At 70.5% G+C, this 56,665-nt stretch carries 47 protein-coding genes (1 of these 47 cut by a window edge); 31 read left to right on the top strand and 16 right to left on the bottom strand.

What is annotated here, in order from left to right:
- Window positions 1-167: 167 nt before the first annotated feature.
- Genes ADK36_RS14715 through ADK36_RS14705 form a run of 3 tightly spaced genes read right to left on the bottom strand, consistent with a single transcriptional unit; the run spans window position 168 to window position 3,641 of the window.
- The gene (locus tag ADK36_RS14715) at window positions 168-797 is read right to left on the bottom strand and encodes a TetR/AcrR family transcriptional regulator (protein WP_048583457.1); all 630 of its coding nucleotides are present in this window, start codon (window positions 795-797) and stop codon (window positions 168-170) included.
- Window positions 798-820: 23 nt separating this feature from the next.
- Window positions 821-2,905, bottom strand: a complete 2,085-nt coding sequence (locus tag ADK36_RS14710) for a YhgE/Pip domain-containing protein (RefSeq protein WP_053197835.1) — start codon at window positions 2,903-2,905, stop codon at window positions 821-823.
- Window positions 2,877-3,641, bottom strand: coding sequence for an ATP-binding cassette domain-containing protein (locus ADK36_RS14705; RefSeq protein ID WP_053197833.1), 765 nt, complete (start codon window positions 3,639-3,641; stop codon window positions 2,877-2,879). Before ADK36_RS14705 ends, ADK36_RS14710 begins: the two co-directional genes overlap by 29 nt.
- 168 nt (window positions 3,642-3,809) lie before the next feature.
- Between ADK36_RS14705 and ADK36_RS14700 the strand changes: the two genes are divergently transcribed.
- The 3 genes from ADK36_RS14700 to ADK36_RS14690 all read left to right on the top strand — a co-directional run bounded on the left by ADK36_RS14700 (window position 3,810) and on the right by ADK36_RS14690 (window position 6,063).
- On the top strand, window positions 3,810-4,382 hold the full coding sequence (locus ADK36_RS14700) for an SAV_6107 family HEPN domain-containing protein (RefSeq protein ID WP_048583454.1): 573 nt from the start codon (window positions 3,810-3,812) through the stop codon (window positions 4,380-4,382).
- Between the two features lie 216 nt (window positions 4,383-4,598).
- Window positions 4,599-5,369, top strand: coding sequence for a class I SAM-dependent methyltransferase (locus ADK36_RS14695; RefSeq protein WP_048583453.1), 771 nt, complete (start codon window positions 4,599-4,601; stop codon window positions 5,367-5,369).
- 301 nt (window positions 5,370-5,670) lie between these two features.
- The gene (locus ADK36_RS14690; protein ID WP_048583452.1) at window positions 5,671-6,063 is read left to right on the top strand and encodes a DUF3040 domain-containing protein; all 393 of its coding nucleotides are present in this window, start codon (window positions 5,671-5,673) and stop codon (window positions 6,061-6,063) included.
- Window positions 6,064-6,284: 221 nt separating this feature from the next.
- On the opposite strand, the gene ADK36_RS14685 is transcribed toward ADK36_RS14690, so the two are convergent.
- The 4 genes from ADK36_RS14685 to ADK36_RS14670 all read right to left on the bottom strand — a co-directional run bounded on the left by ADK36_RS14685 (window position 6,285) and on the right by ADK36_RS14670 (window position 11,858).
- Window positions 6,285-8,666 carry a transglutaminase TgpA family protein gene (locus ADK36_RS14685; protein WP_048583451.1) on the bottom strand — a complete coding sequence of 794 codons (2,382 nt, stop codon included), beginning with the start codon at window positions 8,664-8,666 and terminating at the stop codon, window positions 6,285-6,287.
- Window positions 8,663-10,036, bottom strand: a complete 1,374-nt coding sequence (locus ADK36_RS14680; protein ID WP_053197830.1) for a DUF58 domain-containing protein — start codon at window positions 10,034-10,036, stop codon at window positions 8,663-8,665. The genes ADK36_RS14685 and ADK36_RS14680 overlap by 4 nt, the downstream gene beginning before the upstream one ends.
- Window positions 10,033-11,076, bottom strand: a complete 1,044-nt coding sequence (locus ADK36_RS14675; RefSeq protein WP_048583449.1) for an AAA family ATPase — start codon at window positions 11,074-11,076, stop codon at window positions 10,033-10,035. The genes ADK36_RS14680 and ADK36_RS14675 overlap by 4 nt, the downstream gene beginning before the upstream one ends.
- A 233-nt stretch (window positions 11,077-11,309) precedes the next feature.
- Window positions 11,310-11,858 (bottom strand): beta-class carbonic anhydrase, encoded by a 549-nt coding sequence (locus ADK36_RS14670; protein ID WP_053197829.1) that lies wholly within the window; start codon window positions 11,856-11,858, stop codon window positions 11,310-11,312.
- Between the two features lie 440 nt (window positions 11,859-12,298).
- On the opposite strand from ADK36_RS14670, the gene rsmH reads away from it, so the two are divergent.
- From rsmH to ADK36_RS14590, 16 genes are all read left to right on the top strand, one after another.
- Complete coding sequence (rsmH, locus tag ADK36_RS14665; protein WP_078916397.1) at window positions 12,299-13,255, top strand: 16S rRNA (cytosine(1402)-N(4))-methyltransferase RsmH; 957 nt, start codon at window positions 12,299-12,301, stop codon at window positions 13,253-13,255.
- 78 nt (window positions 13,256-13,333) lie between these two features.
- Window positions 13,334-13,918, top strand: a complete 585-nt coding sequence (locus tag ADK36_RS14660; RefSeq protein WP_048583446.1) for a membrane protein — start codon at window positions 13,334-13,336, stop codon at window positions 13,916-13,918.
- A 5-nt stretch (window positions 13,919-13,923) separates the two neighbouring features.
- Complete coding sequence (locus tag ADK36_RS14655) at window positions 13,924-15,870, top strand: peptidoglycan D,D-transpeptidase FtsI family protein (RefSeq protein ID WP_276525834.1); 1,947 nt, start codon at window positions 13,924-13,926, stop codon at window positions 15,868-15,870.
- Between the two features lie 171 nt (window positions 15,871-16,041).
- On the top strand, window positions 16,042-17,571 hold the full coding sequence (locus ADK36_RS14650) for a UDP-N-acetylmuramoyl-L-alanyl-D-glutamate--2,6-diaminopimelate ligase (protein ID WP_048583444.1): 1,530 nt from the start codon (window positions 16,042-16,044) through the stop codon (window positions 17,569-17,571).
- A gap of 4 nt (window positions 17,572-17,575) precedes the next feature.
- Window positions 17,576-18,982 carry a UDP-N-acetylmuramoyl-tripeptide--D-alanyl-D-alanine ligase gene (locus tag ADK36_RS14645; RefSeq protein WP_048583443.1) on the top strand — a complete coding sequence of 469 codons (1,407 nt, stop codon included), beginning with the start codon at window positions 17,576-17,578 and terminating at the stop codon, window positions 18,980-18,982.
- Window positions 18,979-20,052, top strand: a complete 1,074-nt coding sequence (gene mraY, locus ADK36_RS14640; RefSeq protein WP_048583442.1) for a phospho-N-acetylmuramoyl-pentapeptide-transferase — start codon at window positions 18,979-18,981, stop codon at window positions 20,050-20,052. The genes ADK36_RS14645 and mraY overlap by 4 nt, the downstream gene beginning before the upstream one ends.
- A complete protein-coding gene (gene murD / locus ADK36_RS14635; RefSeq protein WP_048583441.1) occupies window positions 20,034-21,458 on the top strand; it encodes a UDP-N-acetylmuramoyl-L-alanine--D-glutamate ligase in 1,425 nt (474 codons plus the stop codon). The genes mraY and murD overlap by 19 nt, the downstream gene beginning before the upstream one ends.
- Window positions 21,459-21,561: 103 nt before the next feature.
- Window positions 21,562-22,926, top strand: a complete 1,365-nt coding sequence (gene ftsW / locus ADK36_RS14630) for a putative lipid II flippase FtsW (RefSeq protein WP_048583440.1) — start codon at window positions 21,562-21,564, stop codon at window positions 22,924-22,926.
- Window positions 22,927-22,932: 6 nt separating this feature from the next.
- The gene (gene murG, locus ADK36_RS14625) at window positions 22,933-24,024 is read left to right on the top strand and encodes an undecaprenyldiphospho-muramoylpentapeptide beta-N-acetylglucosaminyltransferase (protein WP_048583439.1); all 1,092 of its coding nucleotides are present in this window, start codon (window positions 22,933-22,935) and stop codon (window positions 24,022-24,024) included.
- Between the two features lie 25 nt (window positions 24,025-24,049).
- On the top strand, window positions 24,050-24,847 hold the full coding sequence (locus tag ADK36_RS14620; protein WP_053197827.1) for a cell division protein FtsQ/DivIB: 798 nt from the start codon (window positions 24,050-24,052) through the stop codon (window positions 24,845-24,847).
- Window positions 24,848-25,131: 284 nt separating this feature from the next.
- Window positions 25,132-26,346 (top strand): cell division protein FtsZ, encoded by a 1,215-nt coding sequence (ftsZ, locus tag ADK36_RS14615; protein ID WP_048583437.1) that lies wholly within the window; start codon window positions 25,132-25,134, stop codon window positions 26,344-26,346.
- Between the two features lie 10 nt (window positions 26,347-26,356).
- Window positions 26,357-27,085: a peptidoglycan editing factor PgeF gene (pgeF, locus tag ADK36_RS14610; protein WP_053215126.1), complete on the top strand. Its 729-nt coding sequence runs from the start codon at window positions 26,357-26,359 to the stop codon at window positions 27,083-27,085.
- Between the two features lie 6 nt (window positions 27,086-27,091).
- Window positions 27,092-27,811 carry a YggS family pyridoxal phosphate-dependent enzyme gene (locus ADK36_RS14605; RefSeq protein WP_048583497.1) on the top strand — a complete coding sequence of 240 codons (720 nt, stop codon included), beginning with the start codon at window positions 27,092-27,094 and terminating at the stop codon, window positions 27,809-27,811.
- 122 nt (window positions 27,812-27,933) lie between these two features.
- On the top strand, window positions 27,934-28,575 hold the full coding sequence (locus tag ADK36_RS14600) for a cell division protein SepF (protein WP_030049252.1): 642 nt from the start codon (window positions 27,934-27,936) through the stop codon (window positions 28,573-28,575).
- Between the two features lie 59 nt (window positions 28,576-28,634).
- Window positions 28,635-28,922, top strand: a complete 288-nt coding sequence (locus tag ADK36_RS14595; protein ID WP_004001943.1) for a YggT family protein — start codon at window positions 28,635-28,637, stop codon at window positions 28,920-28,922.
- A 55-nt stretch (window positions 28,923-28,977) separates the two neighbouring features.
- Complete coding sequence (locus ADK36_RS14590; protein WP_048583435.1) at window positions 28,978-30,132, top strand: DivIVA domain-containing protein; 1,155 nt, start codon at window positions 28,978-28,980, stop codon at window positions 30,130-30,132.
- A gap of 210 nt (window positions 30,133-30,342) precedes the next feature.
- On the opposite strand, the gene ileS is transcribed toward ADK36_RS14590, so the two are convergent.
- Window positions 30,343-33,486 carry an isoleucine--tRNA ligase gene (ileS, locus tag ADK36_RS14585; RefSeq protein WP_053197822.1) on the bottom strand — a complete coding sequence of 1,048 codons (3,144 nt, stop codon included), beginning with the start codon at window positions 33,484-33,486 and terminating at the stop codon, window positions 30,343-30,345.
- 602 nt (window positions 33,487-34,088) lie between these two features.
- Here ileS and ADK36_RS51215 point away from each other — a divergent pair.
- The 6 genes from ADK36_RS51215 (at window position 34,089) to ADK36_RS14550 (ending at window position 40,326) form a co-directional block, all read left to right on the top strand.
- The gene (locus ADK36_RS51215) at window positions 34,089-35,675 is read left to right on the top strand and encodes a TraR/DksA C4-type zinc finger protein (RefSeq protein WP_159391149.1); all 1,587 of its coding nucleotides are present in this window, start codon (window positions 34,089-34,091) and stop codon (window positions 35,673-35,675) included.
- A 70-nt stretch (window positions 35,676-35,745) separates the two neighbouring features.
- Window positions 35,746-36,342, top strand: a complete 597-nt coding sequence (gene lspA, locus ADK36_RS14570; RefSeq protein WP_048583433.1) for a signal peptidase II — start codon at window positions 35,746-35,748, stop codon at window positions 36,340-36,342.
- Between the two features lie 87 nt (window positions 36,343-36,429).
- Window positions 36,430-37,374 carry an RluA family pseudouridine synthase gene (locus tag ADK36_RS14565; protein ID WP_048583432.1) on the top strand — a complete coding sequence of 315 codons (945 nt, stop codon included), beginning with the start codon at window positions 36,430-36,432 and terminating at the stop codon, window positions 37,372-37,374.
- Window positions 37,375-37,454: 80 nt separating this feature from the next.
- On the top strand, window positions 37,455-37,871 hold the full coding sequence (locus ADK36_RS14560; RefSeq protein WP_048583495.1) for a GNAT family N-acetyltransferase: 417 nt from the start codon (window positions 37,455-37,457) through the stop codon (window positions 37,869-37,871).
- A gap of 89 nt (window positions 37,872-37,960) precedes the next feature.
- Window positions 37,961-39,547, top strand: coding sequence for a Na+/H+ antiporter (locus ADK36_RS14555; protein WP_053197839.1), 1,587 nt, complete (start codon window positions 37,961-37,963; stop codon window positions 39,545-39,547).
- Window positions 39,548-39,585: 38 nt separating this feature from the next.
- Window positions 39,586-40,326 (top strand): SDR family NAD(P)-dependent oxidoreductase, encoded by a 741-nt coding sequence (locus ADK36_RS14550; protein ID WP_048583493.1) that lies wholly within the window; start codon window positions 39,586-39,588, stop codon window positions 40,324-40,326.
- 108 nt (window positions 40,327-40,434) lie between these two features.
- Here the strand turns inward: ADK36_RS14550 and ADK36_RS14545 are convergent, their stop codons facing one another.
- Window positions 40,435-41,565 (bottom strand): mechanosensitive ion channel family protein, encoded by a 1,131-nt coding sequence (locus ADK36_RS14545; RefSeq protein ID WP_048583492.1) that lies wholly within the window; start codon window positions 41,563-41,565, stop codon window positions 40,435-40,437.
- 95 nt (window positions 41,566-41,660) lie between these two features.
- Here ADK36_RS14545 and ADK36_RS14540 point away from each other — a divergent pair, with 95 nt between their 5' ends.
- On the top strand, window positions 41,661-42,230 hold the full coding sequence (locus ADK36_RS14540) for a dienelactone hydrolase family protein (RefSeq protein ID WP_048583431.1): 570 nt from the start codon (window positions 41,661-41,663) through the stop codon (window positions 42,228-42,230).
- Window positions 42,231-42,256: 26 nt separating this feature from the next.
- On the opposite strand, the gene ADK36_RS14535 is transcribed toward ADK36_RS14540, so the two are convergent.
- The 4 genes from ADK36_RS14535 to ADK36_RS14520 all read right to left on the bottom strand — a co-directional run bounded on the left by ADK36_RS14535 (window position 42,257) and on the right by ADK36_RS14520 (window position 47,071).
- Entirely contained in the window at window positions 42,257-43,918 is a 1,662-nt protein-coding gene (locus ADK36_RS14535; protein WP_053197817.1) for an alkaline phosphatase D family protein, read from the bottom strand.
- A 91-nt stretch (window positions 43,919-44,009) separates the two neighbouring features.
- Window positions 44,010-44,849: a thioredoxin domain-containing protein gene (locus tag ADK36_RS14530; protein WP_048583491.1), complete on the bottom strand. Its 840-nt coding sequence runs from the start codon at window positions 44,847-44,849 to the stop codon at window positions 44,010-44,012.
- A 99-nt stretch (window positions 44,850-44,948) separates the two neighbouring features.
- Window positions 44,949-45,641 (bottom strand): hypothetical protein, encoded by a 693-nt coding sequence (locus ADK36_RS14525; RefSeq protein ID WP_053197815.1) that lies wholly within the window; start codon window positions 45,639-45,641, stop codon window positions 44,949-44,951.
- Window positions 45,642-45,730: 89 nt separating this feature from the next.
- On the bottom strand, window positions 45,731-47,071 hold the full coding sequence (locus tag ADK36_RS14520; protein WP_053197813.1) for a DUF2252 domain-containing protein: 1,341 nt from the start codon (window positions 47,069-47,071) through the stop codon (window positions 45,731-45,733).
- A 201-nt stretch (window positions 47,072-47,272) separates the two neighbouring features.
- Between ADK36_RS14520 and dnaE the strand changes: the two genes are divergently transcribed.
- Entirely contained in the window at window positions 47,273-50,812 is a 3,540-nt protein-coding gene (gene dnaE, locus ADK36_RS14515) for a DNA polymerase III subunit alpha (protein ID WP_048583427.1), read from the top strand.
- An 89-nt stretch (window positions 50,813-50,901) separates the two neighbouring features.
- Here dnaE and ADK36_RS49495 read toward each other — a convergent pair whose 3' ends face one another.
- The gene (locus ADK36_RS49495) at window positions 50,902-51,066 is read right to left on the bottom strand and encodes a hypothetical protein (RefSeq protein WP_199830178.1); all 165 of its coding nucleotides are present in this window, start codon (window positions 51,064-51,066) and stop codon (window positions 50,902-50,904) included.
- 246 nt (window positions 51,067-51,312) lie between these two features.
- Here ADK36_RS49495 and ADK36_RS14510 point away from each other — a divergent pair, with 246 nt between their 5' ends.
- From ADK36_RS14510 to ADK36_RS14495, 4 genes are all read left to right on the top strand, one after another.
- Window positions 51,313-52,530 carry an NYN domain-containing protein gene (locus ADK36_RS14510; protein WP_053197811.1) on the top strand — a complete coding sequence of 406 codons (1,218 nt, stop codon included), beginning with the start codon at window positions 51,313-51,315 and terminating at the stop codon, window positions 52,528-52,530.
- A 214-nt stretch (window positions 52,531-52,744) separates the two neighbouring features.
- Window positions 52,745-53,719, top strand: coding sequence for an ABC transporter ATP-binding protein (locus ADK36_RS14505; RefSeq protein WP_048583425.1), 975 nt, complete (start codon window positions 52,745-52,747; stop codon window positions 53,717-53,719).
- A gap of 112 nt (window positions 53,720-53,831) precedes the next feature.
- Window positions 53,832-54,656: an ABC transporter permease gene (locus tag ADK36_RS14500; protein WP_048583424.1), complete on the top strand. Its 825-nt coding sequence runs from the start codon at window positions 53,832-53,834 to the stop codon at window positions 54,654-54,656.
- A 34-nt stretch (window positions 54,657-54,690) separates the two neighbouring features.
- Window positions 54,691-55,464, top strand: coding sequence for a DUF2567 domain-containing protein (locus tag ADK36_RS14495; protein WP_053197809.1), 774 nt, complete (start codon window positions 54,691-54,693; stop codon window positions 55,462-55,464).
- A 173-nt stretch (window positions 55,465-55,637) separates the two neighbouring features.
- On the opposite strand, the gene ybaK is transcribed toward ADK36_RS14495, so the two are convergent.
- Window positions 55,638-56,147 carry a Cys-tRNA(Pro) deacylase gene (gene ybaK / locus ADK36_RS14490; protein ID WP_048583422.1) on the bottom strand — a complete coding sequence of 170 codons (510 nt, stop codon included), beginning with the start codon at window positions 56,145-56,147 and terminating at the stop codon, window positions 55,638-55,640.
- 22 nt (window positions 56,148-56,169) lie between these two features.
- Window positions 56,170-56,665, bottom strand: partial view of an LON peptidase substrate-binding domain-containing protein gene (locus ADK36_RS14485; RefSeq protein WP_053197807.1) — the 3' portion only. 242 nt of this gene lie beyond the right edge of the window; 496 of the gene's 738 nt are visible here — the last part of the coding sequence; its start codon lies off the right edge, out of view; its stop codon occupies window positions 56,170-56,172.

Genomic DNA, 56,665 nt, shown 5'->3' with positions numbered 1-56,665 from the left:
GAGTACGGGGGAACGGGGAAACGGGGGAGCACGAGAAGGCGCCGGTTCGAGAGTGGCCCGCGGGGGACGCGGCCACTTCCGGACCGGCGCTTTCGTGTGTGCGCGAGGATCGGTGTGTGCGGGCTCGGTGTGTCTCGTGGATCGGTGTGTCTCGTGGCACCGTCGCTTCAGCGGCGCCCGCTCACCCGGCCCTGCAACAGCCGCGACAGCGCCGCGTGCACGTCGTCCAGGGAGCGCTCCGCCTGGAACGACTTCCAGTCCAGCGCGGCCACCAGGACCATGCCGACCAGCGCGGAGGCGGTCAGCCCGATGTCGATCTCCTCGCTGAACTCGCCGTTCTCCACGCCCTCGCGCAGCACCCCCTCGACGACCGCCACGGCCTGCTGCCGGACCACCATCAGCGTGGACTGCCAGGCCCGGTTGGTGCGCCACAGTTCCGCGACGTAGAGCTGGGTGAAGGACGGGTAGCGGTCGATGAAGACCAGCCCCGCGCGGATCATCGCGTCCAGGGCGTCCACCTTGGTGCCGCCGTCCCGGGCGGTCTTCTCGGCCGCCTCCCGAAGGGAGGCGGTGAGGAGTTCGACTCCGTGCCGCAGCAGCTCCTCGAAGAGGACCGACTTGCTCGCGAAGTTGTAGTAGACCGTGCCCTTCGCCACCCCGGCCCGCTCGGCGATCTCGTCAACGGTGGTGGCGGAGAAGCCCTGTTCGGCGATGAGCGTGACGGCCGCCTCGTAGAGCTTCTGCCGGGTGGCCTCACGGCGCGTGCTGCCGCCCGACGCGGCGTTGCTGCTTTCCATGGCCCTGATTGTCCCGCGCGCACTCACAGGGTCAGCTCCGGGTGCAGCCGGTCGAGCGTCCACACCTGCCGGCGACGGGCCGACAGCGCGGTCAGCGCGAGGGCGCCCGCGGTGAAGGCGACGAGCACCACGCACGCCTGCCACACCGGTCCGAGACCGCCGCCCGTGATGAGCCTCCTGAGCGCCTCCACCACGTAGCTCATCGGCAGGAAGGGGTGGAGCGCGTTGAAGAAGCCCGGGCTGGTCTGCACGGGGTACGTGCCGCCCGCGGACGTCAACTGCAGCATCAGGAAGGCGAGGACGAGGATCCGGCCCGCCGCCCCGAAGCGCGCGTTCAGCCACTGCACGATCGCCGCGAAGCACGCCGTCACCAGGAACAGGAAGCCCACGGTCCCGGCCGCGCGCACCATCTGCAACCCGACCGCCCAGTGCAGCACCGACATCAGGGCCAGGGTCTGGAGCACCCCGATCGTCACCACGGGCAGCCAGCCGGTCAGCGCGATCCGCCAGGCCGAGGCGCCCGCGGCGAGCGCGCGCCGGTTCATCGGCGAAATCACCATGTACGCCACCATCGCGCCCACCCACAGGGACAGCGGGATGAAGTACGGCGCGAACCCGGTGCCGTAGTTGGGGGCCTTGTGCATGTCCCGCGAGACGAGCTGGACCGGGTCGGACATGACCTCGGTGCGTTGGTCGCGGTCCTTCTTGTCGTAGTCGGGGATCTGCTCGGCGCCGTCGTGCAGCCCGTCCGAAAGCTTCCCGGAGCCGTCGACGAGCTTGTAGATGCCGCCGTTGAGGTCGACCGCGCCGGTCTTGAGCCGGCCGACACCGCTGTCCAGGTCCGCCGCACCGGTCCTGGCCGTGCCCAGGCCGGTGTGCAGCTTCTTGGCGCCCGCGGCGACCTTCGCGGCGCCCTGGTTCAGCTTGTTGATCCTGGTGACGGCGTCGTCGAGGTCCTCGGAGAGGCGGGGCGCGCGGTCGGCGAGTGCCTGGGACTGCTTCTGGAGGGTGGCGAGGTTCTTGTCGAGCTTCTTCAGATCGCCGTCGTGGTCGGTGATCAGCGTGTTGAGATCGTCGGCGATCGTCGCCACGTCCGCTGCCGAGGTCTTGGCCTTCTTCAGGTCGGCGCAGGCCGGGTCGGGCAGGACGGGGTCCTCGCAGCGCGCCTTGTAGACGGCGTCCAGTACGTCGGAAGCCGCGTGGGCTCCCTTGGCGGCGCCCGGAGCGTGCTCCACCAGGTCGTCGAGGTTGGCGCGGATCGCCCCGGAGGTGTCGGCGACCAGCTTCGCGGTGTCCCCGATGGTCTTCTCGTTGTCCTGGAAGAACGGGCCGATCTTCCGGTCGACTCCGTTGACCCGGTCGGCGAGCGTCTGCGTCCCCTCGGCGACCTGCCGTGAGCCGCTCTCCAGGTCGCCCGCGCCCTGGTTGAGCTTCTTCAGGCCCGTGGACAGCTTGCCGCTGCCCTTCTTGGCGTCCTTCAGCCCGTCGGCGAGGTCCTTGGAACCCTTCTCCGCCTTCCCGATGCCGCCTTCGAGCCTGTCGGCGCCGTTCGCGGCCTTGACCGTCTTGCCGTGGATGTCGGAGAACGAGACGAAGATCTTGTCCAGGAACGACCGCGACGCCTTCGTGGACGCGGCCTCGCGCACCTCGCTGAAGACCGTTCGCGAGATCTGCCCGACGATGTAGTTGTTCGCGTCGTTCGTACGCACCTGAAGTGCGCCCGTCTCCGGGGAGTCGCCCGAGCTGGAGGCGATCCTCTTGCTGAAGTCGGCCGGCATGGTCAGCGACAGGTAGTAGCTGCCGTCCTCGACGCCCTTCTCGGCCTCGGCGGCACTCACCTCCCGCCAGTCGAAGACGTCGCTCTCGCGCAGCCCCTTGGTGATGTCGTCACCGGCGACGAGCTTCTTGTCGCCGACGGTCGCTCCCTTGTCGTCGTTCACGAGCGCCACGGGGATACGGTCGAGACGGCCGTACGGGTCCCAGAACGACCACAGGTACAGGGCGCCGTACAGCAGGGGCAGCACCAGCAGCGCGACCAGGGCGGCACGCGGCAGCTTCCCCCGGCCGAAGCGCCGGAGCTCAAGCGCGGCCAGCCTCGGCGAGCGCATCGGCGGCCTCCTTTCCGTCGGATTCCCGGGCGTCGCCCTTCGGGGTGGTGGACACCTTGACGGTGCCGTCGGGGGCCTCGCTGCACACCGCCAGGACCGTGGTCCCGGCCTCGGCTATCGACTTCAACAGCGCCCAGACCTCGGCCCGTTCGGCGTCCGAGAGCTTGAGGTCGGTGTCGTCGACGCCGAGCACGCGCGGGCTCCCGATCAGGGCCAGCGCGATGGACAGCCGCAGCGCCTCCAGCCGCTCCAGATCCCGAACGGCCGTACGGGATCCCTTGGGCAGGGCTTCCCGGTCGAGGCCCGCCGCCGTCAGCGCGGCGTCGATCCGCCGCTGTTCCTCGTTCCGCCGCTCGCCCCGCGGACGCAGCAGCCCGCGCACCGAGTCGCCGAACCGCCTTTGCAGCAACGCCCGTTCGTGCAGGTGCTCGGCGACGGTCAGGGCCGGGTCCAGGTCGGTCACACCCGGGACGTGGGCCAGGGCGCTGATACGCCGGACCGCCGCCATGCGCCTGGGCAGCCCGGCGTCGCCCACGACGGCGGAGCCCTCCGTGGGCTTCATACGCCCCGTGAGCGCGAGCAGCAGGCAGGTGCGGCCGGTGCCGGACGGCCCCTCGATCGTGATCAGTGAGCCTGCCTCCGCCTCGAAGGAGACCCCGCGGAACGCCCATCCGCGGGGCCCTTCGAGCCCGAGGCCGTGGGCCGTGACGCCGACTGCGGCCACGGTTCCCCCCATCCCTGCCCCCTCCTCATTTGAACTGACTGGTCAGTGCAAAAACTAGCCCGAACTCGCGATCGATGCAAAAGGCCAGGTCAGAACGGATTGTCAGTGCCATACCCCACGATGGGCACATACGGCATCCCGTATCGGGCGTGCCGTCACACAGACGACAGGAGGTTCGTCATGGCCACCTCTCACGCAGCAGCCGCCCGTCGGCGCGGCGCCACCGGCCCTGCCCCCTCACTGACCGGCCCGGCGAGCGACGTGCACCCCGTGCTCCGCCGGGCCACGGCCCCGCCCGCCGCCCTCGACCTGCTCGCCCAGGCCCGTGCCGGACTGGACGAGGCCGCCGTCCTGGAAACGTCGAACGAGCGCTATGCCACCGCCCACCTCTCCGCCCTGCGCATCGCCGCCGCCGTACTCGCCGCCCGGGGGCGCCCCGAACCCACGCCCAGGCGCCGCGCCCGGATCAGGAGCGCCTGGGAAGTGCTCCCCGAGATAGCGCCCGAACTCTCCGAGTGGAGCGCGTTGTTCGCCTCCGGTGCCCGGCGCCGCGCCCGGGCGGAGGCGGGCATCCAGGGCGCGGCCAGCCGTCGGGACGCCGACGACCTGATACGCGACGTGGCGATGTTCCTGCGCCTCGTCGAGCGGATGCTGGTGCTCCAGCCGGTCCTGCCGCAGCCACGACCGGACGCGGACGGGGAGGAAGCCGCCGGCTCACGGCACACGCGCGAGGACATGCCGGACGCGGGCTGACGGGGCCTCGGGGGCCGGCGGTGTCGCGTTCACGGCTCTCACCGTCCGTCCCGCGAGACGGACGGCGTCGCGCGGCACCGTGGTGGTCGGGTGAGGTGTCCTAGGCAATAGGGTGGAGGGCGCCTGAAGCCTTCCCATCCCCGTGACCCGGGCCGGGAAGGCAGCCCGTTCGCTCCGCCGTGCAAGTGGCGGTGCCGCGCCGAGGAGTCAACTACAGTGTCGGACCCGATGCGCCCCCGCGCCTCACTCCGTACCGCCGTGGTCTGGGAAGTCCTCCAGGACGCCCTGGACCGCCGGGTCAAGGCCACGGGTCGTCAGGCGCTCGACGTCCTCGACACCGGGGGCGGCAGCGGCAACTTCGCGGTGCCCCTCGCCCGCCTCGGCCACCGTGTCACCGTCGTCGACCCCAGCCCGAACGCGCTCTTCGCCCTGGAGCGGCGCACTGCCGAGGCCGAGGTCGCCGACCGGGTGCGGGGCGTCCAGGGCGATGCCCACGGCCTCTTCGACGTGGTCGAGCGCGGCGGGTACGACGTCGTGCTGTGCCACGGCGTCCTCGAGTACGTCGACGACCCCGCCGAAGGCGTCCGCAACGCGGTGGCCGCCCTGCGCGCGGAGGGCGTCCTCAGCCTGCTCGCCGCCGGTCTGGGCGGAGCGGTGCTGGCGCGGGCCCTCGCCGGTCACTTCAAGGAGGCCAAGCAGGCCCTGGAGGACCCGGACGGCCGCTGGGGCCAGGGCGACCCCGTGCCGCGCCGTTTCACCGCCGAGCAGCTCACCGGGCTGGTCGAGGGCGCCGGCCTCAGGGTCGGTGCCGTGCACGGCGTACGGGTCTTCGCCGACCTGGTGCCCGGGGTGCTGGTGGACACCGAGCCCGGAGCCCTGGAGGCGCTGCTGAAGCTGGAGGAGGCGGCCGCCGAGCTGTCCGCCTTCCACTCGGTCGCCACGCAGCTCCACGTGCTCGGCGAGACGGGGGAGACCTCCGGGGCCTGAGCCGCCCGCCGGGCTCTCCGTGAGCGGACCTCGGGTGCGCGCCGTTGATCAGGGACTTGGCTGCACATGGAGTACGCCACAGGCCCCCCGATCGGGCGCTCAGCGCCGTATGATCGAGGGAGACCGTTCCGGCATGACGGGTCGGCCGCTGGGGAATGCAGATCTCAGCGAGCCGGGACGTCCATGGCGGAGCCCGGTTGGCCAATTGGCGTAGAGGGGCGGGTTTCACGGGGGCGATTCCCTGCCTATCCTGAAGGGACCCCCCGGGTCGCCCCGGCGACTGCACGATGAGGAGGACTCCGTGCCGCTCTCGGAGCACGAGCAGCGAATGCTCGAGCAGATGGAGCGAGCGCTGTACGCCGAAGATCCCAAGTTCGCGACAGCGCTTGAGGGAAGCGGGCTGCGTACGTACACCCGGCGACGGGTCTACCAGGCGGTCGCGGGCTTCCTCGTAGGTATCGCGCTCCTCATGGCTGGAATGGTCGCCAAGCAGGTCTGGCTCAGCGTGGTGGGCTTCCTCGTCATGCTGGGCTGTGCGGTACTCGCCGTGACCGGCTGGCGCAAGGCCCCCAAGCCGGGCGAACAGCCCGCCGGCGGCCAGCAGGCCCGCCGCCAGCCACGCCAGAAGCGCTCGATGATGGACCGCATCGAACAGCGCTGGCAGCGCCGCCGTGACGAACAGGGCGGCCATTAGCTCGACGAGCAGCTCCCATACAGACGCAGGGGGTGACCACCGGTGGGTGGCCACCCCCTGATGTATGCCTGCAGCCTTTGATGCCCGTGTCCTGTGAGCAGTGGCGGCCCTGGGAGACCGGGGCCCCTGGGAGACCGGGGCCCTTGGGGAGCGGAGGACCCGGCGAGTGGGGGCGCGGGCAGGGATCCGTCCCTCCACGCCACGCCCCCCTCAGCCCGCAGTCACCCCCGCTGACCGGGGGTGGACGGCCTGCGCAGCGTCGGTCGGGCCGTGGCGGCGCGCTCCCTGAGGGCGATCCACCAGTCCGACAGCGCCCAGGCCACCCGCACGCTGGACCGTGGGGCCAGCAGGGCGCGCAGCTTGGCCGTCCGGCCGGCCTTGGAGCGGAGGTTGGACACGACACCGCGGACATCCTCCGCGAGGCCGGCCGTCGGGCGGGGGCTCGGAGCGTAGAGGACCTGTTCCACCGCGTCGGCCACCCGGTGCACCGAGGTCGCGGCCGGCGGGTCGAGGTGGCCCAGCCGGACGATGCGGGCGGCAGCCTTGCGGGGGGTCTGGGAGTCGTCCGGCGGAATGCCGAAGTCCCATGCCGTGTCCGTCAGTTCCTGCCACACCGCCAAGGTGTGGAGCGACACGTCGGCCTCCGTGCGGCCATGCCCTCCCAGCCGCACCGCTCTGGTCCGAAGCCGCCACAGCATCGGCGCCAACGGGATCAGCAGCGCCCCGGCCGCACCGAGCACCCAGGCCAGGGCGACGTACCACTTCGGGCCGTCGTCATCCGTGGCCGGCGCGACCGCCGGGGACTCGCTCGCGCACAGCTCCGGCTTCTGCCCCGCGCAGCTCTCGCTGGTCGAGGGCGACGCGGACGGTCCCGTGCTGGCCGACTGCGTGGGCCGTGGCACGTCCGGGAGGTTGGAGCCCGGCGTGTCCGACTGGGTGTACGACGGCACCGAGCCACGGGTCGGCGTCGGCTCGAAGCGAGTCCAGCCCACGCCCTCGAAGTACAGCTCCGGCCAGGCGTGGGCGTCCCTCAGCCCCACCGAGACCGAGCCGTCGCCCTGCGGGGTGCCGGGCGCGAAGCCCACCGCGACCCGTGCCGGTATGCCCAGTGAGCGGGCCATCGCCGCCATCGCGAAGGAGAAGTGGACGCAGAAGCCCTGCTTGTCGCGCAGGAAGCGGGCGATGGCCTGTCGATCTTCGCCGGCCTTGACGCTGGTGTTGTACTGGAACCCGCCGGTCAGGGCGAAGTACTCCTGCAGCTTCACAGCCTGCTCGTAATGGCTGGTCGCGCCGCCGGTGACCTCGCGCGCAGTGCGGGCGACCACCGCGGGCAGCGAGTCGGGCAGCTCGGTGAACTCGCGCTTGAGTGCGGCGGGCGGCTCCGGCGCGTTTGCGAGCTGCTCCGCCGTCGGCTGCACATCGAGGCTGCGCACGGTGTACGTCACCCCGCGGGTGGTCTGGCGGCGATCACCGACGACCGTCATCCCCAGGGGTTCGTACCGCCACCTGCCCTCGATGTCCACGCCGCTGGGCGGATACGGCATCGGCAGCCAGTTCTGGCCGTACCAGCCCGCGGCCGAGATGGTCGTCTCCACCTCCGCGCGCCGGACGTCGGGGCCGAGGCCGAAGGGTGTGGGGAACTCGTCCGGCACGGCCTGGATGCCGCGCTGGGTCGGTTCCCAGTCCTTGCCGTCGAAGTCGTCCAGAGACACGATCCGCAGGTACAGATTCGAGACGTCGGCCGTGGTGGTCTTCAGGGACATGACCTGGCGGTCCTCGTCCACGTTCAGACTGTTGCGCAGCGACACCACCGGGTTCACCGCGTTGATCATGCCACCGCTCCCGCGGCCTGCGCCCACCGTGCCTGCGGGGTCCAGCAGGCCGCCGTTCATCGCGGGCAGACCGAGCGGCACCACCAGGGCGATGCCCAGCGCGACCACGCCGATGCGCCGCCCGGTGCGGACCGGTGCCACCGCGTCGGTCGGCTCTCCGCCGGGTCTCCGTGGGACACCGCCGAAGACCCGGCCCCACTGCGAGAGCCGGTCGCGTCCCTCGGCCAGGAGCAGCATCAGATAGCCCGCGGCGGCGACCAGGAACCACAGCCAGTCCGCACCGCCGTCGGACAGCCCAGCGGCCACCGAGTACAGGGCCAGCAGCGGCAGCCCGGCCGGGGCGGCGCTGCGGAAGGTCACCGCGAGGGTGTCCACCGCCAGGCCGATGACCAGGACACCGCCGATCAGCATCAGCCGGATGCCGTCCGACAGCGGCGCCGGGATCGAGTACCGGCTGACGTCGTCCGCGCCTGTCTGCAACAGGTCGCCGAAGTGCCGGAAGGCCTCCGGGCCGGGGATCACTCCGATGATCGCCTGCTGGTTGGCGAAGGTCATGGTCAGCAGCATCAGGGCGACGAGGGCCTGCACGACCACCGTCAGAGGGCGGGCCAGCGGCACACGCCGGGTCGCCATGCCCATGCCTGTCTGGATCGCCAACAGGAAGATCGCCTGAATCAGCCAGGTGACCGGGGCGACCAGCGGCAGCAGGGCGCAGGCCGCCATCAGTGTGGCCGCCGCGGCGCACAGCGCCATCCGGGTCCGCCCGCTCATGCCCGTCCCCCCTCGCCCCGCGCCACGCTCGCCGCGACCGCGTCCGTACGCGTTCGGTCCGCCTGACGCCACAGCTCGTCCAGCGAGGCGCCCCGCGGCACGCCAAGGGCCGTCCAGCCCGCCTCCCGCAGCATCCGCAGCCGCTCCTCGCTCCTGTCCAACGCGCCGGGCACATCGGCCGGTTCCCGCACCCATGTCCCGCTGTCCAGGACGAAGGCCACCGCGCCCCCGCTGCGCTGGCGCATCTTGGCGGCCACCGCCGCCTGCTCCTCGTCGAGGTCGCCGAAGAAGGCGACCAGCAGCCCCTCGTTGCCCCCGCGCAGCACGTCGTACGCCCGTGACAGCCCCGTACCGTCCGAGTGGTCGATCACCGCGAGGGTGTCCATCATCAGCCCGGCGGCGTCCGCCGACTCCTGGCTCGCGCCCGCGAACCCGTCGGCGCCCTCGCCGGGCACCGAGCTGCCGGTGTCGGTCAACAGCCGGACGGAGAAGCCCCGTTCGAGCATGTGGACCAGCGCGGACGCGGCGCCCGACACGGCCCACTCGAAGGCCGAGTCCGGGCCCGCGCCCTGGAAGGCCAGGCCCCGGGTGTCCAGCAGCACCGTGCAGCGGGAGCGCTGCGGCAGCTCCTCACGGCGCACCATCAGCTCGCCGTAGCGGGCGGTGGAGCGCCAGTGCACGCGGCGCAGGTCGTCGCCGTAGCGGTACCCGCGCGGGATCACGTCGTCGTCGCCGGCCAGCGCGAGCGAGCGCTGCCGTCCGTCCCCGTACCCCTTCGCCTCCCCGCTGAAGCGGACCGGCGGCAGCGGCTCCACGCGCGGGATGACCGTCAGGGTGTCGTACGTGGAGAAGGAGCGGGTCAGCTCGCACATGCCGAACGGGTCGCTCAGGCGCAGCTGCAACGGGCCCAGCGGATAGCGGCCGCGCAGGTCGGAGCGCACGCGGTAGGACACCTCGCGGCGGCCGCCCGCCTCCACCCGGTCCAGCACGAAGCGCGGGCGCGGCCCGAGGACGTAGGGCACCCGGTCCTGGAGCATCAGCAGGCCGGTGGGCAGCCGGGAGACGTTGTCCATCCGCAGATGCACCCGGGCCTCGCTGCCGGCGGGTACGCGCGCGGGGGAGAGCCTTCGGCTGCCCGCGACCCGGTAGCGCGTGCGGTACAGCACCGTCGCGCACACCAGCGGGAGCACCGCCAGCAGCAGGCCGACGCGCAGCAGGTCGCTCTGGCCGAGGACGTAGGCGCAGACGGCGGCCGCGATGCCGGCGGCCAGGAAGGAGCGGCCACGCGTGGTCAGACCGGCCAGTGCGGTGCGGATCCCGCTCTTCTCGCCGCGGTCCGCCTCCGCCTGCCCGGTCCCACCGGAGGTCATCCGAGCCTCCGCGGCGGCTGCTGGCCGTACGACGGAGTGCCGCGGCCCAGGCCGCCGAAGCCGCTCTGCTGGTGCGGCGCGGCGGGCACCGGGGTGCGTTGCAGGATCTCCTGGACGACCTGCTCGGAGGTACGGCGGTTCAGCTGGGCCTGCGCGGTGGGCAGCAGGCGGTGGGCCAGGACGGCCACGGCGAGGGCCTGCACGTCGTCCGGCAGCGCGTACTCCCGGCCGCTCAGGGCCGCCGACGCCTTCGCCGCGCGCAGCAGATGCAGCGTCGCGCGCGGGGAGGCGCCGAGTCTGAGGTCCGGGTGGGTGCGCGTGGCGGCGACCAGCTCCACCGCGTACCGCCGCACCGGCTCGGCGACGTGGACGCCGCGGACCGCGTCGATCAGCTTCACGATGTCGTGCGCGTGCGCCACCGGCTGGAGGTCCTCCAGCGGCGAGGCCCCGCCGTGCACGTCCAGCATCTGCAGCTCGGCCTCCACGCTGGGGTAGCCGACGGAGACGCGGGCCATGAAGCGGTCGCGCTGGGCCTCGGGCAGCGGATAGGTGCCCTCCATCTCGACCGGGTTCTGCGTGGCCACCACCATGAAGGGGCTCGGCAGCTCGTAGGTCTGGCCGTCGATGGTGACCTGGCGCTCCTCCATGGACTCCAGCAGCGCGGACTGCGTCTTCGGCGAGGCGCGGTTGATCTCGTCGCCGATCACGATCTGGGCGAAGATCGCGCCGGGCTTGAACTCGAAGTCCTTGCGCTGCTGGTCCCAGATCGACACGCCGGTGATGTCGGACGGCAGCAGGTCGGGCGTGAACTGGATACGCCGGACGGAACAGTCGATGGACCGCGCCAGCGCCTTGGCCAGCATTGTCTTGCCCACGCCGGGAACATCCTCGATCAGAAGATGTCCCTCGGCGAGCAGCACGGTCAGCGAAAGCCGTACGACCTCGGGCTTGCCCTCGATCACACCCTCCACCGAACTGCGGACACGCTCCACAGTGGCGGTCAGATCAGTGAGGCTCGCTCGATCGTCATAGGTCGTCACCCGGCCCTCCTCGGCCCGTTCTTTCCGGGCCGACGCGATGCGGACCGGCCCACCCCTGGAACACGGACACCACGCGTGGAAAGTTCCGCGTGTTGCCCACCCTCGCATTCTTGCTGCCGTTACCGATTCGTGTCACTCGACTGTGGACAACTGTCCGCGATATGTCAGGGCTTAGGGCCTTTTCTGCAGCCCGGAGCCGAAATTGACAGCGAAACGACAGCTGCGGCGGAGGGTTACGCGGGGTCGACCTCGCGCAGCAGACCCGTCTTCACGTCGAAGACGAAGCCGCGCACGTCGTCGGTGTTCACCAGGAACGGCGAGGTGCGTACACGCTGCATCGACTGCCGCACGTCCTGGTCGACGTCCCGGAAGGACTCCACCGCCCAGGCGGGCCGCTGACCGACCTCCAGCTCCAGCTCGGTCCGGAAGTCCTCGGTGAGGGACTCCAGGCCGCAGCCGGTGTGGTGGATCAGGACGATGCTGCGGGTGCCGAGCTTGCGCTGGCTGATGGTGAGCGAGCGGATCACGTCGTCGGTGACGACACCACCGGCGTTGCGGATGGTGTGACAGTCGCCGAGACCCAGACCGAGCGCGGCGTGCAGGTCGAGCCGTGCGTCCATGCAGGCGACGATGGCGACCTGGAGCACGGGCCGGGCGTCCATGCCCGGGTCGGTGAACGCGGAGGCGTAGTGCTCGTTGGCCTCGACAAGGCGGTCTGTGACCGTGCCGCGGCGGACTATCGCACTCTCGGGACCAGCGGGAACCGATGCAGAAGTCGTCATACCCATGACGTTACTGGTCACGTCCGAAACGGTCCTGCTGTGAGGGGGGACAAAGAACGCCATTGAGTCTTGTAGTGAGGTAACCCACAGGGGTGGCGTGAGTGCGTCCATACGAGCGATTCAGCGCAGGGTGCGGCTGGGGCGGAACCCGAAGCGGCGACGCGCAGGCCGGTTGATTGACCGCGAGACACCGTGGACTAAAGTGACGCGAAGCGGGAGGCGAGACTCCCTGCTGGACTGAATTCCCCGGAGACCCCGGCGACTTTCCGGAGATCTCCCCGCGTGCGCGGCGCGTACGTACGGCTCGGCCTCCTCCCGCTCCCGGTCGGCTGACGCTTCCGGCGCCGGCAGGCCTCCCCTTCACCGGGGGTCCCCGGCTCGCTGGGGGAAGGTGGGGGCCCGGCGGTGCGTGCGAGCCCCGTCGGATCTGAGAGGGCCCCTTGAGCCAGAGTCGACATGTCCCGGTGATGCTCCAGCGGTGCCTGGACCTGTTGGCCCCCGCCCTGGAGCGGCCCGGAGCGGTGGTCGTCGACTGCACGCTCGGGCTCGGCGGCCACAGCGAGGCTCTCCTCCAGCGGTTCCCCGAGGCCCGGCTCGTCGCCCTCGACCGGGACAAGGAGGCCCTGCGCCTGTCCGGCGAGCGGCTCGCCTCCTACGGTGAGCGCGCGACCCTGGTGCACGCCGTCTACGACGAGCTCCCGGAGGTACTGGAGCGGCTCGGTATCGCGCGCGTACAGGGCGTGCTGTTCGACCTCGGTGTCTCCTCGATGCAGCTCGACGAGGCCGACCGCGGCTTCGCCTACGCGCAGGACGCGCCCCTCGACATGCGCATGGACCAGACGACCGGCGTCAGCGCCGCCGAGGTCCTCAACACCTACCCGCCCGGCGAACTCGTCCGGATCCTGCGCGCCTACGGCGAGGAGAAGCAGGCCAAGCGGATCGTGGCCGCCATCGTCCGGGAGCGCGACAAGGAGCCGTTCACCAACAGCGCCCGGCTCGTGGAGCTCATCCGGGACGCGCTGCCGCAGGCCGCCAAGCGCACCGGCGGCAACCCGGCCAAGCGCACCTTCCAGGCGCTGCGCATCGAGGTCAACGGCGAGCTCTCCGTCCTGGAGAGGGCGATCCCGGCCGCGGTGGAGGCCCTCGCCCTCGGCGGACGGATCGCCGTCCTGTCGTACCACTCGCTGGAGGACCGGCTGGTCAAGCAGGTGTTCGCGGCCGGCGCCGCCAACACCGCCCCGCCGGGGCTGCCCGTCGTCCCCGAGCAGTACCAGCCGCGGCTCAAGCTGCTGACGCGCGGTGCCGAACTTCCCACCGAGGAAGAGGTCGCCGAGAACCGGCGCGCCGCACCGGCGCGTCTGCGGGGCGCCGAGCGCATCAGGGAGTCCATCGAATGACGGGTGGGAGGCAGGGGCGGGTGTCCGGGTCCAGGATTCAAACCCATGAGTTGGAGAACTGGACTCAAGGGAGGGCGAGTGAGTAGGAAACCCGAACTGAGGGGGCGGGCCGCCCGGCTCGCGCGGCTCTTCCCCGCGGGAGCCAGACAGGCCGCCCGCGCCCCCTTCGTCCTCCTTGTCGTCGTCCTGCTCGGCGGCGGTCTGATCGGGCTCCTCGTGCTGAACTCCGCCCTCAGCGAAGGCGCGTTCAGACTCGACGACCTGCAGAAGGAGACGAAGGCCCTCACCGACGAGGAGCAGTCCCTCCAGCGGGACATCGACGCCTACTCCGCCCCCGACGCCCTCCAGCGCCGCGCCCTCGAACTGGGCATGGTTCCCGGCGGCGACCCCGCCTTCCTGAACCCCGACGGCACGGTCAAGGGCGTCCCCAGCCCCGCGGCCGCCGGGCAGGGCGCCGTGTACAACCCCCTCGCCCTCGCCCCCGAGGCGCTCGTCACCGAGCCCGGGCCGCCCCCGGCACCCACCACGCCGACTCCCGAGGCCACCCCCGCCACACCGACGCCCGGGGCCACCCCCACCGCGCCTCAGCCCGCGGCCACCTACGCCGCACCCCAGTACGCGCCCTCCGTCCAGCAGTCCACGTACCCGACCCCCGGCAGGTGACGGAAGTGTCCGACAGGGAACCGCCCCGGCGGCGCGTGCCCGGCCCCGCGAAGCCCGCCCGCTCCGGCGGCGCCCAGCGACGCCCGGGCCCCGGGGCCCGCCCGGCACGGCCCCGCCCCATGCCCCCCGGCAAGATCCGGCTCGGCAGCCCTCGCCCCAGGCTGCGCATGGTCGGTCTCGCCCTGACCCTCGTCCTGGCCGTCTTCGTCGTACGGCTGCTCCAGGTGCAGGGGGTCGACGCGAGCACCTACGCGGCCAAGGCCGAGAAGAACCGGTACGTCGGCTACACCCTGGCCGCCGAGCGCGGCGGCATCACCGACCGCAACGGCGTCGCCCTGGCGGCCAGCGTGGACGCGTACGACATCACGGCCGACCCCACGCTGTTCTCCCGCGAGCAACTGAAGATCGACGACGGCCCCGAGCAGGCGGCCGCCCTCCTCGCGCCGATCCTCGGCCAGGAGCCGGAGAAGATCGTCAGAAAGCTCCGCCCGGCGAACAAGAACCTGCGCTACACCCTGCTGGCCAACCGCCAGACCCCGCAGGTCTGGAAGCAGATCAAGGACCTGAAGAGCGCTCTGGCCACCAAGTCAGCGCACGACAAGAGCACGGTCAACGTCCTCGCCGGCGTCCTCTCGGTCGCCAGCAGCAAGCGCGTCTACCCGAACGGCGACCTCGCCGCCGGGATACTGGGCTGGGTCAACGCCGACGGCAAGGGCGGCGGCGGCATCGAGCAGCAGCTGAACAAGCAGCTGTCCGGCAAGGACGGCGAGATCCGCTACGCCCAGTCCGGCGGCCGCCAGGTGCCCACCGTGAACTCCACCGAGACGCCCGCCGTGCCCGGCAGCGACGTCGAACTCACCATCGACCGCGACATCCAGTGGGCCGCGCAGAACGCGATCACCAAGCAGGTGCGGGAGTCCAGGGCGGACCGCGGCTATGTGATCGTCCAGGACACCCGCACCGGCGAGGTCCTCGCCATGGCCAACTCGCCCGGCTTCGACCCGAACGACCTCTCCGAGGCCAGCAGCGCGAACATGGGCAACGCGGCCGTCCAGGACGCCTTCGAGCCCGGCTCCACCGCCAAGATCATGTCGATGGCCGCCGTACTGGAGGAGGGCGTGGCCACACCCGGCACGCATGTCATCGTGCCCAACCGGCTGCACCGCGGTGACCGGCTGTTCAAGGACGACATCGACCACGACACCTGGTTCCTGACGCTCAACGGCGTGCTCGCCAAGTCCAGCAACATCGGCACCATCCTCGCCACCGGCCAGCTCGGCAAGACCCAGCGGGCGGCCAACAAGGTCCTCTACGACTACCTGCGCAAGTTCGGCCTCGGCAGCTACTCCGGGCTCGGCTTTCCCGGCGAGACCCCGGGCATCCTGGCGGCACCGGACAAGTGGTCGACGTCGCAGCAGTACACGATTCCTTTCGGCCAGGGTCTGTCCCTCAACGCGATGCAGGCGGCCTCGATCTACTCCACGATCGCCAACGGCGGCGTACGCGTCGAACCCACGCTCGTGCGCGGCACCGAGGGGCCCGACGGGAAGTTCACCGAGGCCCCTAAGCCCGAGAAGACCCGGGTCATCAGCGCCAAGACTGCGAAGACCCTCGCCCAGATGCTGGAGTCGGTCGTGGACGACAGGGAGGGCACCGGCACCAAGGCGCGCATCCCCGGCTACCGGGTCGCGGGCAAGACGGGTACGGCGAACCGAGTGGATCCGGCCACCGGCAAGTACCGCGGCTACACGTCGTCGTTCGCCGGCTTCGCGCCCGCGGACAAGCCCCGTGTCACGGTCTACTGCGCCATCCAGAACGCCACCCAGGGCAACTACTTCGGCGGCCAGATCTGCGGACCCATCTACAAGCAGGTGATGGAGTTCGCCCTGAAGACCCTCCAGGTCCCGCCGACCGGGGCCAAGGCGGCCAAGCTCCCGGTCGCCTTCAACTGACCCCCTGATCAGCACCGAGCAGCCAGGAAACACCTCGTGACAACGATCACTCCCGACTCAGGGAACCAAGGCGCCCCCCGCCCCTCACTTCGCTCCCAGGCGGGTGCGCCCGGTACGCTCACCGCCGTGCCACACGCTGATCAGTCCCAAACCACCCAGAAGGGGCATCCCGTGACGTACCCCGGGCCGCCCAGGCCGGTGCAGGTCTCCGCCACACCCCTCGCGGAACTCGCCGATCAGCTGGGTGCCGCCGCGCCGGATCGCGCGGACGCCGCCGTGGAGGTCACGGGCATCACCCATGACTCGCGCGCCGTCCGCCCCGGCGATCTGTACGCCGCCCTCCCGGGCGCCCGCCTGCACGGCGCCGACTTCGTCACGCAGGCCGCGGGCCTCGGCGCGGTCGCCGTGCTGACCGACCCGACCGGCGCCGAGCGCGCCGCCGCGACCGGCCTGCCGGTCCTGGTCGTGGCGGAGCCGCGCGGGCAGATGGGTGAACTGGCGGCCACGATCTACGGCCACCCCGGCCGCGATCTCCTCCAGATCGGCATCACCGGCACCTCCGGCAAGACCACCACCGCGTATCTCGTCGAGGGCGCCCTCAAGGCCGCCCGCACCACCGGACTCATCGGTACGGTCGAGATGCGCATCGGCGACGAGCGCATCAAGTCCGAGCGCACCACGCCCGAAGCCACCGACCTCCAGGCCCTGTTCGCCGTCATGCGCGAACGCGGCGTCGAGGCGGTCGCCATGGAGGTCTCCAGCCACGCGCTGGTCCTCGGCCGGGTCGACGCCTGCGTCTTCGACATCGCCGTCTTCACCAACCTCAGCCCGGAACACATGGAGTTCCACTCCGACATGGAGGACTACTTCCGGGCCAAGGCACAGCTGTTCACCCCGAAACGCAGCAAACTCGGCGTCGTCAACCTCGACGACGAGTACGGCCGCCGGCTGGCCAAGGAAGCCACCGTCCCGGTCGTCACCTTCTCCGCCGAGGGCCACCCCGACGCCGACTGGCGCGCCGAGGACGTGACGATCGGCCCCATGGACTCGACGTTCACCGTGATCGGTCCCAAGGGCGAGCGGATCGCCGCCAGGTCGCCGATCGCGGGCCCCTTCAACGTGGCGAACACCCTCGCCGCCGTCACCGCCCTGGCCGCCGCCGGCCTCGACGTCCAGGCAGCCGCCGACGGCATCGCCGCCGTGCCCGGCGTGCCGGGCCGGCTGGAGCGCGTGGACGCCGGGCAGCCGTATCTCGCGGTCGTGGACTACGCCCACAAGACCGACGCCGTCGAATCGGTGCTCAAGGCGCTCCGCAAGGTCACCGAGGGCAGCCTGCACATCGTGCTCGGTTGCGGCGGTGACCGTGACGTGACCAAGCGCGGGCCGATGGGCGCCGCCGCCGCCCGGCTCGCCGACACCGCCGTACTGACCTCCGACAACCCCCGTTCCGAAGACCCCCTCGCGATCCTCGCGACCATGCTCCAGGGCGCGGCGTCCGTACCGGCACACGAGCGTGGCGAGGTCCAGGTCTTCGAGGACCGGGCCGCCGCGATCGCCGCGGCCGTGGCCCGCGCCCGGCCCGGCGACACCGTGCTGGTCGCCGGCAAGGGCCATGAGCAGGGCCAGGACATCGCCGGAGTGGTCCGTCCCTTCGACGACCGCCAGGTGCTGCGCGAAGCTATCCAGAAGACCCAGGGATGAACTTGTGATCGCCCTCTCTCTCGCCGAGATCGCAGAAGTCGTCGGCGGGCAGACGCACGACATACCGGATCCGTCCGTCCAGGTCACCGGACCCGTCGTCCGGGACTCCCGTGAAGTGGAGCCCGGCACCCTCTTCGCCGCCTTCGCCGGGGAGCGCGTGGACGGCCACGACTTCGCCCGGCAGGTCGTCGAAGCGGGCGCGGTCGCCGTACTGGCGTCGCGTCCCGTCGACGGTCCCGCGATCGTCGTGGCCGACGTCCAGACGGCCCTCGGTGCCCTCGCCCGGCATGTCGTACGCCGGCTCGGCGCGACCCTGGTGGCCCTCACCGGCTCGGCGGGCAAGACCAGCACCAAGGACCTGATCGCCCAGGTGCTCCAGCGCAAGGCGCCCACGGTGTGGACGCCGGGCTCGTTCAACAACGAGATCGGGCTGCCGCTGACCGCGCTCAGCGCCACCGAGGAGACGAGGTTCCTCGTCCTGGAGATGGGTGCCCGCGGCATCGGCCACATCCGCTACCTCACCGATCTGACGCCCCCGAAGATCGGCCTCGTGCTCAACGTCGGCACCGCCCACATCGGCGAGTTCGGCGGCCGTGAGCAGATCGCGCAGGCCAAGGGCGAGTTGGTGGAGAGCCTTCCGGAAGACGGAGCCGCGGTCCTCAACGCCGACGATCCCCTCGTACGGGCCATGGCATCCCGTACGAAGGCGAAGGTGATCCTTTTCGGAGAGTCCGGCGAAGCGGACGTACGCGCCGAGAACGTGCGACTCACGGACACCGGACAGCCTTCCTTCATGCTTCACACACCCTCCGGGTGCAGTGATGTGACCATGCGCCTGTACGGTGAGCACCACGTGTCGAACGCGCTCGCCGCGGCCGCCGTCGCCCATGAGCTGGGCATGTCCGCGGAAGAGATCGCCACCGCGCTCTCCGAGGCGGGCTCCCTCTCCCGCTGGCGGATGGAGGTCACCGAGCGCCCGGACGGCGTGACGGTCGTCAACGACGCCTACAACGCGAACCCCGAGTCCATGCGAGCCGCTCTGCGTGCGCTCGCGGCCATGGGCAAGGGACGTCGTACGTGGGCGGTGCTCGGCGAGATGGCCGAGCTCGGGGACGAGGCGCTCGCCGAGCACGACGCGGTCGGACGGCTCGCCGTCCGGCTCAACGTCAGCAAGCTCGTCGCAGTCGGGGGCAGGGAAGCGTCCTGGCTGCAACTGGGCGCATATAACGAGGGTTCGTGGGGTGAGGAGTCGGTGCACGTGTCCGACGCACAGGCGGCGGTCGACCTGTTGCGCAGCGAGTTGCGCCCGGGGGACGTCGTACTCGTGAAGGCGTCCCGTTCGATCGGTCTGGAGAGCGTCGCCGAGGCGCTGCTCGCGGGCGGTACCGAGGGTGAGGTTGCCGCCCGATGATGAATCAGATCCTGTTCTCAGGAGTCATTGGCCTCTTCCTGACCCTGGTCGGCACCCCGCTGCTGATCAAGCTGCTGGCCCGCAAGGGCTACGGCCAGTACATCCGTGACGACGGCCCGCGCGAGCACCACAGCAAGCGCGGTACGCCGACCATGGGCGGTATCGCCTTCATCCTGGCGACGATCGTCGCGTACTTCCTGTCCAAGCTGATCACGGGCAAGCCGCCGACCTTCTCCGGCATCCTGGTGATCGGTCTGATGGCCGGCATGGGTCTGGTCGGCTTCCTGGACGACTACATCAAGATCGTCAAGCGGCGGTCGCTGGGTCTGCGGGCCAAGGCCAAGATGGCCGGCCAGCTGCTCGGCGGTATCGCCTTCGCGGTGCTCTCGCTCCAGTTCGCGGACAACCGCGGCAACACCCCGGCCTCCACCAAGCTCTCCTTCGTGCAGGACTTCGGCTGGTCCATCGGCCCGGTGCTGTTCGTCGTCTGGGCGCTGTTCATGATCCTCGCCATGTCGAACGGCGTGAACCTGACGGACGGTCTCGACGGCCTCGCCACCGGCGCATCCGTGCTGGTCTTCGGCGCCTACACCTTCATCGGCGTGTGGCAGTTCCAGGAGTCCTGCGCCAACGCGCAGACCCTGACCAACCCGGGCGCCTGTTACGAGGTACGCGATCCACTCGACCTCGCTGTCGTCTCCTCCGCGCTGATGGGCGCCTGCCTCGGCTTCCTGTGGTGGAACACGTCGCCGGCCAAGATCTTCATGGGTGACACCGGTTCGCTCGCCCTGGGTGGCGCGCTGGCGGGCCTCGCCATCTGCTCCCGCACCGAGCTGCTGGTCGCCCTCCTCGGCGGCCTGTTCGTGCTGATCACCATGTCGGTGGTCATCCAGGTCGGCTCCTTCCGCCTCACCGGCAAGCGCGTCTTCCGCATGGCGCCACTCCAGCACCACTTCGAACTCCAGGGCTGGTCCGAAGTACTCATCGTGGTCCGTTTCTGGATCATTCAGGGCATCTGTGTGATCGTCGGACTGGGCCTCTTCTACGCGGGATGGGCAGCGGACAAGTGACCGACTGGCAGGGGAAGAACGTCACCGTCGCGGGACTCGGCGTCTCCGGGATCCCGGCGGCCAAGGTGCTGCACGGGCTCGGCGCGAAGATCACCGTCGTCAACGACGGCGACGACGCACGCGCGCGTGCCCAGGCCGCCGAGCTGGAGGCCCTGGGCATCACCGTCCGCCTCGGTGACGGAGCGACCCTGCCCGAAGGCACCGACCTCATCGTCACCGCGCCCGGCTGGAAGCCCGACAAGCCGCTCTTCACGGCGGCTCGTGCGGCGGGCGTCCCCGTCTGGGGCGACGTCGAGCTCGCCTGGCGGCTGCGCGGCCCGGACGCCGCGCCCTGGCTCGCCGTCACCGGCACCAACGGCAAGACCACGACCGTCCAGATGCTCGCCTCCATCCTCAAGGCGGCGGGCCTGCGCACCGCCGCCGTCGGCAACATCGGCGTCTCGCTCCTCGACGCGGTGCTCGGCGAGGAGCAGTACGACGTCCTCGCCGTGGAGTTGTCCAGCTACCAGCTCCACTGGGCGCCCTCGCTGCGGGCGCACTCGGCGGCCGTGCTGAACCTGGCCCCCGACCACCTCGACTGGCACGGCTCCATGGAGGCGTACGCCGCCGACAAGGGCCGTATCTACGAGGGCAATCGCGTCGCCTGTGTCTACAACGTCGCCGACAAGGCCACCGAGGACCTGGTGCGCGAGGCGGACGTCGAGGAAGGCTGCCGGGCCATCGGCTTCACCCTCGGCACCCCGGCCCCGTCCCAACTCGGCGTCGTCGAGGGCGTCCTGGTGGACCGCGCCTTCGTCGAGAACCGGCAGAAGAACGCCCAGGAGCTCGCCGAGGTCACCGACGTCAACCCGCCGGCCCCGCACAACGTCGCCAACGCCCTGGCGGCGGCGGCCCTCGCCCGCGCCTACGGGGTGCCTCCCCAGGCCGTACGGGACGGCCTGCGCGCCTTCACCCCGGACGCCCACCGCATCGCGCATGTGGCGGACGTGGACGGGGTCGCGTACATCGACGACTCCAAGGCCACCAACACCCACGCGGCGGAAGCCTCGTTGGCGGCCTACGAGTCCATCGTGTGGATCGCGGGCGGGCTCGCCAAGGGCGCCGTCTTCGAGGAGCTGGTGACCAAGTCGGCCGGGCGGCTGCGCGGAGTCGTGCTCATCGGCGCGGATCGGGGCCTGATCCGTGAAGCCCTGGCGCGACACGCGCCGGAAGTACCCGTCGTCGACCTCGACCGGACCGACACTGGGGCGATGCTCGCGGCGGTCCAGGAAGCACGGCGGCTCGCCCAGCCCGGCGACACGGTGCTGCTTGCCCCGGCCTGTGCCTCGATGGACATGTTCGTCAACTACAACCAGCGCGGTGACGTGTTCGCGGAGGCGGTTCGCGAACTCGGCGCGGGCGCCTGACGCCGGGTCTCGGCCACTGCGGGTGCTTCGGGACCCTTGGAGGGACGCGTGACTCGGATGTGGCCGGACGGTACGTACTCCCACGGCGAGGCGGTGGGCGCCGATGCCCGGTAGCCGCACGGGACGACCTCCCGTCCAGCGGGTCGTCCGGCGCCCCGTCGCTCCCCGGCCGTCGCCGCACGACAACGCCGTACGGCGGCTGTACATCCGCCTGAACCGGGCGTGGGACCGACCGCTGACCGCGTACTACCTGATCCTCGGCGGCAGCCTGCTGATCACCGTGCTCGGTCTGGTGATGGTGTACTCGGCCTCCCAGATCAAGGCACTGCAGATGTCGCTGCCGGGGTCGTACTTCTTCCGCAAGCAGCTGCTGGCCGCGGTGATCGGCACCGGGCTGCTGTTCGCCGCCTCCCGGATGCCCGTGAAGCTGCACCGGGCGCTCGCCTACCCGATCCTCGCCGGCGCCGTCTTCCTGATGGCGCTGGTGCAGGTGCCCGGGATAGGAGTCGCGGTCAACGGCAACCAGAACTGGATCGCCCTCGGCGGGTCCTTCCAGGTCCAGCCCAGCGAGTTCGGCAAGCTCGCGCTGGTGCTGTGGGGCGCGGACCTGATCGCCCGCAAGGAGGACAAGAAGCTGCTGACGCAGTGGAAGCACATGCTGGTTCCGCTGGTGCCGGTCGCCTTCATGCTGCTCGGGCTGATCATGCTCGGCGGCGACATGGGTACGGCGATCGTCCTGTCGGCGATCCTGTTCGGCCTGCTGTGGCTGGCCGGGGCGCCGACCCGGCTGTTCGTGGGGGTCCTGTCGGTGGCCGGCCTGATCGGCCTGCTCCTGATCAAGACCAGCGAGAACCGTATGGCCCGCCTGCAGTGCCTCGGCGCCACCGAGCCCCAGGAGGGCCCTGTCGACTGCTGGCAGGCAGTGCACGGCATCTACGCGCTCGCCTCGGGCGGAATCTTCGGTTCCGGACTCGGTGCGAGTGTGGAGAAATGGGGCCAACTACCCGAAGCCCACACCGACTTCATCTTCGCCGTCACCGGTGAGGAACTGGGCCTGGCGGGGACGCTGTCGGTGCTCGCCCTGTTCGCGGCTCTAGGCTATGCGGGTATCCGCGTGGCCGGACGTACGGAGGACCGCTTCGTCAGGTATGCCGCGGGAGGTGTGACCACCTGGATCACCGCGCAAGCCGTGATCAACATCGGTGCGGTGCTCGGCCTGCTGCCGATCGCCGGAGTCCCCCTTCCGCTGTTCTCCTACGGAGGATCCGCCCTGCTGCCGACCATGTTCGCCATCGGGCTGCTGATCGCGTTCGCGCGTGACGAGCCCGCTGCGCGGGCAGCGCTTTCCGTGCGGCAACCCCGCTTTGGTAGAAAGCGTGCGGGAGGCGCCGGTTCCGGCCGGGCGCCTCGGAGATGGAACACGATGCGACGGCGTGCCTCGGTGGCGCGCTCGTCCGGAGAGCGGTGAATTTCGGTGCATGTCGTACTCGCCGGTGGGGGGACCGCCGGCCACATCGAGCCCGCGCTCGCCCTCGCGGACGCCCTGCGCAGGCAGGACCCGACCGTGGGGATCACGGCCCTGGGCACGGAGCGCGGCCTGGAGACCAAGCTCGTTCCACAGCGGGGCTATGAGCTCGCGCTGATCCCCGCCGTTCCGCTGCCCCGCAAGCCCACGCCCGAGCTGATCACCGTCCCGGGCCGGCTGCGCGGCACGATCAAGGCGACCGAGCAGATCCTGGAGCGCACGAAGGCGGACTGCGTCGTCGGCTTCGGCGGCTATGTCGCCCTGCCCGGCTACCTCGCCGCCAAGCGCCTCGGTGTGCCGATCGTCATCCACGAGGCCAACGCCCGCCCGGGTCTCGCCAACAAGATCGGTTCGCGGTACGCCGCCCAGGTCGCCGTCTCCACCCCGGACAGCAAGCTCCGCAACTCGCGCTACATCGGGATCCCGCTGCGCCGGACCATCGCCACCCTCGACCGGGCCGCCGTCCGCCCCGAGGCCCGCGCCGCGTTCGGCCTCGACCCGAACCTGCCCACGCTGCTGGTCTCCGGTGGCTCACAGGGCGCCCGCCGCCTCAACGAGGTCGTCCAGCAGGTCGCGCCCTGGCTCCAGCAGGCCGGGATCCAGATCCTGCACGCGGTCGGCCCGAAGAACGAACTGCCGCAGGTGCACCAGATGCCGGGAATGCCCCCGTACATCCCGGTACCGTACGTGGACCGGATGGACCTCGCGTACGCCGCGGCCGACATGATGCTCTGCCGTGCGGGCGCGATGACCGTCGCCGAACTCTCCGCCGTCGGACTCCCGGCCGCCTACGTCCCGCTGCCCATCGGCAACGGGGAGCAGCGGCTCAACGCCCAGCCGGTGGTCAAGGCCGGCGGCGGACTGCTGGTCGACGACGCGGAACTCACGCCCGAGTGGGTGCAGCAGAACGTCCTGCCCGTGCTCGCCGACCCGCACCGGCTGTACGAGATGTCCCGCGCCGCAAGCGAGTTCGGCCGCCGGGACGCCGACGACCTGCTCGTCGGCATGGTGTACGAGGCGATCGCCTCGCATCGCCGCTAGGAACGTATGACGGAGGGCAGGGAGCGTGGCCGGACCGACCACCGCCGAGCGCGGTGAACGCCAGCAGGAGTCGTCCGACCCGCCCCTCGCCCGGCGATTGAGGCCGACCCCGAGGCTTCGTACGATCATCATCCTTCTCATCGTGCTCGTCCTCCTCGGCGCGGGCTCCGGCTGGCTGCTGTACGGCTCCAAGTGGCTGCGCGTCGAGCGCGTATCCGTCTCGGGGACCCGGGTCCTGACGCCCGCACAGGTCTTGGAGGCGGCCGACGTCCCGGTGGGCGCGCCGCTGATTTCCGTCGACACCGATGCGATTGAGGCACGACTGAGCCAGGAATTGCCCCGAATTGACGTGGTTGACGTGGTTCGCTCCTGGCCGCATGGAATCAGCCTTAAAGTGGCGGAGCGTACTCCGGTTCTGATTGTCCAAAAGGACGGAAAGTTCGTCGAAGTGGACAAGGAAGGCGTCCGTTTCGCCACGGTTTCTCAGGCTCCGAAAGGCGTTCCCGCGCTGGAATTGACGGTGACTCAGTCGAGCTCCGCCGCCGCGAGCCTGCGCCGCTTCGGGGAGAGCCGTCTGGTCCGGGAAGCGGTGCGCGTCGCACGCGCCCTCCCGGCCGCCGTCGCGCGCGATACCCAGGTCGTCAAGGTCCGTTCCTACGACGACATCTCACTGGCTTTGGCAGGTGGGCGGACCGTGGCATGGGGGAGTGGCGAGAAGGGGGCCGCGAAGGCCCGCACACTCACCGCTCTCATGAAAGCCTCGCCGGATGCGCGGTACTTCGACGTCAGCGTTCCCACCGCGCCTGCGTCATCAGGGAGTTGACGCACATCCGCGCAGGCCAGCACCCTGGTTGGGCAGCGACATGGCTGATCACATAGGGTGAAAAGAAAAACGGGAGGTTCGGCGTGTTCGTTGAACGTGCGCCACTTGTCGACTTAGTGTCCTGTTCAGAAGACTTCAAGGAACAGACACACTGGTAACCCTAAACTTCAGGGTTAGGGTTCGGGTCGGCGCTACGGACCGTCCCATTCGGCATCAGTCGCGGTTCACGAAGCACAGCCTCTCGTGATCCGACGACCCGTAACTCGAGGCGAGAGGCCTTCGACGTGGCAGCACCGCAGAACTACCTCGCAGTCATCAAAGTCATCGGTGTCGGCGGCGGTGGTGTCAATGCCATCAACCGGATGATCGAGGTCGGTCTCAAGGGCGTCGAGTTCATCGCCATCAACACCGACGCGCAAGCTCTGTTGATGAGCGACGCCGACGTCAAGCTCGACGTCGGCCGTGAACTCACCCGCGGACTCGGCGCCGGAGCCAACCCGGCCGTCGGCCGCAAGGCCGCCGAGGACCACCGCGAGGAGATCGAAGAGGTCCTCAAGGGGGCCGACATGGTCTTCGTGACAGCCGGTGAAGGCGGCGGCACCGGGACCGGCGGCGCGCCCGTCGTGGCCAATATCGCCCGCTCCCTGGGTGCCCTCACCATCGGTGTGGTCACGCGCCCGTTCACCTTCGAGGGACGGCGCCGCGCCAACCAGGCCGAGGACGGCATCGCCGAACTCCGCGAAGAGGTCGACACCCTCATCGTCATTCCGAACGACCGGCTGCTGTCCATCTCGGACCGCCAGGTCTCGGTACTCGACGCCTTCAAGTCGGCCGACCAGGTCCTGCTCTCCGGTGTCCAGGGCATCACCGACCTCATCACCACCCCGGGTCTGATCAACCTCGACTTCGCCGACGTCAAGTCGGTCATGTCCGAGGCCGGTTCGGCCCTCATGGGCATCGGCTCGGCCCGCGGCGACGACCGCGCGGTGGCCGCGGCCGAGATGGCGATCTCCTCGCCGCTCCTGGAGGCGTCCATCGACGGCGCCCGGGGCGTGCTGCTCTCCATCTCCGGCGGCTCCGACCTCGGCCTGTTCGAGATCAACGAGGCCGCCCAGCTGGTCAGCGAGGCCGCCCACCCCGAGGCCAACATCATCTTCGGTGCGGTCATCGACGACGCCCTCGGCGACGAGGTCCGGGTCACCGTGATCGCGGCCGGCTTCGACGGAGGTCAGCCGCCGGCCCGCCGGGACAACGTCCTCGGCTCGACCTCGTCGTCCTCCTCCTCGTCCCCGGCCCGCCGCGAGGAGCCCACTCCGGTACGGCAGACCGAGAGCCGCCCGTCCTTCGGCTCGCTCGGCAGCGTCACGCCGAAGGAAGAGCCCGAGCCCACGTCGCCGGAGCCGGTGAACGACATCCCGGTCGCCCCGCCGGTCCCGCCGTCCCGGACCTACGCCGACAGTGCGGCGGAGGAGCTGGACGTCCCGGACTTCCTTAAGTGATCCTTCTGACGTGATAGGACAGCGCGACACCGTGAGCGGCGCGCACTTCGCCTTCACCGACCGGTGGGGCGGGGTGAGCGCCGCTCCGTATGAGGAGCTCAACCTCGGCGGAGCGGTCGGCGACGACCCCGAAGCCGTACTGACCAACCGCGAGCTCGCCGCCAAGTCGCTCGGACTCGCACCGGGCGAGGTCGTCTGGATGAACCAGGTGCACGGGGCGGACGTCGTTGAGGTCGACGGGCCATGGCGGGACCGTCCGGTGCCCGACGTCGACGCGATCGTCACGGCACAGCGGGGTCTCGCCCTCGCCGTCCTCACCGCCGACTGCGTGCCGGTCCTGCTGGCCGACCCGGTCGCCGGGATCGTCGGGGCCGCCCACGCGGGGCGGCCGGGCATGATCGCCGGGGTCGTCCCGGCCGTGCTACGCGCGATGACGGACCTGGGTGCCGAGCCGTCGCGGATCGTCGCCCGCACCGGCCCCGCCGTCTGCGGCCGGTGCTACGAGGTGCCGGAGGCGATGCGCGCCGAGGTGGCCGCCGTGGAGCCGACGGCGCACACCGAGACGAGTTGGGGGACTCCCGCCGTGGACGTGGCCGCCGGCGTGCACGCCCAGCTCGGGCGCCTCGGGGTGCGCGACCGGGCGCAGTCGCCGGTCTGCACGCTGGAGTCGGGCGACCACTTCTCGTACCGCCGAGACCGCACCACGGGTCGGCTCGCGGGCTATGTATGGCTGGACTGAATGGACATGACGGACCGTAAGGACGAACTCGCCGCGAACCTGGCGAAGGTGGAGGAGCGCATCGCCGCGGCGTGCGCGGCCGCCGGGCGTGCACGCGAGGAGGTGACCTTGATCGTGGTCACCAAGACGTACCCCGCGAGCGATGTGCGGATGCTGTCGGAACTCGGCGTGCGCCACGTCGCCGAGAACCGCGATCAGGACGCGGCACCGAAGGCCGCCGAATGCTCGGATCTGCCCCTTGCGTGGCATTTTGTCGGCCAGCTGCAGACCAACAAGGTGCGATCTGTGGTCGGTTACGCGGATCTCGTGCAGTCCGTCGATCGTTCCAAGCTGGTGACGGCCCTGTCGAAGGAGGCCGTACGGCAGGAGCGCGAGGTCGGCTGCCTCCTCCAGGTGGCGCTGGACGCGGGGGAGAGCGCGCGGGGTGAGAGGGGTGGTGTGGCGCCGGGCGGGATCGAAGAGTTGGCCGACCTCGTGGCGAAGGCGCCGGGGCTCCGGCTCGACGGGCTCATGACCGTCGCCCCGCTCAGCGGGGAGTATGAGGGGCGCCAACAGGCGGCGTTCGAGCGGTTGATGGATTTGTCGACCGACCTGCGCCGAGCTCATCCGGCTGCGAACATGGTCTCAGCAGGGATGAGTGCAGACCTCGAAGAGGCCGTGGCGGCCGGTGCGACACATGTGCGCGTCGGCACTGCGGTACTCGGAGTCCGCCCCAGGCTCGGGTAACGTCGCCAGGAAGTCGGACCACAGCAGAAAATATGGTCAATGTCGCCGAAAGGCGGGCGTAACGACCGCGTGGATCGCGGGCACTTGGCAGTCGATCCACCACAGAGCGGAGGACTCAGAGCATGGCCGGCGCGATGCGCAAGATGGCGGTCTACCTCGGCCTCGTGGAGGACGATGGGTACGACGGCCGGGGGTTCGACCCCGACGACGACTTCGAGCCCGAACTGGACCCGGAGCCCGAGCGGGACCACCGACGGCACGAGCCGTCCCACCAGTCGCACAGTGCACATCAGTCCCAAAGGGACGAAGAGGTGCGAATCGTCCAACCGCCCGCGCCGCGTGAACCCGTGGCCCGATCGACTTCGCTACCCGCGGAATCCGGCCGCCCGGCGCGTATCGCGCCCGTGGCGTCCATCACACAAGAACGCGCAAGCCTGGAGAAGAACGCACCGGTGATCATGCCCAAGGTCGTGTCGGAACGAGAGCCGTACCGGATCACCACACTTCACCCGCGGACCTACAACGAGGCCCGTACCATCGGGGAACACTTCCGTGAAGGCACCCCGGTGATCATGAATCTGACTGAGATGGATGACACAGACGCGAAGCGACTTGTCGACTTTGCGGCTGGTTTGGTGTTTGGTCTTCACGGCAGCATCGAGCGGGTGACGCAGAAGGTGTTCCTGTTGTCGCCTGCTAACGTCGATGTCACGGCGGAGGACAAGGCCCGTATCGCAGAGGGCGGGTTCTTCAACCAGAGCTGAGACGCACCACCGGAAACAACCGCACGGAACAGGGAACAGGGGAGAGGGAAGCACCAGTCATGAGCGTGGTCTTGCAGGTTCTCTACATCGCGCTGATGGTCTTCCTCATCGTGCTTATCTTCCGGTTGGTCATGGACTACGTCTTCCAGTTCGCCCGCTCGTGGCAACCCGGCAAGGCGATGGTGGTCGTTCTGGAGGCCACCTACACTGTCACTGATCCACCGCTCAAGCTTCTGCGGCGGGTCATCCCGCCGCTGCGTCTCGGGGGCGTGGCGCTCGACCTGTCCTTCTTCGTACTGATGATCATCGTCTACATCCTGATCACGCTCGTGCGGAGCGCGATGTGAGCGATGTGACAGATACGGTCTTGCCGACTGCCGACGACAACGTTGAGGTGAAGAGATGCCGTTGACCCCCGAGGACGTGCGGAACAAGCAGTTCACGACCGTCCGCCTCCGAGAAGGCTATGACGAGGACGAGGTCGATGCCTTCCTCGATGAGGTCGAAGCCGAACTGACGCGACTACTCCGCGAGAACGAGGACCTGCGCGCCAAGCTGGCCGCGGCCACACGTGCCGCTGCGCAGAACCAGCAGAACATGCGCAAGCCCCCGGAGGGTCCCGGCGGTCCGCAGGACCAGCAGCAGGGCGGCATGCCCCAGCAGGGCGGTATGCCCCAGCAGGGCATGCGCGGTCCCGGCGCTCCGGTACCCGCCGGCATATCGGGCCCGCCGCAGCAGCAGATGGGTGGCCCCATGGGAGGCCCGCCCCAGCTGCCCAGCGGTGCTCCGCAGCTGCCCGCCGGTCCCGGCGGGCAGGGTGGCCCGCAGGGTCCCGGTCCGATGGGCCAGGGTCCGGGGCCGATGGGCCAGCCCCCGATGCAGCAGCAGATGGGTGGCCCGATGGGCGGTCCGATGGGTGGCCCCGGCCCCATGGGCGGCCCGGGTCAGGGAGGCCCCGGTGGCGACAGCGCCGCCCGTGTCCTCTCGCTGGCCCAGCAGACCGCCGACCAGGCGATCGCCGAGGCTCGTTCCGAGGCCAACAAGATCGTCGGCGAGGCGCGTTCGCGTGCCGAGGGTCTTGAGCGTGACGCCCGTGCCAAGGCTGACGCCCTGGAGCGGGACGCGCAGGAGAAGCACCGCGTCGCGATGGGCTCCCTGGAGTCCGCCCGCGCCACGCTGGAGCGCAAGGTCGAGGACCTGCGCGGCTTCGAGCGCGAGTACCGCACGCGGCTGAAGTCCTACCTCGAGTCGCAGCTGCGCCAGCTGGAGACCCAGGCGGACGACTCGCTCGCCCCGCCGCGGACCCCGGCCACGGCGTCCCTCCCGCCGTCCCCGGCGCCCTCCATGGCACCGGCCGGCGCGAGTGCCCCGTCGTACGGCGGCAACCAGACGATGGGCGGCGCCCCGTCTCCGGCTGCTCCGTCCTACGGCGGTCAGCAGCAGATGTCCCCGGCGATGACCCAGCCCATGGCACCGGTCCGGCCGCAGGGTCCGTCCCCGATGGGCCAGGCTCCGTCTCCGATGCGCGGGTTCCTCATCGACGAGGACGACAACTGACGGTTGGTAGTACGCCGTAGGCGTCGGCAGCGTTCAGGGCGGGGCCCCGGATTTCGATCCGGGGCCCCGCCCTTTTGCTACGCGTGTTCAAGGCGTTTGCGGTGTTTGTTCGGGGGATGGGTGCGGTGTCCGACGTACACAACGCCGAAGGCCCGGGACCACCAAGATTCTTTGGTGGTCCCGGGCCTTCGGATGTCCGGCCGGGTCTCGCTACACCTTGCGCAGGCGGAACGTCAGGGTCAGGCCCTCGTCCTCGAACGGGGAGCCGTAGCTGTCGTCCGCCTCGCCCTGGGTGAAGTCCGTCGCGAGGACCTCGTCGGCGATGAGCTCGGCGTGCTCGCCCAGCGCCGCGATCGTCGCCGCGTCCGTCGCCGTCCAGCGCAGGGCGATCCGGTCGGCCACGTCGAGCCCGCTGTTCTTACGGGCCTCCTGGATCAGGCGGATCGCGTCTCGGGCCAGGCCCGCGCGGCGCAGCTCCTCCGTGATCTCCAGGTCCAGGGCGACCGTCGCGCCCGAGTCGGACGCCACCGACCAGCCCTCGCGCGGGGTCTCTGTGATGATCACCTCGTCCGGAGCGAGGCTGACCGTCTCGCCGTCGACCACCACCGACGCCGTGCCCTGGCGCAAGGCCAGCGACAGTTCCGCCGCGTCCGCGTTCGCGACGGCCTTCGCCACGTCCTGGACGCGCTTGCCGAAACGCTTGCCCAGGGCGCGGAAGTTGGCCTTGGCGGTGGTGTCCACCAGGCTGCCACCGACCTCGGACAGGGACGCCAGGGACTCGACGTTCAGTTCCTCCGTGATCTGCGCGTGCAGTTCGGGGTTGAGCGCCTCGAAGCCCGTCGCCGCCACCAGTGCGCGCTTCAGCGGCTGGCGGGTCTTCACGCCCGACTCCGCGCGCGTGGCACGGCCCAGCTCGACCAGCCGGCGGACCAGGACCATCTGCTTGGACAGCTCCGGGTCGATCGCCGACAGGTCCGCCTCCGGCCAGGACGCCAGATGCACCGACTCCGGCGCGTCCGGGGTCACCGGCACGATCAGGTCCTGCCAGACCCGCTCGGTGATGAACGGGGTCAGCGGGGCCATCAGCTTCGTGACCGTCTCGACGACCTCGTGCAGGGTGCGCAGCGCCGCCTTGTCGCCCTGCCAGAAGCGGCGCCGCGAGCGGCGGACGTACCAGTTGGACAGGTCGTCGACGAACGCCGAGAGCAGCTTGCCGGCGCGCTGGGTGTCGTACGCCTCCAGGGACTGGGTCACCTGGTCGGTCAGCGCGTGCAGCTCGGACAGCAGCCAGCGGTCCAGGACCGGGCGGTCGGCCGGGGCCGGGTCGGCCGCGGACGGCGCCCAGTTCGACGTACGGGCGTACAGGGCCTGGAAGGCGACCGTGTTCCAGTACGTGAGGAGGGTCTTGCGCACCACCTCCTGGATCGTGCCGTGGCCCACGCGGCGTGCCGCCCACGGGGAGCCGCCGGCCGCCATGAACCAGCGCACCGCGTCCGCGCCGTGCTGATCCATCAGCGGGATCGGGTCCAGGGTGTTGCCCAGGTGCTTGGACATCTTGCGGCCGTCCTCGGCGAGGATGTGGCCGAGGCACACGACGTTCTCGTACGACGACTTGTCGAAGACCAGCGTGCCGACCGCCATCAGCGTGTAGAACCAGCCGCGGGTCTGGTCGATGGCCTCGCTGATGAACTGCGCCGGGTAGCGGCTCTCGAACAGCTCCTTGTTCTTGTGCGGGTAGCCCCACTGCGCGAACGGCATCGAGCCCGAGTCGTACCAGGCGTCGATGACCTCGGGCACGCGCGTGGCCGTCTTGCCGCAGCCGTCGTGGCGGCAGGCGAAGGTGACGTCGTCGATGTACGGGCGGTGCGGGTCGAGGCCCGACTGGTCGGTGCCGGTCAGCTCGGTGAGCTCCGCGCGGGAGCCGACGACCGTGAGGTGGTCGTCCTCGCACCGCCAGATCGGCAGCGGGGTGCCCCAGTAGCGGTTGCGGGACAGAGCCCAGTCGATGTTGTTGTTCAGCCAGTCGCCGAAGCGGCCATGCTTGACCGTGTCGGGGAACCAGTTGGTGTTCTCGTTCTCCTGGAGGAGGCGGTCCTTCACGGCCGTGGTGCGGATGTACCAGGACGGCTGCGCGTAGTAGAGGAGCGCGGTGTGGCAGCGCCAGCAGTGGGGGTAGCTGTGCTCGTACGGGATGTGCTTGAAGAGCCGCCCGCGCTGCTGGAGGTCCTCGGTGAGCTTTTCGTCCGCCTTCTTGAAGAAGACGCCGCCGACCAGCGGGACGTCCTCCTCGAAGGTGCCGTCCGCGCGGACGGGGTTGACGACGGGGAGGCCGTACGCGCGGCAGACCTTGAGGTCGTCCTCACCGAAGGCGGGGGACTGGTGGACCAGACCCGTACCGTCCTCGGTCGTGACGTACTCGGCGTTGACCACGTAGTGGGCCGGTGCCGGGAACTCGACCAGCTCGAACGGACGTTGATACGTCCAGCGCTCCATCTCGGCGCCGGTGAAGGTCTGGCCGGTGGTCTCCCAGCCCTCGCCGAGGGCCTTGGCGACGAGCGGCTCGGCGACGACGAGCTTCTCCTCGCCGTTCGTCGCGACGACGTAGGCGACGTCGGGGTGCGCGGCCACGGCCGTGTTGGAGACGAGGGTCCAGGGTGTGGTCGTCCACACCAGGAGCGCGGCCTCGCCGGCGAGCGGACCGGAGGTGAGCGGGAAGCGGACGTACACCGAGGGGTCGACGACCGTCTCGTAGCCCTGCGCCAGCTCGTGGTCGGACAGGCCGGTGCCGCAGCGCGGGCACCAGGGGGCGACGCGGTGGTCCTGGACCAGCAGGCCCTTGCTGAAGATCTCCTTGAGCGACCACCAGACGGACTCGATGTACTCGGGCTCCATCGTGACGTAGGCGTCGTTCAGGTCGACCCAGTAGCCCATGCGGTTCGTGAGAGCTTCGAAGGCGTCGGTGTGGCGCAGCACGGACTCGCGGCACCTGGCGTTGAACTCGGCGATGCCGAACGCCTCGATGTCCTTCTTGCCGCTGAAGCCGAGTTCCTTCTCGACGGTCAGCTCGACCGGGAGGCCGTGGCAGTCCCAGCCGGCCTTGCGGGCCACGTGGTAGCCGCGCATGGTGCGGAAGCGGGGGAAGACGTCCTTGAAGACGCGGGCCTCGATGTGGTGGGCGCCGGGCATGCCGTTGGCGGTGGGCGGGCCCTCGTAGAACACCCACTCGGGGCGGCCCTCGGACTGCTCCAGGCTCTTGGCGAAGATCTTCTGGTCGCGCCAGAAGTCGAGCACCGCGTGCTCGAGCGCGGGCAGGTCGACCTGGGCGGGTACCTGGCGGTACGTCGGCGTTGTCATCAGCGAGCTTCCTCCGGCGGACTTGCTGCCTTCCGTCCGGAGGGACGAGAGCCGATTCTTTCCGTACGCCGGTTTCGGCGCGCTCCCGCGGTACCACCCTCCTTGGCCCTCCGACGCGGGGTGTGCGTCGGCGAGCCCCCTCATTGGGGTCGCGAGCCGGTTCTACTCGCCGCTGCGACTTGGCTGCGGCTTTCTTCCGGCGGCTCCGGGGTGATCTTCACGTCGCGCTCGCCCCCGGGCTTCCACCGTCCCCGGGTCGCTCTGGGCTGCGTACGTCGCTACTCGTCCCCATCCACGCTTTTCGCTCCGCCCAGTGTACGGCGCCGCGGGGACAGTGGCCGACCGGTTTTCCGGCGCCCCGGGGCGGCCGTGTCGTACCGGGCGGGGTGACCCGAATGGAGCGGTACGCGTGTTCGGATTCTGGGACGTGCGGCTCGACTGCATACCCGGCGGGGAGCTGGGCACAACGGTTGCAGGTCTGGCGCGCTGCATGCGCGAGGCGGGCGAATCGGGCGGTGTGCCCCGTTGCTGCGGGACTCAAGTCGATTTATCGTCCCAGCACGATTCGCGAGCAAGATCACAATATGTGAAGGGGCCGCGGCATGGTGGCGAAGAAGACCGCCGTACAGCAGTCGGCGTCGAGCAGATCCACCCATGCGGGTGCCTCCGGCGGTGCGGCCAAGGATGTGAGTGGGAAGAAGAGCGCGCGGGCGGGTGCCGCGGGGGCGCGGGACGGCAAGCCGGTCAAGAGCGTGCGGGGGACTGTCGCGGGCGGGGCGGTGTCGGAGGCGGCCTCGGCTGCGACGGGGCGGGGCCGGGGCTCGAAAGCGGGGGAAGAGGCTGCGCCGGAGTACGCCGCTAGGAAGGTGGGCGGTGAGTCGGCGGCGTCCAAGGCGGGCGGTGAGTCCGGGGCTCCCAGGGAGGGCGGTGACTCGGCTGCGTCCAAGGCAGGCGTATCGAAGGCGGCCGTATCGAAGGGCGCCGCCAAGAGTGCCGACATGAAGGTCACGGCGAGTAAGGGTGCCGGCGAGAAGAACCCGGCGAGGAGGGCCGCCGAGGAGAAGACCCCGGCGAGGAAAGGTGCCGGCGAGAAGGCTGCCGGGAAGAAGGCAGGGGCCAAGAAGAGCGCTGGCAGAGGCAAGGCGGCCAAGGCCGCGGCCGCAGGGGAGGCGCCGGCTGGGACGGCGGTGGCCAAGAGGGGCACGGCTGACGCGGCGGCGGGCGGTAAGGGCGTAGCTGAGGAAGGTGCCACGGAGAAGGGCGCTGCCAAGGAAGGCGCTGCTAAGGGAAGCGCTGCTAAGGGAAGCGCTGCCAAGAAGGCGGCCGTGGAGGCGGCCGTCGGGAAGGGCGCCGCCGGTCAGACGGCTTCTCGGAAGAAGGCAGCTAAGAAGAGCGCCTCCGAGACGAGCACAGCCGAGACGAGCGCTGTCGAGAAGCGTGCGGCCAAGGAGAGTGCTGCCAAGACGAGCGCAGCCAAGAAGGGCGTCGCCGTGAAAGGCACGGCCAAGGGGAGCGTCGTCGAGGAGCGTGCGGCCGAGGCGAGCGCTGTCAAAAAGGGTGCGGCCGAGGAGCGTGCGGTCACGTTGGCCGTGGGCGAGGTGGCTGGGAAAGGTGCGGTTGCGGAGCGGGCGGCCGGGAAGAGTGTGGGCGCCAAGAGCAGGGCCAAGAAGGCGGGCGCGGCGCAGGCCGCGGAGCAGACGGGAGCCACGACAGTGGTTGCGAAGAAGACTCCTGGCACGGCCACGGCGGCCAAGACCGCCGTTCCCAAGGCACGCATCGCCGCGGTGGAGCCCGGCGAGCTCGCGGTGCGCCCCGGTGAGGACCCCTGGACCCCGGAGGAGGTCGAGGAGGCGCGCGCCGAACTGCAGGCCGAGGAGGCGCGGCTGCGCGAGGAGATCACCTCGTCCGAGCAGTCCCTCGTCGGCCTGATGCGGGACTCCGGGGACGGCGCCGGCGACGACCAGGCGGACACCGGAGCGAAGAACATCACGCGCGAGCACGAGCTGGCGCTCGCCGCCAACGCGCGCGAGATGCTCACCCAGACCGAGCGCGCCCTGGAGCGGCTCGACGCGGGCACGTACGGCCTGTGCGAGAACTGCGGCAACCCGATCGGCAAGGCGCGGATGCAGGCCTTCCCGCGCGCGACCCTGTGCGTGGAGTGCAAGCAGAAGCAAGAGCGCCGGTACTGACCGGTAGGCGGGTGCTGCTGGACGTGTCGTACTCTCGTCCTCAGTCAGGTACCTAGGTTGAGGGACTCACGTGGCAGAGGCGGAGCGCATCATCGGTACGCCGGATACCCCAGAGGCGGCGGGAGCCGAGCCGGAGCAGGCCGACGAGCGGGCGAAGGACACCGCGTCCGAGCGGCCCCGGGGCCGGCGCCGGATCGCCGTGCTGTTCGGCGTCGCCGCGTTCGCGTACGCCCTCGACCTGGTCAGCAAGATGATCGTGGTCGCCAAGCTGGAGCACCACCCGCCGATCGAGATCATCGGTGACTGGCTGAAGTTCGAGGCGATCCGCAACGCGGGCGCGGCCTTCGGCTTCGGCGAGGCCTTCACCGTGATCTTCACGGTGATCGCGGCGGCCGTGATCGTGGTGATCGCCCGGCTCGCCCGCAAGCTCTACAGCCTGCCCTGGGCGATCGCGCTCGGCCTGCTGCTCGGCGGTGCGCTGGGCAACCTCACCGACCGGATCTTCCGTTCGCCCGGCGTCTTCGAGGGCGCGGTGGTGGACTTCATCGCGCCCAAGCACTTCGCCGTGTTCAACCTGGCCGACTCGGCGATCGTGTGCGGCGGCATCCTGATCGTGCTGCTGTCGTTCAGGGGGCTGGACCCGGACGGGACCGTCCACAAGGACTGAGGCCCGCAGCAGGGCACGCGAGGGTCCGGCAGGGGTTGTCCACAGGCTCGGTACGGGGGTGTCCGACCCGTCCTGCATACTCGTCGGGTGAGCACGATTCCCGAGATCCGTACCCTGCCCGTGCCCGACGGCCTGGAGGGCGAGCGCGTCGACGCCGCCATCTCTCGCATGTTCGGCTTCTCCCGGACCAAGGCGGCCGAGCTCGCCGCCGCGGGGAAGGTCACGGTCGACGGGTCGGTGGTCGGCAAGTCGGAGCGCGTGCACGGCGGCGCCTGGCTGGAGGTGGAGATGCCGCAGGCGCCCGCGCCGGTGCAGGTCGTCGCCGAGCCGGTCGAGGGCATGGAGATCGTGCACGACGACGATGACGTGGTCGTGATCGTGAAGCCGGTCGGGGTCGCCGCGCATCCGTCGCCGGGCTGGAGCGGACCGACGGTCATCGGCGGGCTCGCCGCCGCCGGGTATCGCATCTCGACGTCCGGCGCCGCCGAGCGCCAGGGCATCGTGCACCGGCTCGACGTGGGCACGTCCGGGCTGATGGTCGTCGCCAAGTCCGAGTACGCGTACACGTCGCTCAAGCGCCAGTTCAAGGAGCGCACGGTCGACAAGCGTTACCACACGCTGGTCCAGGGCCACCCCGACCCGACCAGCGGCACCATCGACGCGCCCATCGGCCGCCACCCCAACCACGACTACAAGTGGGCGGTCACGGCCGAGGGCAAGCCGTCGATCACGCACTACGACCTGATCGAGGCGTTCCGCGCGGCCTCCCTGCTCGACGTGAAGCTGGAGACCGGCCGCACCCACCAGATCCGCGTCCACATGGCCGCGCACCGGCACCCCTGCGTCGGCGACCTGACATACGGCGCGGACCCGACGCTCGCGAAGCGGCTGCACCTGACCCGCCAGTGGCTGCACGCCGTGCGGCTCGGCTTCGAGCACCCGGGGGACGGGCAGTGGGCCGAGTTCGAGAGCGACTACCCGGCCGACCTGCAGAAGGCCCTGGAGCAGGTCCGTGAGGAGACGTACGCGTGAGTCTGCCGACGCCGTCGCCGTCGTCGTCGCCGTTCACGTCGTACGCGGTGCGGGTCGCCGAGGACCCCGCCGACCGCGAGATGTGCTTCGCGGTCCGCAAGGAGGTCTTCGTCGGGGAGCAGGGCGTTCCCGAGGACCTGGAGTACGACGCGTACGACACCGTCGCCACGCATGTGCTGGCCGTCCGGGAGGACGGGGTGCCGCTCGGGACCGGGCGGCTGCTGTACGGCGAGGCGGCCGCGGCCAAGGTCGACGGTGATCTCTCGGTGGGCTCGCTCGGTCGGCTCGCCGTGACGCAGGCGGCGCGTGGCCTCGGCGTCGGGGCGGCCCTGGTGCGGGCCATCGAACGGGCGGCCCGCGCGCGTGGGCTCGCGGCCGTGGATCTGCACGCGCAGACGCATGCGCTGGGGTTCTACGAGCGGCTGGGATACGTGGCGTACGGGCCGGAGTTCCCGGACGCGGGGATACCGCACCGGGCGATGCGGCGCGCTCTGTAGCCGAGGGCGCCCATAGAGGCTGGTGAAAAGACCGACGTGGCAGGCTGGAAGCCTGTTGTGTGGACGTCGACCCTCCCGGAGCGCTGACCGTGGATCAGTTGGCCCTGTTGTTCGTGCTGTTGCTCGGGGCCGTGGTGAGTGTCCCGGTGGGGGACCGGCTCGGGGTGCCCGCGCCGGTGCTGATGACGCTGCTCGGGATCGTGCTCGCGCTCCTCGACTTCGTGCCCAACGTCGAGATTCCGCCGGATCTGATCCTGCCCCTGCTCTTGCCGCCGCTGCTCTATGCCGCCGTACGACGGACCTCGTGGCGGCAGTTCGCGGCGAATGTGCGGCCCATCCTCCTGCTGGCCGTGGCGCTGGTGTTCGTCACGACGCTGTGTGTGGCCGCGGTCGCCCACGCGATCGTGCCGGGGCTGCCGATCGCCGCCGCCGTGGCGCTGGGCGCGCTCGTCGCACCGCCCGATCCGGTCGCGGCCACCGCCGTCGCGGGCCAACTCGGGCTGCCGCGACGGCTGGTGTCCATCCTGGAGGGCGAGGGGCTCTTCAACGACGTGACGGCCATCGTGCTGTACCACGTGGCGATCGCGGCCGCCGTCAGCGGCACGTTCTCCCCGTGGCAGGCCGGGCTCGATCTGGTGCTCTCCGCCGTGGTGGCGCTGGCCGTCGGGCTCGCCCTCGGATGGGGCGCCAACAAGCTGATGGATCTGCTGGGGGACCCGACCCTGCAGATCGGGCTCTCGCTGCTCGTGCCGTACGCCTCGTACGTGATGGCCGAGGAACTCCACGGCTCCGGCGTGCTCGCCGTGCTCGTCACCGCCCTGTTCCTGGCCGAGTACGCCACCGACGCGGACGACGTGATGACACGGCTGGCCGGGCACACCTTCTGGGACATCGTCGACACGCTGGTCACCGGTGTCGCCTTCGGCTTGATCGGGCTCGAACTGCACAATGCGGTGCGGACGGCGTCCGGGCGCTGGGAGGAGATGCTCGGCTGGGCGGCCGCGATCGTCTGCGTCGTCGTACTGGTGCGGCTGCTGTATCTGCTGCCGGCGACCTGGCTGACCAAGCGGCTGCACGCGAAGCGGGACCTGGACGAGGAGATCCCGACGAGCTGGCGCGAGACCGTCGTGATGTGGTGGTCGGGGATGCGTGGCGTCGCCTCGGTGGCGCTGGCGCTGGCCGTTCCGCTGGAGACCGACTCGGGCGCCGCGTTCCCCGACCGGGACGAGATCATCTTCATCGCGTTCGGCGTGATCATGGCGACGCTGGTGCTGCAAGGACTGACCTTGCCGTGGCTGGTGAAGCGGCTCGGGGTGCGGGCCGACAGCGAGCGGGAGAAGGAGTTCGAGAAGCAGCTGGCGGTGCGCGCGGCGCGGGCGGCGAAGCGGCGGCTGAAGGAGATCGAGGCCGTAGAGGATCTGCCCGAGGAGCTGTCCGAGCAGATGCTGCGAAGGGCGTTCGAGATCGGGGTGCGGATCAGCCCCGACATGGGCGAGGAGGAGCGCAGGGAGGCGCATCAGCAGCGGGTGCGCCGGCTGAAGCGGGTGCGGCGGATCCAGAACGAACTGCTCAGCGCGGCGCGGCACGAGGTGCTGGCCGCGCGCAGTGAGCCGGGGGCCGACCCGGAGGTGGTCGACCGGGTGCTGCGGCATTTGGACGTGCGCAGCCTGCGGTGATCCCGCCACCGGCGGCCCTGACTTCGTACGCTCTGACCATGGCTCGCAACGTGGTGATCAGTGGTGGCGGTACGGGAATCGGGCTCGCGACGGCGCGGCTGTTCGCGGCGGACGGGGATCAGGTGCTGCTGCTCGGGCGGCGCGCCGAGGTGCTGGAGCGGGCCGGGGTGCCCGGCGCCCTCACCTACGCGGCGGACCTCAGCAGGACGCGCGCCGTACGGGGCGTGGAGCGGTTCGTGGCGTCGGAACTCGGCACCGTGGACGTACTGGTCCACAGCGCCGGAGGCGCCGGCCATCTGGAGCCCAAGGTGGACAGCGACGAGCCCCTCGACGTCGTGCTGCACAGCTGGACGCTCAACTTCGGCCTCAACACCCTGACCGCGGCCCTGCTCACCGAGGCCCTGAAGGACCGGCTCGCCGACCCCGGCGGGCGGGTGCTGTTCCTGAGTTCCATCGCCGCCTTCCGGGGATCCGGCAGCGTGGCGTACGCGGCGTCGAAGGCCGCGCTGCATCCGTACGCCCACGACCTGGCCCGGCAGTTGGGGCCGCGCGGGATCACCGTGAACGTGGTCGCGCCCGGGTATGTCGAGGACACCGAGTTCTTCGGCGACACGATGGACGCCGGGCGGCGTGAGCGGCTCGTGGCGGAGACCTCGACCGGGCGGGCGGCCACGCCCGGGGACGTGGCCGCGACCCTGCACTGGCTGGCGTCCCACGCCGCCGGGCACATCACCTCACAGATCATCCAGGTCAACGGCGGCGCCGAGCGCGGCCACTGAGCGCTCCGCGAGAGGGCCGGGACAGGTCGTCGGTTGTCTGCGGCGCCGTTGTAGCTGGTCGCGCCCGCGCGGCGGTAGCCGCACATCGGCCACAGCCCCGCGCCGCGGTCAGAGGCGGTCCGGGCGTTGTGGTGGCTGGTGGTCGTGCTGGTGGGTGCGGCGGGCCGGGATACGGCCGGGGACCGCGCCGGGCACCGGGAAGCCGGGCGGCAGGGCCGCGTCCGTCGCGTTGACGCGCGGCAGCGCGTACGGGTGCTCGTCGGCCAGCCAGCGGATCAGCTGCTCGCGCACCGCGACCCGCACCGTCCACAGGTCGTCCGCGTCCTTCGCCGTCACCAGGGCCCGCACCTCCATGGTGCTCGGCGTCGAGTCCGTGACGACCAGGCCGTAGTCGCGGCCGTCCCACGCCGGGCACGCGCGCAGGATGTCGCGCAGCCGCTCGCGCATCTTCTCCATCGGCGCCGAATGGTCGACGTGGAGGAAGACGGTGCCGGTCATCTGCGCGCCGCCACGCGACCAGTTCTCGAAGGCCTTCGAGGTGAAGTACGACACCGGCATCGTGATCCGTCGCTCGTCCCAGGTCCGCACCGTCAGGAACGTCAGGGTGATCTCCTCGACCGTGCCCCACTCGCCGTCCACGACCACCGTGTCCCCGAGGCGCACCATGTCCCCGAAGGCGATCTGGAACCCGGCGAACATGTTGCTCAGCGTGGACTGGGCGGCGACACCGGCGACGATGCCGAGGATGCCGGCCGAGGCCAGCAGTGAGGCACCGGCGGCGCGGAACGCGGGGAACGTCAGCAGCATCGCCGCCACGGCCACCACGCCGACGATCGCCGACACCACGCGCGTGATCAGCGTCACCTGGGTGCGCACCCGCCGGACCCGGGCCGGATCGCGGTGGACGCGGGCGTAGCGGCTGTACGTGGTCTCCACGACCGCCGCCGCGATACGGATCGCCAGCCAGGCCGCCGCCCCGATCAGCACCAGCGTCAGCAGCCGCCCGACGGCGACCTTGTTCTCCTCCAGCAGCTTCGCCTCGTCGTACGACCCTCTGAGCAGGGCCGCGCACAGGACGACCTGGTAGGGGACGCGGGCACGGCGCAGCAGACCCCACAGCGGCGTCTCGTTGTGCCGCTCGTCGGCCTTGCGCATCAGACGGTCGGTGGCCCACCCGATGATCAGGGTGAGCAGGACCGAGCCGCCGATCACGATCAGCGGGCGGAGTATGTTCTCCATGCCGTCGAAGGTAACCACCCGAGGGCGGTCATGAACATGTGCGCCGGTGAGGCGGTGGTCACGGCGTTGTCGTACCCGGCTGGCACCATGGCCTCATGAACATCATCCTCTTTCACTCGACCTATGGCCTCAGGCCCGCGGTGCGCCAGGCCGCGGACCGGCTGCGCGCCGCCGGACACGAGGTGTGGACGCCGGACCTCTTCGAGGGGCGTACGTTCGAGACGGTCGAGGAGGGCATGGAGTTCAACGACGCCATCGGCAAGGACGAGCTGCTCAAGCGGGCCGTGCTCGCCGCCGCGCCCTACTCGGAGAGAGGGCTGGTGTACGCCGGGTTCTCGCTGGGCGCCTCCGTCGCCCAGACCCTCGCGCTCGGCGACGAGAAGGCGCGCGGGCTGCTGCTCCTGCATGGCACGTCGGACATCGCGGCGAACGCCTCCGTCGACGATCTGCCGGTGCAGCTGCATGTCGCCGAGCCGGACCCGTTCGAGACGGACGACTGGCTGAGCGCCTGGTATCTCCAGATGGGCAGAGCGGGGGCGGACGTCGAGGTGTACAGATACGCCGGGGCCGGCCACCTCTACACCGACCCGGACCTGCCGGACTACGACGAGGAGGCCGCCGAGGCCACCTGGCGGGTGGCGCTCGGCTTCCTCGAGACTCTCTAGACGTTGCGAAGGGGCCGTACGGCCCCTCAGACCGGGTCGTACGTCCGCTCGACCTTCTGCGTGCCGCTGCGCGTGCGGTACGAACGCGCCCAGGACGCACCGGAGTCCTGCTTCGCCTTGTCGGCCAGGACGTAGTAGTCCATCTGCGCGCGGTCGGCCGTGATGTCCAGGATGCCGTAGCCGTGGCGGTCGGTGTCGACCCAGTGGACGTGCCGGTTGGCGGCCCTGATGATCGGTGAGGCGATCGCGGAGACCGTGCCCTCGGGGACCTTCACGATGTCGTCGAGGTTGTCGGAGGTGACGGACGTGACGACGAACTCCGTGGCGGCGGAGGCGGACAGCGGGTAGGTACCGGCGTCCACCGGGACGTCGTTGGCCCACGCCATGTGGATGTCGCCGGTCAGGAACACCGTGTTGCGGATCGCGTTCGAGCGCAGGTGGGCGAGGAGTTCGCGGCGGTCGTCCGTGTAGCCGTCCCACTGGTCGGGGTTGAGGGCGAGGCCCTCCTGCGGCAGGCCCATCAGCTTGGCGAGGGGCTTGAGCAGGTCCGCGGTGAGGGAGCCGATCGCGAACGGCGAGATCATCACCGAGTTGCCGACGAGCCGCCAGGTGGTGTCGGAGGACTTCAGCCCCGCCTTCAGCCAGTCCAGTTGGGCCCGCCCGGTGAGCGTACGGTCCGGGTCGTCGACCTCGCCGTTGCCGACCGAGACCTGCTGCGAGCGGAAGGAGCGCAGGTCGAGGAGGGAGAGGTCGGCGAGCTTGCCGAAGCGCAGCCGGCGGTAGGTGGTGCCGGCGATCGCCGGGCGCACCGGCATCCACTCGAAGTAGGCCTGCTTGGCGGCGGCCCGGCGGGCGGCCCAGGTGCCCTCGGCGCCCTCGGTGTGGTTCTCGGCGCCCCCCGACCAGGCGTCGTTGGCGATCTCGTGGTCGTCCCAGATGGCGATGACGGGGGCCGTGGCGTGCAGGGCCTGGAGGTCCCGGTCCGTCTTGTACACGCCGTGCCGGACGCGGTAGTCGGCGAGCGTGAGGATCTCGTGGGTGGGCGCGGTCTGCCGTACGACGGTGCCGCGCGTGCCGTACTCGCCGGTGCCGTACTCGTAGATGTAGTCGCCCAGGTGGAGCCAGGCGTCCAGGTCGCCGCGGGCCGCGAGATGGCGGTACGAGGAGAAGTAGCCGCCCTCCCAGTTGGCGCAGGAGACGACGCCGAAGCGCAGGCCCGCGACGGACGCGGTCGCCGCCGGCGCGGTGCGGGTACGCGCCGCCGGGGAGTCCGTGCCACCGGCCGAGAAGCGGAACCAGTAGTCGGTGGCCGGCTCCAGGCCGCGTATGTCCGCCTTGACGGTGTGGTCGGAGGCGGCGGTCGCGGTGACCGAGCCCTTGGCGACGATGTTCGTCAACGCCTTGTCCCGGGCGACGATCCAGCTGACCTCGGTGTCCGGACCGAGCCCTGAGCCGGGCGTCGCCTCGGGTATCGGCGTGACCCGCGTCCACAGCAGGATTCCGTGGGGCAGCGGATCGCCGGAGGCGACGCCGTGCAGGAAGGCGGGGGCCGCGTCGGCGGCGCGGGCGGGCAGCGCCGCGGCGAGCGGACCGGCCAGCACAGCCGTCGCCGCCGCGGCCTTGACGACCGTACGGCGGCGAGGGGCAAGGGAGTTGAGTCGCTCGGATGATCTGTGTCGATTGGTCACGAGCGATCAGGTTACTGATCGGTATGAACGAGAGCGGGCGAACCGGTGAAAGTTCGCCCGCTCTTTGCGCGAAGGCCGCCTTCGGCCGGCGTCAGCCCTTGAGGGCCGCGTCCACCGCCTTGGTGAACTCTTCCGCGGTCCACCCGGCGTTGGGGTTGGAGGTCTTGAGCTGCTTGCCGTCCATGACGAAGCTCGGGGTGCCCGTCACGTTGTCCTTGTTGGTGTCGAAAGCCTTCGACATGGCCAGCGCCCAGGCGTCGTAGGTGCCCTTCTTCACCGCGTTCTGGAACTTGGTGTTGTTCTTCAGGGCGGGGACGGAGTTGGCGACCTCGATCAGGTAGTCGTCGTCCTTGAACTTGTCGTCGGACTCCTCCGGGTGGTACTTCGCCGAGTACAGCGCGGTCTTGTAGTCGAGGAACGCCTCCGGGCTCACGTTCAGCGCGGCACCCATGGCGCTCATCGCGTTCTTGGAGCCCTCGCCGCGGGCTCCGATCTCGTTGTCCTTCATCTGGTCGCCGTCGAGGAACGTGCCGCCGACGAACTGGAGCTTGTACTTGCCGGCCTCGACATCCTTGTCGACGGTCGCGCCGGCGGCCTGCTCGAACGAGGCGCAGACGGGGCAGCGCGGGTCCTCGTACATCTTGAGGGTCTTCTTGGCGCTGTCCTTGCCGATGACGACGGTCGTGCCGTTCGTGCCGGAGGTGTTGGCCGGCGCGACGACCTTGGCGTCCGTCATCGACTCCCAGTGGCTGGGCTTGTTGGCCTGGACGACCGCGTAGCCGATGCCGCCGGCGGCCGCCAGAACGCCGACGACCGAGCAGGCGACGATGATCTGCCGCCTGGCCTTGGCCCGCTTGGCCTCGCGCTCACGCTCGATGCGCAGCCGCTCCCGGGCCGCCGACTTCGACGCCTGGCTGTTCCGCTTGCTCATGTTGGTGATCTCCATGGGGACACGCACACCTGTGTGTGCGGGATACGTATCAGGGACTGGTGGTGCTCGACATGCTGCGCGCGCGTGATCAGTGCCTGTTCACGCGAAGGCGGGCGAGCACGGCGGTCCACGCCGTCCCAGGGAGTGCGCGAGGAGGAGGCTGCGGGCGGTGGCCGTGCGGCGGGCGGGGCGCGGCAGGCGACGGGCCGGCGCGGTCCGGCGTACGGTCACCGCGGCGACCGCCAGCAGCAGCGGGCGGAACGTCGTCGCGGCCACGGCCCGCAGCAGCTGGTCCAGCGCCCGCTCGCCGCGCCGCAGCCAGGCGGCGGCGACGAGGCCGACGCCGACGTGCGCGCCGAGCAGCAGCCAGGCGGTGGCCGGGTCGGCGTGGGCGAGGAGACCACCGAGCCTGGCGGGGTCGGTGCCGGTGACCTGGGCCAGCGGGGTGCCGACCCGGGTGCCGTCGCCGCACAGCACGTCCCAGCCGACCGAGGCCAACGGGCCGGCGACCGGCCCGCCCGCCTTGCCGTAACAGACGTGCTGCCCGGTGGTGAGGATCGTGTCGGCGGCCAGTTCCAGCGGGATCAGCAGGGCGGCGATCCGTCCGAAGCTCCGCTCGCGGCCGGCCAGGGTGTACGCCAGGACGAACACGGCGGCCGCCAGCAGGGCCACCGTGTTCAACGGCAGGGGGGCCCGCGACAGCAGCACGTGCGACGCGGTGCTGAGCGTCACGACGAGTGACGTGAACAGCGCCGCGCGTACGGCTCGTAGCGGGGTCCCGGATATGTCCATAGCGGAGGAGAGTGTGTCACGTGGTCCTGTAAAAGACCCCTAAAGGGTGCCGGTGAGTGGCTGAGGAGCGCCGGTGAGCGACCGTTCCGTCACAGACCCGGAATCCGGCCGTTGCGGAACAGGTCCACGAAGATCTGGTGGTCGGCCCGCGCGCGTGCCCCGTAGCCGTGAGCGAAGTCGACCAGGAGCTCCGCGAAGCCCTCCTCGTCGGCCGCGATCGCCGCGTCGATGGCGCGCTCGGTGGAGAACGGCACCAGGGACTCGCCGGAGGTGTCGTCCGCCGCCGCGTGCATCGTGGCCGTGGCCCGGCCGAGGTCGGCGACGACCGCCGCGATCTCCTCCGGGTCGTCGATGTCGCCCCAGTCCAGGTCCACCGCGTACGGCGAGACCTCGGCGACCAGCTGGCCCGCGCCGTCGAGCTCGGTCCAGCCCAGCCAGGGGTCGGCGTTGGCCTGGAGGGCGCGCTGGGAGATCACCGTGCGGTGCCCCTCGTGCTGGAAGTAGTCGCGCAGCGCCTGGTCCGTGATGTGCCGGGAGACGGCCGGGGTCTGGGCCTGCTTGATGTAGATCACGACGTCGTTCTCGAGGGCGTCGGTGTGGCCCTCCAGCAGGATGTTGTACGACGGCAGCCCGGCCGACCCGATGCCGATGCCGCGGCGGCCGACCACGTCCTTCACCCGGTACGAGTCCGGGCGGGCCAGCGAGGCGTCGGGCAGCGTCTCCAGATAGCCGTCGAAGGCCGCGAGCACCTTGTAGCGAGTGGCCGCGTCCAGCTCGATGGAGCCGCCGCCCCCGGCGAAGCGGCGCTCGAAGTCACGGATCTCGGTCATCGACTCCAGCAGCCCGAAGCGGGTGAGCGCGCGGGCGTCGCGCAGCGCGTCCAGCAGCGGGCCCTGGGCGGTGTCCAGGGTGAAGGGAGGCACCTCGTCGCTCTTGGCGCCGGTCGCCAGGGCGTGCACGCGCTGCCGGTAGGCGCCCGCGTAGATCCGCACCAGCTCGGCGATCTGCTCGTCGCCGAGTGCCTTGGCGTAGCCGATGAGGGCGATGGAGGTGGAGAAGCGCTGGAGGTCCCAGGTGAAGGGGCCGACGTATGCCTCGTCGAAGTCGTTGACGTTGAAGATCAGCCGGCCGTTGGCGTCCATGTACGTGCCGAAGTTCTCCGCGTGCAGGTCGCCGTGGATCCACACGCGCGAGGTGCGCTCGTCGAGGTACGGGCCGCCCCGCTTGGAGCCGAAACCGGTGTTCGCGGTGAGGTCGTGGTAGAAGAGGCACGCCGTGCCGCGGTAGAACGCGAAGGCCGAGGCCGCCATCTTCCGGAACTTCACGCGGAACGCGGCCGGGTCGGCGGCCAGGAGCTCGCCGAAGGCGGTGTCGAAGACGGCGAGGATCTCGTCGCCGCGCTGCTCGTCGTTGAGCTGGGGGACCGACATCGCTGGGTGCCTCCTGGTGCATGTGTACGACAGCGTTTCTGTCGTCTCCAACGGACGGGCCCCCGGCAAAGTGCCCGCGGCCCTCGCTGTGAAGGTACGCGGGGGAGCCCCGCGAGTGTCAGTGGCGAGGCATAGACTTCGACGCTGTCCCCAGAAGTGTCCGTCCGACTGTCACCGAGCGTTTTCCATGGAGGCCAAGCCGTGTCAAAGCCGCCGTTCACGCACCTGCACGTCCACACCCAGTACTCGCTGCTGGACGGTGCCGCGCGGCTCAAGGACATGTTCAATGCCTGCAACGAGATGGGCATGACGCACATCGCCATGTCCGACCACGGCAACCTCCACGGGGCGTACGACTTCTTCCACAGCGCGAAGAAGGCCGGAGTCACCCCGATCATCGGGATCGAGGCGTATGTCGCCCCCGAGTCCCGGCGCAACAAGCGCAAGATCCAGTGGGGCCAGCCGCACCAGAAGCGCGACGACGTCTCCGGTTCCGGTGGTTACACCCACAAGACGATGTGGGCCGTCAACAAGACGGGCCTGCACAACCTCTTCCGGCTGTCCTCGGACGCCTACGCCGAGGGCTGGCTCCAGAAGTGGCCCCGGATGGACAAGGAGACGATCTCCCAGTGGTCCGAGGGGATCGTCGCCTCCACCGGCTGCCCCTCCGGCGAGCTCCAGACCCGGCTGCGCCTCGGCCAGTTCGACGAGGCCCTGAAGGCGGCCGCCGACTACCAGGACATTTTCGGCAAGGACCGCTACTTCCTGGAGCTGATGGACCACGGCATCGAGATCGAGCACCGGGTCCGCGACGGCCTCCTGGAGATCGGCAAGAAGCTCGGCATCCCCCCGCTGGTCACCAACGACTCGCACTACACGTACGCGCACGAGGCGACCGCACACGACGCCCTGCTGTGCATCCAGACCGGCAAGAACCTCTCCGACCCGGACCGCTTCAAGTTCGACGGCACCGGCTACTACCTGAAGTCCACGGACGAGATGTACGCCATCGACTCCTCGGACGCCTGGCAGGAGGGCTGCGCCAACACGCTCCTGGTCGCCGAGATGGTCGACACCGACGGCATGTTCGAGAAGCGCGACCTCATGCCCAAGTTCGACATCCCCGAGGGCTTCACCGAGGTCACCTGGTTCAAGGAGGAGGTGCGCCGCGGCATGGAGCGCCGCTTCCCCGGCGGCATCCCCGAGGACCGTCAGAAGCAGGTCGAGTACGAGATGGACGTCATCATCCAGATGGGGTTCCCGGGCTACTTCCTCGTCGTCGCCGACTTCATCATGTGGGCCAAGAACAACGGCATCGCGGTCGGCCCCGGCCGAGGCTCCGCGGCCGGCTCGATCGTCGCCTACGCCATGGGCATCACCGACCTCGACCCGATCCCGCACGGCCTGATCTTCGAGCGGTTCCTCAACCCCGAGCGCGTCTCCATGCCCGACGTCGACATCGACTTCGACGAGCGCAGGCGCGTCGAGGTGATCAGGTACGTGACGGAGAAGTACGGCGCCGACAAGGTCGCCATGATCGGCACCTACGGCAAGATCAAGGCGAAGAACGCCATCAAGGACTCCGCGCGCGTGCTGGGCTATCCGTACGCGATGGGCGACCGCCTCACCAAGGCGATGCCCGCCGACGTCCTCGGCAAGGGCATCGACCTCGACGGCATCACCAACCCCTCGCACCCGCGCTACAGCGAGGCGGGCGAGATCCGCGGGATGTACGAGAACGAGCCGGACGTCAAGAAGGTCATCGACACCGCGAAGGGCGTCGAGGGCCTGGTACGGCAGATGGGCGTGCACGCCGCCGGCGTGATCATGTCCAGCGAGCCCATCGTCGACCACGCCCCGATCTGGGTGCGGCATACGGACGGCGTGACCATCACGCAGTGGGACTACCCGCAGTGCGAGTCGCTCGGCCTGCTGAAGATGGACTTCCTCGGCCTGCGCAACCTGACGATCATGGACGACGCCGTCAAGATGGTGAAGTCCAACAAGGGCATCGACCTCGACCTGCTCTCCCTGCCGCTCGACGACCCGACGACCTTCGAACTCCTCCAGCGCGGCGACACCCTGGGCGTCTTCCAGTTCGACGGCGGTCCGATGCGTTCGCTGCTGCGGCTGATGAAGCCCGACAACTTCGAAGACATCTCCGCCGTGTCGGCGCTGTACCGTCCGGGCCCGATGGGCATGGACTCGCACACCAACTACGCCCTGCGCAAGAACAAGCTCCAGGAGATCACCCCGATCCACAAGGAGCTGGAGGAGCCCCTCGAAGAGGTCCTGGCCGTCACCTACGGCCTGATCGTCTACCAGGAGCAGGTGCAGAAGGCCGCCCAGATCATCGCCGGGTACTCGCTCGGCGAGGCCGACATCCTCCGCCGCGTGATGGGCAAGAAGAAGCCCGACGAACTGGCGAAGAACTTCGTCCTCTTCCAGAAGGGCGCCCGCGACAAGGGCTACAGCGACGAGGCCATCCAGGCCCTGTGGGACGTGCTGGTCCCGTTCGCCGGCTACGCGTTCAACAAGGCGCACTCCGCCGCGTACGGCCTGGTGTCGTACTGGACCGCCTACCTCAAGGCGAACCACCCCGCCGAGTACATGGCCGCCCTGCTGACCTCCGTCAAGGACGACAAGGACAAGTCGGCGGTCTATCTCAACGAGTGCCGCCGCATGGGCATCAAGGTGCTCCCGCCGAACGTCAACGAGTCGGTGCACAACTTCGCCGCCCAGGGCGACGACGTGATCCTCTTCGGCCTGGAGGCCGTGCGCAACGTCGGCACGAACGTGGTCGAGTCGATCATCAAGAGCCGTAAGGCCAAGGGCAAGTACGCCTCCTTCCCCGACTATCTCGACAAGGTCGAGGCGGTCGCCTGCAACAAGCGCACCACCGAGTCGCTGATCAAGGCGGGCGCGTTCGACACGCTGGGGCACACCCGCAAGGGCCTCACCGCGCACTTCGAGCCGATGATCGACAACGTGGTCGCGGTCAAGCGCAAGGAGGCCGAGGGCCAGTTCGACCTCTTCGGCGGCATGGGTGAGGAGGAGAGCGACGAGCCCGGCTTCGGACTCGATGTGCAGTTCACCGACGAGGAGTGGGACAAGACCTATCTGCTCGCCCAGGAGCGGGAGATGCTCGGTCTGTACGTCTCCGACCACCCCCTCTTCGGCCTGGAGCACGTGCTGTCCGACAAGGCCGACGCGGGCATCGCCCAGCTGACGGGCGGCGAGCACTCCGACGGGGCCGTGGTGACCATCGGCGGCATCATCTCGGGCCTCCAGCGCAAGATGACCAAGCAGGGCAACGCCTGGGCGATCGCCACCGTCGAGGACCTCGCCGGTTCCATCGAGTGCATGTTCTTCCCGGCGACGTACCAGCTCGTGTCGACCCAACTCGTCGAGGACGCCGTCGTGTTCGTCAAGGGCCGCCTCGACAAGCGCGAGGACGTGCCGCGGCTGGTCGCGATGGAACTCCAGGTCCCCGACCTGTCGAACGCGGGCACCAACGCACCCGTGGTCCTCACCATCCCGGCCACCAGGGTCACCCCGCCGATGGTCAACCGCCTCGGCGAGATCCTCAGCCACCACAAGGGCGACAGCGAGGTCCGCATCAAGCTCCAGGGCCCGACCAAGACGACGGTGCTCCGGCTGGACCGGCACCGGGTGAAGCCCGACCCGGCACTGTTCGGCGACCTGAAGGTGCTGCTCGGGCCGTCCTGCCTGGCGGGCTGAGCGGCACATACGACATGAGAGGGGCGCACCCCGCACGGGGGTGCGCCCCTCTACCTGTGCCTGGGTCTCAACAACCCGTTATGCAGATGTCAGTTGTGGCCGAAGCGCTTCTGTCGACCCTTGCGGGCCATGTCGCCCGGGGTCACCTGTGCGATGCGCTGTTCGGTCTGCGTCTCCATCGAGGACTGCTGAGCCTCCTGCTGACCACGCTCGGACTGCGGCTGCTTCCGGTCCTGCTTCTTGTTCTTGGCCATGGTGATCTGCCTCCTGTGGGGGATCTAGGGGCCAGGGCCGGGATCAGATTCACATAGGCTTACAAAGAACGCATTTCGGATAATTACCGTGTGTAACAGCGGTTGTCGGGGCGTGAGGCGAGGCGCGCGTGGATCCGATGCCCCGAAACGCCACGCCGAAGATCGAGTTCGCCCCGTTAACCCCCGCGTGGTCGGGCAGACTCGAAGGAAGCCCAAAGCAAACCTCCCGGAAAGAGGGTGAGTCGTGTGGACCGCTGCATCGTCCTGGTGGACGCCGGGTATCTGCTGGGGGCCGCCGCCAGCCTGCTCGCCGGGGAACCCTCCCGGTCCCGGATCACCGTCGATCACACCGCCCTCATCCAGGGGTTGCGCGAGCGCGCCGAGTCCGACACGGAACGGCCCCTGCTGCGCATCTACTGGTTCGACGGCGCCCCCGACCGCGTCCCGCAGCCCGAGCACCGCAGGCTGCGTGTGATGCCCCGGGTCACCGTCCGGCTCGGTGCCCTGACCAGAAGCGACGGCCGCTGGGCGCAGAAGGGCGTGGACGCCGCGATGCACGCCGAGCTCACCGAGTTGGCCCGCAACCGCGCCTGCTCCGACATCGTCCTGGTCACCGGCGACGGCGATCTGCTGCCGGGGATGATGGCGGCCAAGGAGCACGGAGTCGCCGTACACCTGTGGGCCGTACAGGCCGCCGACGGCGACTACAACCAGTCCGAGGACCTGGTCGCCGAGGCCGACGAGCGGCGCGTGCTCGACCGTACGTGGATCACCAAGGCCGTACGTGCCAAGGAACTCACCGGCGTGTGCGCGCCGCCGCCCGCGCCCCGGCCCGAGATCGCCGCGATCCTGTCCGCGCCGCTGCCCGACTCCGCGCTCGGCGCGACGGCCGAGCGGACCGTCGAGGAGAGCGAACACGCCCCGGCCACCGCCTCGGAGAACGGCACCCAGGAGCGGGTGCCGGCACCCAAGGGCGTGCCCACGCCGAAGGACCTCGCCGCCCTGCGCGCGCCCGGTGTGCCGCCCGCCCAGAACCCGACGAGCGCGACCCTGCGCTGGTCCTCCGACAAGGGCTGGGTCGACCGGCCCGGCGTCGCGGCCGAGTCGCCCGACGTCGCCTCGATGCCGACGCTCGCGCAGCTGACCACCGCGGAGCAGCGCTGGGCCGACCGGGAGGAGGACATCACCACGGTCGGCGGCGATCCGTACGAGGTGGGACAGGTCTTCGCACGGCGGTGGATGGCGCGGCTCGGCGAGCAGAGCCATCTGCACAAGCTGTCCGGCATGTATCCGCGGATCCCGCACCGGATCGACGGGGAGCTGCTCAGGTACGCGGCCCGGTTCGGGCTGCTCGCGCACAAGGACGACCAGATCGACGAGCACGACCGGTACGCGATCCGGGCCGGGTTCTGGCGGGAGATCGACGTGCGGACGGCCGCGGAGCACGCGCCTGCCGGTGAGTGAGCCGCACGGGAGGCGGTGAATCCGGCACGGCCGGCCCCGCCGCCGGGGTTGAGCGGCGTTGCGGCGGATTTATGACGGCCGGTGGATTTCGGGCGGCGAGCCGGCGGTTTGTGGCGACTGGCCGCCCCGAGGGCGGATCGGGGTTCCGGACCCCTTAGGCTCGTCCCTTGTGAGTACGCGCGCGGCACAGGCACTTCGGCACAGTGGTGATGTCGTGTGCGCGGTGCGCGGGCTGACCAAGACCTACCCGGCCGTCCGAGGGCGGCGCGGAGCGCCCGGCACGCCCGAGGTGCGGGCCACCGACGACGTACGCCTGGACATCCGGCGCGGCGAGATCTTCGGGCTGCTCGGCCCGAACGGAGCCGGCAAGACGACCCTCGTACGACAGCTCACCGGGCTGATGCGACCCGATCGCGGCAGCGTGGAGATCCTCGGGCACGACATCGTGCGGCACCCGGAGCGGGCCGCTCGGATCCTCGCCTACCTCGGCCAGGAGTCGACCGCCCTCGACGAACTGACGGTCTCGCTGGCCGCCGAGACGACGGGGCGGCTGCGCGGACTGGACGTGCGGCAGGCGCGGGCCGAACGGGACGCCGTCCTCGACGAGCTGGGCCTCGGGCCGCTCGCCGGGCGGCCGATCAAGAAACTGTCCGGCGGGCAGCGGCGGCTGGCCTGCTTCGCCGCCGCGCTGGTCGGGGAGCGGCCGCTGCTCGTGCTCGACGAGCCGACCACCGCGATGGACCCGGTGGCCCGGCGGGCCGTGTGGTCGGCCGTGGACCGGCGGCGGGCCGAACGCGCGACGACCGTGCTGCTCGTCACCCACAACGTCATCGAGGCCGAGACCGTGCTCGACCGGGTCGCGGTGCTCGACCGCGGCCGCGTCATCGCCTGTGACACGCCGTCCGGGCTCAAGGAGCGGGTCGCGGGCGAGGTACGGGTCGAGCTGCTGTGGCGGGACCGGGCTCCCCTGGAGGTGCCCGAGGTCGCCGCGCTCCAGGACCGGGTCGTGGAGTCCGGGCGGCGCTGGACGTTGCGGCTCGCCCCCGAGGAGGCCCGCGCGGTCGTCGCCACGGTCACCGGCGGGGCCGCCTTCGCCGCGCTGGACGACTTCACACTCGCCACGCCGAGCCTGGAGGACGTCTACCTGGCGCTGGGCGGGGCCGCACAGCAGGGGCTGGTGAAGGCTTGAGCAGGCAGACTGTCGTTTCCGTATTCGTATCCGTATCCGTGCGGAACAGGGCCACCGGACGGAGCAGGGCCACCTCGCCAGTGAACCCCCGTGTGAAAGGGAGCAGCGTCACGTGAGTGTCGTACCCGCCGAGGTTCTGCCGGGCAGCGCCCTGGCCGTGGACGAGTCGGCCCGCCCGGCCGAGGCCGAGCTCGGGCCGCGGGCGCGGCTGTGGCCGTCGCTGTGCGCCGTGTACCGGGCGCAGCTGTCCCGTGCCCGGGTCGCGCGCATCCCGCTGCTGTTCGTGGCGACCTTCCAGTCGATCGGGATCATGGTCCTGATGCGCGGGGTCGTGGACGGCGGGGCCGAGGCGCAGGCCGTGGTGGCCGGATCGTCGGTGCTCGTCGTGGCCTTCGTCGCGCTGAACCTGCTCGCGCAGTACTTCGGGCAGCTGCGGGCCAGCGGCGGGCTCGACCACTACGCCACGCTGCCGGTGCCGCCCGCCGCGGTGGTGCTGGGGGCGGCGGGGGCGTACGCCTCCTTCACCGTGCCGGGGACCGTGGTCACGGCGCTCTTCGGGTGCGTGCTGTTCGGGCTGCCGGTGACGCATCTGTGGGTGCTCGTCGCGGTGATCCCCTTGGCGGGCGCCGCGCTCGCCGGTCTCGGGGCCGCGCTCGGGCTGCTCGCGCCGCGGCCCGAACTGGCCACGCTGCTCGGCCAGTTGGGGATGTCCGCGGCTCTGCTGCTCGGCGTGCTGCCGGCCGACCGGATGCCCGAGGTGGTCCGGTTCGCGCGGGATCTGCTGCCCTCGACGTACGGCGTGGAGGCCTTCGCGCGGACCTTCGGACCACACCCCGACTGGGCCTTCGTACTGGGTGACCTCGCCGTGTGCGGGGTGGTCGGTGTCGTCTCGCTGGCCGTCGCAACCTGGGCGTACCGCCGGGCGGCCGTCCGGTGACGCGCCGCACAGGGCGGCCTGGCACGATGGCAGGGTGACCGCTCCGCTGACTCCGCCGCCGCCACCGCGTGACCAGTCCCCGAACCAGGCCTGGCAGCCGCCCGCTGCCGGGCAGGCGGGTTCCGCCCCGCATGACGCCGTGTACGCCGCCCCGCCCGGGGCACAAGGCCCCCACGGCCACCACGACCCCCTGGGCGCGTACGGCGCGTACGGCATATCCGGCTCGTACGGACAGGACGGTCCTGGCATGAAGACCGAGGTGCGAGAGGCCGCCGTGGTCACGGTCGTGGTGGCGCTCTTCGGGGCGTTGCTCGGGGTGCTGTGGTGGCGGCTGGCGCCGAGTGTGCCGCTGGTCGGGGATGTCGTCGACAAGAGCTGGGTCGTCTACTTCAAGGATTCCGAGGGGGAGCAGGCCGTCGGGGTGGACGGAACGTTCACTCTGCTTGCGCTCGCGTTCGGGCTGGTGAGCGCGGTCGCCGTGTTTCTGTGGCGGCGGCGTGGGGGTGTGCCGTTGGTGGTGGCGCTCGCTGTCGGGGGGTTTCTCGGGGCGTTGCTGGCCTGGCGGGTCGGGGTGTGGCTCGGGCCCACGGAGGATGTGATCGGGCATGCGAAGGAAGCGGGCAAGGGGGTTGCGTTTTCGGCGCCGCTGAAGTTGGGGGCGAAGGGGGCGTTGCTGGCCTGGTCGCTGGGGGCGTTGGTGGTTCATCTGGGGCTGACGGCGTTGTTCGGGCCTCGGGAAGCGGATCCTTATCAGCTGCCTCAGCCTCCGGCGGGCCAGCAGGGGCCGTACGGGCCGCCGTCGGCGTAGGTTTCTCGCCCCCGCCGCCCCTACCCGTCCCATCCTGTGAAGGGGCTCCGCCCCTTCGACCCCGCCAGAGGGCTGCCGCCCCCTGGACCCCCGCTTCGGCCCTGAAGGGGCCTCGTCCTCAAACGCCGGACGGGCTGAGGTGCCTGGCCGGCGAAGACCCCTGTGTTGGGTGGTCAGGCGCGTCCGATGGGGGCCAGGGTCGCGTTCGTGAGGTTGGTGAGGTCGGCGGGGGAGAGTTCGACCTCCAGGCCGCGGCGGCCTGCCGAGACGCAGATCGTGGGGTGGGCCGAGGCCGAGGCGTCCAGCACCGTGGGGAGTTTTTTGCGCTGGCCGAGTGGGGAGATGCCGCCGCGGACGTAGCCCGTGGTGCGTTCCGCCAGGGCCGGGTCGGCCATCGCGGCGCGCTTGCCGCGGACCGCCGACGCCAGGGCCTTGAGGTCGAGCTGGCCGGCCACCGGGACGACCGCCACGGTCAGGGTGCCGTCCACGTCCGCCACGAGGGTCTTGAAGACCCTGTCGGGGGAGACGCCCATCGCCTCCGCGGCCTCCTCGCCGTAGGACGGGTGGGAGGGGTCGTGGTCGTAGGCGTGGATCGTGTACTCGACGCCGGCGGCGGACAGCGCCACCGTCGCGGGGGTGCCGCCGCCGGACTGGGGCTGGGTCTTCTTCGACTTCTTCGCCATGTCGTTCCGCTCGTCGTTCCGCTCAGTTGAGGCTCGTCGGGCCGCGCGTCAGGTCCGACGCCGGGAGCGACGGCAGCGTACGGATGATCGAGGTCTCGGCGCGAAGGAGTTTCAGCTCGTCGCGCAGGCGGGACGCGATGTCCGGAGCCTGGAGCAGGCGCTGCTTCGTCGGGGTGTCCAGCATCATCGCGGCCGCGACCAGGTAGGAGACGACCGAGGGCTGGTCCGGGAGGTCGGCCGTGGTGGACAGACTGCGTTCGCGGGCGCCCGCCAGGCGCTTCTGGTACTGGCGGAACGCCCGCAGCACCCCTTCCGCGAGCGCCCCCGCCTCGTCGCCCTGCTCGTCCGGCAGTTCCTCCAGCTCCGCCGTCAGGAACGGGCCCGACGCGTCCACCGAGAGCAGGCGTACGCGAGTCGTTCCCGTCGCCAGAACCTCGAAGGTGCCGTCGGCCCGCTCCCGGATCGTCGCCGCGTCCGCCACACAGCCCACCCCGTGGAAGGCCTTGACCGGCTCCGGG

This window comes from Streptomyces viridochromogenes (assembly GCF_001270495.1).
Classification (GTDB): Bacteria; Actinomycetota; Actinomycetes; order Streptomycetales; family Streptomycetaceae; genus Streptomyces; species Streptomyces viridochromogenes_A.
The sequence above is the reverse complement of the archived record's forward strand: the minus strand, read 5'-3'. Positions and strand labels throughout refer to the sequence as shown.

What these genes read in the sequence shown, in the direction of transcription:
- ileS (WP_053197822.1), bottom strand. Translation starts at nt 33,486, where the DNA reads ATGACAACGCCGACGTACCGCCAGGTACCCGCCCAGGTCGACCTGCCC.
- murD (WP_048583441.1), top strand. Translation starts at nt 20,034, where the DNA reads ATGGGCAGCGGACAAGTGACCGACTGGCAGGGGAAGAACGTCACCGTC.
- ADK36_RS14540 (WP_048583431.1), top strand. Translation starts at nt 41,661, where the DNA reads ATGAACATCATCCTCTTTCACTCGACCTATGGCCTCAGGCCCGCGGTG.
- ADK36_RS14520 (WP_053197813.1), bottom strand. Translation starts at nt 47,071, where the DNA reads ATGTCGGTCCCCCAGCTCAACGACGAGCAGCGCGGCGACGAGATCCTC.
- ADK36_RS14560 (WP_048583495.1), top strand. Translation starts at nt 37,455, where the DNA reads ATGTGCTTCGCGGTCCGCAAGGAGGTCTTCGTCGGGGAGCAGGGCGTT.
- ybaK (WP_048583422.1), bottom strand. Translation starts at nt 56,147, where the DNA reads ATGGCGAAGAAGTCGAAGAAGACCCAGCCCCAGTCCGGCGGCGGCACC.
- ADK36_RS14670 (WP_053197829.1), bottom strand. Translation starts at nt 11,858, where the DNA reads ATGACGACTTCTGCATCGGTTCCCGCTGGTCCCGAGAGTGCGATAGTC.
- ADK36_RS14710 (WP_053197835.1), bottom strand. Translation starts at nt 2,905, where the DNA reads ATGCGCTCGCCGAGGCTGGCCGCGCTTGAGCTCCGGCGCTTCGGCCGG.
- ADK36_RS14530 (WP_048583491.1), bottom strand. Translation starts at nt 44,849, where the DNA reads ATGAGCAAGCGGAACAGCCAGGCGTCGAAGTCGGCGGCCCGGGAGCGG.
- ADK36_RS14595 (WP_004001943.1), top strand. Translation starts at nt 28,635, where the DNA reads ATGAGCGTGGTCTTGCAGGTTCTCTACATCGCGCTGATGGTCTTCCTC.
- ADK36_RS14545 (WP_048583492.1), bottom strand. Translation starts at nt 41,565, where the DNA reads ATGGAGAACATACTCCGCCCGCTGATCGTGATCGGCGGCTCGGTCCTG.
- ADK36_RS14705 (WP_053197833.1), bottom strand. Translation starts at nt 3,641, where the DNA reads ATGGGGGGAACCGTGGCCGCAGTCGGCGTCACGGCCCACGGCCTCGGG.
- ADK36_RS14715 (WP_048583457.1), bottom strand. Translation starts at nt 797, where the DNA reads ATGGAAAGCAGCAACGCCGCGTCGGGCGGCAGCACGCGCCGTGAGGCC.
- ADK36_RS14605 (WP_048583497.1), top strand. Translation starts at nt 27,092, where the DNA reads ATGACGGACCGTAAGGACGAACTCGCCGCGAACCTGGCGAAGGTGGAG.
- ADK36_RS14590 (WP_048583435.1), top strand. Translation starts at nt 28,978, where the DNA reads ATGCCGTTGACCCCCGAGGACGTGCGGAACAAGCAGTTCACGACCGTC.
- ADK36_RS14525 (WP_053197815.1), bottom strand. Translation starts at nt 45,641, where the DNA reads ATGGACATATCCGGGACCCCGCTACGAGCCGTACGCGCGGCGCTGTTC.
- ADK36_RS14680 (WP_053197830.1), bottom strand. Translation starts at nt 10,036, where the DNA reads ATGACCTCCGGTGGGACCGGGCAGGCGGAGGCGGACCGCGGCGAGAAG.
- ftsW (WP_048583440.1), top strand. Translation starts at nt 21,562, where the DNA reads ATGCCCGGTAGCCGCACGGGACGACCTCCCGTCCAGCGGGTCGTCCGG.
- ADK36_RS51215 (WP_159391149.1), top strand. Translation starts at nt 34,089, where the DNA reads ATGGTGGCGAAGAAGACCGCCGTACAGCAGTCGGCGTCGAGCAGATCC.
- ADK36_RS14600 (WP_030049252.1), top strand. Translation starts at nt 27,934, where the DNA reads ATGGCCGGCGCGATGCGCAAGATGGCGGTCTACCTCGGCCTCGTGGAG.
- mraY (WP_048583442.1), top strand. Translation starts at nt 18,979, where the DNA reads ATGATGAATCAGATCCTGTTCTCAGGAGTCATTGGCCTCTTCCTGACC.
- ADK36_RS14550 (WP_048583493.1), top strand. Translation starts at nt 39,586, where the DNA reads ATGGCTCGCAACGTGGTGATCAGTGGTGGCGGTACGGGAATCGGGCTC.
- ADK36_RS14685 (WP_048583451.1), bottom strand. Translation starts at nt 8,666, where the DNA reads ATGAGCGGGCGGACCCGGATGGCGCTGTGCGCCGCGGCGGCCACACTG.
- ADK36_RS14700 (WP_048583454.1), top strand. Translation starts at nt 3,810, where the DNA reads ATGGCCACCTCTCACGCAGCAGCCGCCCGTCGGCGCGGCGCCACCGGC.
- ADK36_RS49495 (WP_199830178.1), bottom strand. Translation starts at nt 51,066, where the DNA reads ATGGCCAAGAACAAGAAGCAGGACCGGAAGCAGCCGCAGTCCGAGCGT.